This window comes from Streptomyces sp. NPDC002889 (assembly GCF_042888425.1).
In the GTDB taxonomy this organism is placed as follows: domain Bacteria; phylum Actinomycetota; class Actinomycetes; order Streptomycetales; family Streptomycetaceae; genus Streptomyces.
The window spans coordinates 1-57,671 of record NZ_JBIAPT010000023.1; the positions used below are offsets into that span (position 1 = coordinate 1).

General features: G+C 70.0%; 48 protein-coding genes, 2 pseudogenes and 1 riboswitch (1 of these 51 running past the window's edge). Of the genes and pseudogenes, 16 read left to right on the forward strand and 34 right to left on the reverse strand.

Translation table 11 applies throughout. From position 1 onward, the window contains the following. The 3 genes and pseudogenes from dnaK to ACFYWI_RS29200 form a co-directional block, all read left to right on the forward strand. Positions 1-283 (forward strand): annotated as a pseudogene (dnaK, locus tag ACFYWI_RS29190) (molecular chaperone DnaK); the annotation flags it as partial. After that, positions 280-921, forward strand: coding sequence for a nucleotide exchange factor GrpE (gene grpE, locus ACFYWI_RS29195; protein ID WP_389238187.1), 642 nt, complete (start codon positions 280-282; stop codon positions 919-921). The pseudogene dnaK and the gene grpE, both read left to right, overlap by 4 nt. 41 nt (positions 922-962) lie before the next feature. Beyond that, complete coding sequence (locus ACFYWI_RS29200; protein WP_389238190.1) at positions 963-1,964, forward strand: zinc-dependent alcohol dehydrogenase family protein; 1,002 nt, start codon at positions 963-965, stop codon at positions 1,962-1,964. Positions 1,965-2,132: 168 nt separating this feature from the next. Here the strand turns inward: ACFYWI_RS29200 and ACFYWI_RS29205 are convergent, their stop codons facing one another. The 15 genes and pseudogenes from ACFYWI_RS29205 to ACFYWI_RS29275 form a co-directional block, all read right to left on the reverse strand. Continuing rightward, the gene (locus tag ACFYWI_RS29205) at positions 2,133-2,378 is read right to left on the reverse strand and encodes a hypothetical protein (RefSeq protein WP_389238192.1); all 246 of its coding nucleotides are present in this window, start codon (positions 2,376-2,378) and stop codon (positions 2,133-2,135) included. A 179-nt stretch (positions 2,379-2,557) separates the two neighbouring features. Continuing rightward, positions 2,558-3,943 carry an FAD-binding oxidoreductase gene (locus ACFYWI_RS29210; RefSeq protein WP_389238195.1) on the reverse strand — a complete coding sequence of 462 codons (1,386 nt, stop codon included), beginning with the start codon at positions 3,941-3,943 and terminating at the stop codon, positions 2,558-2,560. A gap of 160 nt (positions 3,944-4,103) precedes the next feature. Further along, positions 4,104-5,792, reverse strand: a complete 1,689-nt coding sequence (locus ACFYWI_RS29215; protein ID WP_389238197.1) for a response regulator transcription factor — start codon at positions 5,790-5,792, stop codon at positions 4,104-4,106. Positions 5,793-5,960: 168 nt separating this feature from the next. Next, positions 5,961-6,413, reverse strand: a complete 453-nt coding sequence (locus ACFYWI_RS29220) for a YbhB/YbcL family Raf kinase inhibitor-like protein (RefSeq protein WP_389238199.1) — start codon at positions 6,411-6,413, stop codon at positions 5,961-5,963. 236 nt (positions 6,414-6,649) lie between these two features. Next, the gene (locus tag ACFYWI_RS29225) at positions 6,650-7,777 is read right to left on the reverse strand and encodes an LLM class flavin-dependent oxidoreductase (RefSeq protein ID WP_389238201.1); all 1,128 of its coding nucleotides are present in this window, start codon (positions 7,775-7,777) and stop codon (positions 6,650-6,652) included. Between the two features lie 14 nt (positions 7,778-7,791). Next, positions 7,792-7,917 carry a hypothetical protein gene (locus ACFYWI_RS29230; RefSeq protein ID WP_389238203.1) on the reverse strand — a complete coding sequence of 42 codons (126 nt, stop codon included), beginning with the start codon at positions 7,915-7,917 and terminating at the stop codon, positions 7,792-7,794. After that, a complete protein-coding gene (locus ACFYWI_RS29235) occupies positions 7,914-9,311 on the reverse strand; it encodes an NtaA/DmoA family FMN-dependent monooxygenase (protein WP_389238205.1) in 1,398 nt (465 codons plus the stop codon). Before ACFYWI_RS29235 ends, ACFYWI_RS29230 begins: the two co-directional genes overlap by 4 nt. An 18-nt stretch (positions 9,312-9,329) precedes the next feature. After that, positions 9,330-10,505 (reverse strand): LLM class flavin-dependent oxidoreductase, encoded by a 1,176-nt coding sequence (locus ACFYWI_RS29240; RefSeq protein WP_389238207.1) that lies wholly within the window; start codon positions 10,503-10,505, stop codon positions 9,330-9,332. Positions 10,506-10,634: 129 nt separating this feature from the next. Beyond that, positions 10,635-10,826, reverse strand: coding sequence for a putative leader peptide (locus tag ACFYWI_RS29245; RefSeq protein ID WP_389238209.1), 192 nt, complete (start codon positions 10,824-10,826; stop codon positions 10,635-10,637). Next, positions 10,823-10,935, reverse strand: a riboswitch (SAM riboswitch). Its footprint overlaps the gene before it by 4 nt. A gap of 236 nt (positions 10,936-11,171) precedes the next feature. Then, on the reverse strand, positions 11,172-13,178 hold the full coding sequence (locus ACFYWI_RS29250; RefSeq protein ID WP_389238211.1) for a SpoIIE family protein phosphatase: 2,007 nt from the start codon (positions 13,176-13,178) through the stop codon (positions 11,172-11,174). A gap of 335 nt (positions 13,179-13,513) precedes the next feature. Next, positions 13,514-15,964 (reverse strand): SpoIIE family protein phosphatase, encoded by a 2,451-nt coding sequence (locus tag ACFYWI_RS29255; RefSeq protein WP_389238213.1) that lies wholly within the window; start codon positions 15,962-15,964, stop codon positions 13,514-13,516. A 367-nt stretch (positions 15,965-16,331) separates the two neighbouring features. Then, positions 16,332-16,765: pseudogene (locus tag ACFYWI_RS29260) on the reverse strand (EamA family transporter); the annotation flags it as partial. 138 nt (positions 16,766-16,903) lie between these two features. Further along, entirely contained in the window at positions 16,904-17,419 is a 516-nt protein-coding gene (locus ACFYWI_RS29265) for a TetR-like C-terminal domain-containing protein (protein WP_389238215.1), read from the reverse strand. Then, entirely contained in the window at positions 17,416-17,739 is a 324-nt protein-coding gene (locus tag ACFYWI_RS29270) for a hypothetical protein (protein WP_389238217.1), read from the reverse strand. Before ACFYWI_RS29270 ends, ACFYWI_RS29265 begins: the two co-directional genes overlap by 4 nt. A 260-nt stretch (positions 17,740-17,999) precedes the next feature. Next, entirely contained in the window at positions 18,000-18,194 is a 195-nt protein-coding gene (locus ACFYWI_RS29275) for a hypothetical protein (RefSeq protein WP_389238219.1), read from the reverse strand. 668 nt (positions 18,195-18,862) lie between these two features. On the opposite strand from ACFYWI_RS29275, the gene ACFYWI_RS29280 reads away from it, so the two are divergent. From ACFYWI_RS29280 to ACFYWI_RS29290, 3 genes are all read left to right on the forward strand, one after another. After that, entirely contained in the window at positions 18,863-19,114 is a 252-nt protein-coding gene (locus ACFYWI_RS29280; RefSeq protein WP_389238222.1) for a GntR family transcriptional regulator, read from the forward strand. A 141-nt stretch (positions 19,115-19,255) separates the two neighbouring features. Beyond that, positions 19,256-19,705 (forward strand): tetratricopeptide repeat protein, encoded by a 450-nt coding sequence (locus ACFYWI_RS29285; RefSeq protein ID WP_389238224.1) that lies wholly within the window; start codon positions 19,256-19,258, stop codon positions 19,703-19,705. Continuing rightward, positions 19,632-20,198: a hypothetical protein gene (locus ACFYWI_RS29290; RefSeq protein WP_389238226.1), complete on the forward strand. Its 567-nt coding sequence runs from the start codon at positions 19,632-19,634 to the stop codon at positions 20,196-20,198. Before ACFYWI_RS29285 ends, ACFYWI_RS29290 begins: the two co-directional genes overlap by 74 nt. A gap of 609 nt (positions 20,199-20,807) precedes the next feature. Here the strand turns inward: ACFYWI_RS29290 and ACFYWI_RS29295 are convergent. After that, positions 20,808-21,869, reverse strand: a complete 1,062-nt coding sequence (locus ACFYWI_RS29295; protein WP_389238394.1) for a PP2C family protein-serine/threonine phosphatase — start codon at positions 21,867-21,869, stop codon at positions 20,808-20,810. Positions 21,870-23,428: 1,559 nt separating this feature from the next. Between ACFYWI_RS29295 and ACFYWI_RS29300 the strand changes: the two genes are divergently transcribed. The 7 genes from ACFYWI_RS29300 (at position 23,429) to ACFYWI_RS29330 (ending at position 31,722) form a co-directional block, all read left to right on the forward strand. Beyond that, positions 23,429-24,367 (forward strand): hypothetical protein, encoded by a 939-nt coding sequence (locus ACFYWI_RS29300; RefSeq protein ID WP_389238228.1) that lies wholly within the window; start codon positions 23,429-23,431, stop codon positions 24,365-24,367. A 381-nt stretch (positions 24,368-24,748) separates the two neighbouring features. Continuing rightward, the gene (locus tag ACFYWI_RS29305; RefSeq protein WP_389238230.1) at positions 24,749-25,087 is read left to right on the forward strand and encodes an antibiotic biosynthesis monooxygenase family protein; all 339 of its coding nucleotides are present in this window, start codon (positions 24,749-24,751) and stop codon (positions 25,085-25,087) included. Further along, the gene (locus ACFYWI_RS29310; RefSeq protein WP_389238232.1) at positions 25,084-25,968 is read left to right on the forward strand and encodes an NAD(P)-dependent oxidoreductase; all 885 of its coding nucleotides are present in this window, start codon (positions 25,084-25,086) and stop codon (positions 25,966-25,968) included. The genes ACFYWI_RS29305 and ACFYWI_RS29310 overlap by 4 nt, the downstream gene beginning before the upstream one ends. Next, complete coding sequence (locus tag ACFYWI_RS29315) at positions 25,965-26,921, forward strand: amidohydrolase family protein (RefSeq protein WP_389238233.1); 957 nt, start codon at positions 25,965-25,967, stop codon at positions 26,919-26,921. The genes ACFYWI_RS29310 and ACFYWI_RS29315 overlap by 4 nt, the downstream gene beginning before the upstream one ends. Continuing rightward, a complete protein-coding gene (locus ACFYWI_RS29320; RefSeq protein WP_389238234.1) occupies positions 26,918-28,162 on the forward strand; it encodes a cytochrome P450 in 1,245 nt (414 codons plus the stop codon). Before ACFYWI_RS29315 ends, ACFYWI_RS29320 begins: the two co-directional genes overlap by 4 nt. 518 nt (positions 28,163-28,680) lie before the next feature. Continuing rightward, a complete protein-coding gene (locus tag ACFYWI_RS29325) occupies positions 28,681-28,941 on the forward strand; it encodes a UBP-type zinc finger domain-containing protein (protein ID WP_389238396.1) in 261 nt (86 codons plus the stop codon). Positions 28,942-29,175: 234 nt separating this feature from the next. After that, positions 29,176-31,722: a SpoIIE family protein phosphatase gene (locus ACFYWI_RS29330; RefSeq protein ID WP_389238236.1), complete on the forward strand. Its 2,547-nt coding sequence runs from the start codon at positions 29,176-29,178 to the stop codon at positions 31,720-31,722. Positions 31,723-31,830: 108 nt separating this feature from the next. On the opposite strand, the gene ACFYWI_RS29335 is transcribed toward ACFYWI_RS29330, so the two are convergent. Next, positions 31,831-33,159: a M64 family metallopeptidase gene (locus tag ACFYWI_RS29335; RefSeq protein WP_389238398.1), complete on the reverse strand. Its 1,329-nt coding sequence runs from the start codon at positions 33,157-33,159 to the stop codon at positions 31,831-31,833. A gap of 160 nt (positions 33,160-33,319) precedes the next feature. Here ACFYWI_RS29335 and ACFYWI_RS29340 point away from each other — a divergent pair, with 160 nt between their 5' ends. Beyond that, positions 33,320-34,660, forward strand: coding sequence for a helix-turn-helix domain-containing protein (locus tag ACFYWI_RS29340; protein ID WP_389238238.1), 1,341 nt, complete (start codon positions 33,320-33,322; stop codon positions 34,658-34,660). Positions 34,661-34,702: 42 nt separating this feature from the next. Here the strand turns inward: ACFYWI_RS29340 and ACFYWI_RS29345 are convergent, their stop codons facing one another. From ACFYWI_RS29345 to ACFYWI_RS29370, 6 genes are all read right to left on the reverse strand, one after another. After that, positions 34,703-35,293: an ATP/GTP-binding protein gene (locus ACFYWI_RS29345; RefSeq protein ID WP_389238240.1), complete on the reverse strand. Its 591-nt coding sequence runs from the start codon at positions 35,291-35,293 to the stop codon at positions 34,703-34,705. Continuing rightward, positions 35,280-35,645 carry a DUF742 domain-containing protein gene (locus tag ACFYWI_RS29350; RefSeq protein ID WP_389238242.1) on the reverse strand — a complete coding sequence of 122 codons (366 nt, stop codon included), beginning with the start codon at positions 35,643-35,645 and terminating at the stop codon, positions 35,280-35,282. The genes ACFYWI_RS29345 and ACFYWI_RS29350 overlap by 14 nt, the downstream gene beginning before the upstream one ends. Continuing rightward, positions 35,645-36,049 (reverse strand): roadblock/LC7 domain-containing protein, encoded by a 405-nt coding sequence (locus tag ACFYWI_RS29355; RefSeq protein WP_389238244.1) that lies wholly within the window; start codon positions 36,047-36,049, stop codon positions 35,645-35,647. Before ACFYWI_RS29355 ends, ACFYWI_RS29350 begins: the two co-directional genes overlap by 1 nt. Then, a complete protein-coding gene (locus tag ACFYWI_RS29360) occupies positions 36,046-38,331 on the reverse strand; it encodes a nitrate- and nitrite sensing domain-containing protein (protein ID WP_389238246.1) in 2,286 nt (761 codons plus the stop codon). The genes ACFYWI_RS29355 and ACFYWI_RS29360 overlap by 4 nt, the downstream gene beginning before the upstream one ends. A gap of 320 nt (positions 38,332-38,651) precedes the next feature. Continuing rightward, positions 38,652-39,653 (reverse strand): MASE1 domain-containing protein, encoded by a 1,002-nt coding sequence (locus tag ACFYWI_RS29365; RefSeq protein WP_389238400.1) that lies wholly within the window; start codon positions 39,651-39,653, stop codon positions 38,652-38,654. A gap of 63 nt (positions 39,654-39,716) precedes the next feature. After that, complete coding sequence (locus tag ACFYWI_RS29370) at positions 39,717-40,577, reverse strand: PP2C family protein-serine/threonine phosphatase (RefSeq protein ID WP_389238248.1); 861 nt, start codon at positions 40,575-40,577, stop codon at positions 39,717-39,719. A 239-nt stretch (positions 40,578-40,816) separates the two neighbouring features. On the opposite strand from ACFYWI_RS29370, the gene ACFYWI_RS29375 reads away from it, so the two are divergent. Then, entirely contained in the window at positions 40,817-41,137 is a 321-nt protein-coding gene (locus ACFYWI_RS29375) for a hypothetical protein (protein ID WP_389238250.1), read from the forward strand. Here the strand turns inward: ACFYWI_RS29375 and ACFYWI_RS29380 are convergent. Then, positions 41,126-42,025 carry a DMT family transporter gene (locus ACFYWI_RS29380; protein ID WP_389238252.1) on the reverse strand — a complete coding sequence of 300 codons (900 nt, stop codon included), beginning with the start codon at positions 42,023-42,025 and terminating at the stop codon, positions 41,126-41,128. The two genes, ACFYWI_RS29375 and ACFYWI_RS29380, sit on opposite strands and share 12 nt — an antisense overlap. Before the next feature lie 83 nt (positions 42,026-42,108). Here ACFYWI_RS29380 and ACFYWI_RS29385 point away from each other — a divergent pair, with 83 nt between their 5' ends. Beyond that, complete coding sequence (locus tag ACFYWI_RS29385; protein ID WP_389238254.1) at positions 42,109-43,032, forward strand: LysR family transcriptional regulator; 924 nt, start codon at positions 42,109-42,111, stop codon at positions 43,030-43,032. An 84-nt stretch (positions 43,033-43,116) separates the two neighbouring features. Here the strand turns inward: ACFYWI_RS29385 and ACFYWI_RS29390 are convergent, their stop codons facing one another. From ACFYWI_RS29390 to ACFYWI_RS29435, 10 genes are all read right to left on the reverse strand, one after another. Next, entirely contained in the window at positions 43,117-44,127 is a 1,011-nt protein-coding gene (locus ACFYWI_RS29390; protein ID WP_389238256.1) for a 1-aminocyclopropane-1-carboxylate deaminase/D-cysteine desulfhydrase, read from the reverse strand. A 263-nt stretch (positions 44,128-44,390) separates the two neighbouring features. Continuing rightward, entirely contained in the window at positions 44,391-44,984 is a 594-nt protein-coding gene (locus ACFYWI_RS29395; protein WP_389238258.1) for a sarcosine oxidase subunit gamma, read from the reverse strand. Then, entirely contained in the window at positions 44,977-48,222 is a 3,246-nt protein-coding gene (locus ACFYWI_RS29400) for a sarcosine oxidase subunit alpha family protein (protein ID WP_389238260.1), read from the reverse strand. Before ACFYWI_RS29400 ends, ACFYWI_RS29395 begins: the two co-directional genes overlap by 8 nt. A gap of 12 nt (positions 48,223-48,234) precedes the next feature. Then, positions 48,235-49,467: a sarcosine oxidase subunit beta family protein gene (locus ACFYWI_RS29405; RefSeq protein ID WP_389238262.1), complete on the reverse strand. Its 1,233-nt coding sequence runs from the start codon at positions 49,465-49,467 to the stop codon at positions 48,235-48,237. Then, the gene (locus tag ACFYWI_RS29410) at positions 49,464-49,862 is read right to left on the reverse strand and encodes a tetrahydrofolate dehydrogenase/cyclohydrolase catalytic domain-containing protein (RefSeq protein ID WP_389238264.1); all 399 of its coding nucleotides are present in this window, start codon (positions 49,860-49,862) and stop codon (positions 49,464-49,466) included. Before ACFYWI_RS29410 ends, ACFYWI_RS29405 begins: the two co-directional genes overlap by 4 nt. Before the next feature lie 59 nt (positions 49,863-49,921). After that, positions 49,922-52,387: an FAD-dependent oxidoreductase gene (locus ACFYWI_RS29415; RefSeq protein ID WP_389238266.1), complete on the reverse strand. Its 2,466-nt coding sequence runs from the start codon at positions 52,385-52,387 to the stop codon at positions 49,922-49,924. A gap of 233 nt (positions 52,388-52,620) precedes the next feature. After that, positions 52,621-53,619, reverse strand: coding sequence for an ABC transporter substrate-binding protein (locus ACFYWI_RS29420; protein ID WP_389238268.1), 999 nt, complete (start codon positions 53,617-53,619; stop codon positions 52,621-52,623). A 47-nt stretch (positions 53,620-53,666) separates the two neighbouring features. Continuing rightward, positions 53,667-55,655, reverse strand: coding sequence for an ABC transporter permease (locus tag ACFYWI_RS29425; protein WP_389238270.1), 1,989 nt, complete (start codon positions 55,653-55,655; stop codon positions 53,667-53,669). Next, on the reverse strand, positions 55,655-56,743 hold the full coding sequence (locus tag ACFYWI_RS29430) for a glycine betaine/L-proline ABC transporter ATP-binding protein (protein ID WP_389238272.1): 1,089 nt from the start codon (positions 56,741-56,743) through the stop codon (positions 55,655-55,657). Before ACFYWI_RS29430 ends, ACFYWI_RS29425 begins: the two co-directional genes overlap by 1 nt. Positions 56,744-56,763: 20 nt before the next feature. Further along, positions 56,764-57,671 carry the 3' portion of an aldehyde dehydrogenase family protein gene (locus ACFYWI_RS29435; protein WP_389238274.1) on the reverse strand. Its footprint extends 562 nt past the window's final position, so 908 of the gene's 1,470 nt are visible here — the last part of the coding sequence; its start codon lies off the right edge, out of view; the stop codon is at positions 56,764-56,766.

Here is a 57,671-nt window from a genome sequence, read left to right on the forward strand (position 1 = left end):
CGATGTGAAGAGCGAGGTGGAGACCGCGCTCGGCGAGCTGAAGGAGAAGCTCAAGGGCGAGGACACCGCCGAGATCCGCACCGCCACCGAGAAGGCCGCCGCAGTCAGCCAGAAGCTCGGCCAGGCCATGTACGCCGAAGCGAAAGCCCAGCAGTCCGCGGGCGGCCCCGGTCACGCGGGTGCAGATGCAGGTGCTGATACAGGCCGGTCCACGGACAGCGCCGACGAGGTGGTGGACGCCGAGATCGTCGACGACGACAAGCAGCAGGGAGGCGCGGGATGAAACGCCCGACCCGTGTCCGCGGCCGGTCCGGCCCGCCGCTGATGATCGCCCGGCCGGGCGACGGCCCCGCCCCACTCCCGACCCCTGCCGCATCCGGTAGGAAGGGGGCGGACCGGACCACCCCTGCGCCATCGGCCCAGGACCCGGCCGTCACACAGCCGGTGCCCAGTGAGGCCGCGCTCCTGGCGGCGCTGCGGGAACGCACGGCTGATCTGCAGCGGCTGAAGGCCGAGTACGACAACTACCGCAAGCGGGTACGCCGTGACCGGCTGGCGGTCCGCGAGATCGCGGTCGCCAACGTCCTCGGCCGGCTCCTGCCCGTCCTCGACGCGCTCGCCGAAGCCACTGAGCAGGGCGAGGTGACCGGCGGCTTCCAGCAGGTGGCCCTGGCACTGGAGACCGAACTGGCGGGCCTGGGCCTTCGGCCCGTCGGGTCGGCGGGCGACCCCTTCGACCCGGTCGTACACGAAGCCGTCTCGTACCACCGGTCCGAGCGGCTCGAGCGCCCTACCTGCACCGAGGTCCTGCGCCCCGGATACCGGGTGGGCGACCACCTCCTGCGCCCTGCTCTGGTGGTTGTCGCCGAACCGCCGGTCGGGCGCGTGGAAGGAGGCGCGCGTGAGCGGGCTCCCTCTTGATCACCCGCATGCCCGCCCGGAATGACGGCACCGTGAGCCCTGTGACGACGTCCGCCTGGGTGGTCGAGCACCCGGCGCCGGTCACCTCCGCGCCGATGCGGCTGCTGGAGCGCACCACTCCCCTGCCCGGGCCGTACGAGCTGCTGCTCCGCGTCCGTGCGTGTGGGGTGTGCCGGACCGACCTGCACCTGGCGGAGGGAGACCTGGCACCCCGCAGGCCACGGTGCACGCCGGGCCACCAGGTGGTCGGTGAGGTGACCGCCGCCGGGGCGGCCGTCCAGGATCTCCAGATCGGCGACCGGGTGGGGGCAGCCTGGCTGGCGGGCACCTGCGGCCGGTGCCGCTACTGCCGCGAGGGACAGGAGAACCTGTGCCCCGACTCCCGCTACACCGGCTGGGACATCCACGGTGGATTCGCCGATCACATGCTGGTGGACTCCCGGTTCGCCTACCGCCTCCCGGAAGGGTGGAGCGACGAGGACACCGCTCCACTGCTGTGCGCCGGCATCATCGGCTACCGGGCGCTCCAACGGGCGGACCTGCCGCCCGGCGGCAGGCTGGGCATTTACGGATTCGGCGCCTCCGCGCATCTGACCGCTCAGCTCGCCATCGCCCAAGGTGCCGACGTCCACGTCGTCACCCGCTCGCCGGACGCGCAGCGGCTGGCACTGGAGCTCGGGGCGGTGACCGCCGGAGCCGACGCGCCTCCTCAGCCGCTGGATTCGGCGATCCTGTTCGCACCGGCCGGGAGCCTGGTTCCGCCGGCGCTCGAGGCCCTGGACCGAGGCGGCACACTGGCGATCGCCGGGATCCACCTGAGCGCCATACCCCCGCTCGACTACGACCGGCACCTGTTCCAGGAACGGACCGTACGCAGCGTCACCGCCAACACCCGGGAGGACGGCCGTGCTTTCCTCGCCGCGGCGGCGCGGCTGCGGCCCACCGTGCGGGTGACCCGCTATCCGATGGTGCGGGCCGACCAGGCCCTGGTCGATCTGTCGGCCGGGCGGGTCACCGGGGTAGCCGTGCTCGTCCCCCGATGACCGGCTGCCGCCCGGCGGGGCCATGGCGCCGGTCGGAATGCGTTCGCCGTGTCGGCATCCGGCGACCGGCCGAGCCTCTTGGGCTGTGCCGCTCGACGGCTGCCCGAGGCTCGGCCGGGACGCTACGGACGTGCCCGGCAGCGGTGTGCTGCCGTGGGTCGCATGCGGTCAGAATCTGACGTGTACGGCGAGCGCCCCGTCATGCACCTGTTGCTCCACCGCGCCGATTCGACCGGCCGCCCGCACGTCGGCGTCGACGAGGGCGAAGCGGTCGAGCGCCTCCCGCGTGCCGGAGACGACGGCTGTGTCAACATCGGCTCGCATGGACACGTGCGCCTGTGACTTGGCCTTGCGGATCAGCGCGATGGCCTCGGACGCGGTCGCCAGCAACCCGCCGTCTGCGCCGTCGGCCAATTGCCGGATCTCCTTGGCCGAGGGCCAAGCGCGCGGTGGACCGAGCCCGGTGCCCACCACGACCAGACCTCTTCCGTCACGAAGGGCAGGGCAGGGGCGAAGAGCCGCAGCAGCGACTTCGATGATCTTCGTCCCGCACAGCCCCCGGCAGATTCGCACCGGGGAGCGCCGTCCTCGGGTCAGGGCGCGATGTTGTGGTTCAGGCGGAACAGATTGCCGGGGTCGTAGCGCCGCTTGACCTCTTGCAGGCGGTCATAGTTCTGCCGGTAGTTGGCCCGGACGCGGCCCTGGTCGTCCTGGTCCATGAAGTTGACATAGCCGCCCTCCAGGGAGTGGGGCTCGAGCGCCGAGAAGAAGGCGCGCGCCCAGCCGACCGCGGCCTCGCACTCGGCGCGGGTGGGGAGGGTGGGGCTGAGGGCCGTCGCGAAGTCGGCGTCCCGGTAGGTGAATGAGGTCTCGTCGGTCCCCACCCTGTGACAGGCACCGTCGATGGGGAACACCACCGTCGCGCTCTGGATGGTGGGCGTCGTGGCGCCGTACTCGACGTAGGCGTCGACCGCTCCGTCCGGCAGCCCCTGGCTGAAGGTGCCCTTCCAGTAGTGGAAGAGCCCGGCGGGGAGCAGTTCGTCGAAGAGCGTGTTGATCACCGGATACGGCATGCGCTCGACGTACTGCCCCACGACCGGACCAAGACCGGCGAGACGGGCACGGACCTGATCGTCCTCGTCCTCGGGGCCGCTCCAGCAGGTGACCACTCCGCAGAGCGGCCGGCCGTGCCAGCGTTCGGGCAGGAAGGGAACCGGGGGGCCGAGCCCGACGACGAGCACAGCACCGAGTTTCTCGTCGGAATCGGCGATCAGCTCCCGGTACCGGCGCAGCACGTCTGCGTCGAGCGGGTAGAAGGTCGGCCCTCCGAGAATGTCGGCCACGGCGTGCAGCCGGTACTCGAAGGAGGCGACGACCCCGAAGTTCCCGCCTCCGCCGCGCACTGCCCACAGCAGGTCGGCGTTCTGCTCCTGGGTGCAGGTCAGAAAGGATCCGTCGGCGGTGACCAGGTCGGCGGAGATCAGGTTGTCGCAGACCAGCCCGCAGCGCCTGGCCAGATGGCCCATGCCGCCTCCTGTCGTCAGCCCGCCGATACCGGTGCTGGAAACGATCCCGCCCGTGGTGGCCAGCCCGAAGGCGTGCGTGGCGTGATTGACATCGGCCCACGTGCAGCCGCCCTCCGCCCGAGTCGTACGCGCCGTCGGATCGACCCGGATCCCGCGCATACGGCCGAGATCGAGTACGACCCCGCCGTCACAGGTGCCGTAACCGGAGACACTGTGGCTGCCGCCGCGCACCGCCAGCAGCAGATCCTGCTCCCGGGCGAAGTCCACGGTGGCGACGATGTCGCCCACGTCGAGCGCCCGGACGATGATCGCCGGCCGCTTGTCGTGCATCGCGTTGTAGACCTTGCGGGCCTCGTCGTACTGGGGGTCACCGGGCTGGATGACCTCTCCGCGTACGGCCCCGCGCAGTCTGTTCAGGCGCTTGTCGTCGAGGGCTGGTGCGTAGGTGGTCATGGCCGCCACCGGCTTTCCGCGTCTCTTGGGGGCTCGGGGGATTCCTGGGAGCTCCGGGGAATGGGGACGCCACTGTTGTAGGCACGGGGCCGGTCGACGCTCATCGCCGGAACCGCCCATTGAGCCGAGACGGTATGGGCAGAACAGCCCATGCGGTGCCTCACGTGAGGCCGTGGGAATACGCATACGCCGTGGCGGCGGCCCTCGAGGACACATCGAGTTTCGCGAAGATGTTGCTGAGGTGGCGGGCGACGGTGTGCTCGCTGATCACCAGCTCGGAGGCGATGGACCGGTTGGTCCGGCCTGCGGCGACGAGGCGCAGCACTTGGACCTCACGCTCGGTGAGGTCGCCGGGAAGCCGGTGGTGCACCGCGCTGAGCAAAGCCGCCGCCCGCCGCGCGTCGGGTACCGCGCCCAGCCGTTCGAAGACCGCTCGGGCGGCCTGGAGTTCCAACCGAGCGCCTTCGTCGTCCCCCGCCGTGCGGTCGGCGGCGGCGAGGGTCATTCGGGCCTGCGCCGCCTCGTACGGGACCCCCAGCTCCAGCCACAGCGACAGCGCCCGGTGCAGCAGCGGCAGCGCATGCCCGAGGTCACGGTCGGCGAATGCCACCGCGCCGCCCGCTGCCGCGGCGAGCGCGTGCAGCACCGTGGTGTCGGACTCGCGCCGCCGCTGCCATTCGCGAGCGGTCGACTCCAGCTCGTCAGCCGCGGTACGGGCCTGGTCGAGCTGTCCGATGGCGAGCGAGACTTCGACCTGTGCCGCGAGCAGTCGACAGCGCCCGAGGCGGCCGGGCCCACTGCCACCACCCGCTCCGTCTGCCTCGGCGGCCAGTGCGAGCCGCAGGGCGGCAGCGGAGGAATCGGCCTTGCCCTGTGCCAGGCGCAGCAGCGCGAGGCCCGGCTGCGGGTCACGGCCGAGCTCGTGCGCGCGGTCGTACGACGCCTCGGCCGCGGCCAGCTCGCCGCGGCGCCGCTGGATGCCTCCGGTCAGGTAGAACACCTCCGCCGCCGTCCTGGCCTCGTAGGGCAGCAGTTCCCTGCAGGTCAGGGCGGCCTCGGTCTCGGCCCGGGTCCAGTCACCGCGCAGCTCGAGCACCTCCACCCGGTGCACGCGGCACAGGCCCCGGAAGTTGTTCTCCTCGGGCATCGACGCGCACCACGCCATGGCGGCATCGGTCCACTCGGCGGCTCGTTCCAGGTCGGCGGAAGCCATGCACTGCTGAAGGCCCAGGCAGTAGAGCCACCCGGTGAAGAACGAGCTCAGCTCGCCCGCCATGGCCGAGCACATGGCGTCGTCGAGCAGCGCGAGCGCGCGGGCGATCCGCCCCTCGGCCAGGAGCACGCTCGCCTGCGCCTGGGTGCTCATGGCGAGAAGATCCGGGCTGCCGCGGCGCCGCGCGATGGCGGCCATGCGGCGGGCACAGCTCATGGCCTCGTCGAACGCGCCACGCTGCTGTGCCTCCTCCGCCTCGACCCAGGCGAGATAGCACTGTTCGACGCACTCGGGCTCGCTGCTGAGCTGCCGGCGCGCCCGGCGCAGCCAGCCGGAGGCCGCGGCCGTACGTCCCGCCAGCTGATGCTCGTAGAAGAGCATCCAGGCGCTGAATCCGGCCTGGCGGGCGGCGCCCGCCGCCGCATAGCCGGAGTACGCCTTTGTCCGGGCTTCGACCGACGCCTCGATGCGGCTGGTCCACCAGGCGGCGTCGGCGAGTGCTGCGAAGTCGTCGGGGGTCATGCGGTCGTGGTCGAGGTCACGCAAGGCGGCATAGGCATCGGCCCACGCCTCGCGGGCGACAGCGTCCCTGGCCTGCTCGATCGCCTGTTCGCTGTTGGTGATCTGCTCGGTCACCGCGGCTCCCTTCCCGCTCTCCGTGAGCCGGACCGCCCCTCACCAGGATAGGAGCGGGCGGCTGCGCCAGGCTCGGCAGGAACCGGGAGGGGCCGAGCACCGGTGGCCGCGGCAGCGAACCGCTCAACGGGTTCGCCCAACCGCCCTGGGCCTCTTGGCTCCGCCGCGTCAACGCTGGTACGTGCCCACAAGGGTGCCGCTCGCCAATGCGTGGTCCTGCACCGCACGGTGCACCGCGTCCGCCGTCGGTCGGCCGTGCAGGGCAACCGGCTGCGACACGGCCCACAGGCGGAAGAAGTACCGGTGCGCCCCGTGTCCCGGCGGGGGCATCGGCCCGCCCCAGCCCACTCGCCCGAAGCCGTTGGGCCATTCCTGGCCACCGGGTGGCACCTCCCCTTCCCCCGCGCCGGAACTCCCCGGGGCGATCCCGGTGACCAGCCAGTGCAGGAATGTCCCGCTCGGGGCGTCGGGGTCCTCACAGATCAGGACCAGCTCGGCCGTGCCGTCGGGTGGCGCCGACCAGGTCAGAGGAGGTGAGATGTCGTCCCCTTCCCCGCTGTGGCGGCGAGGGATCGCCGAATGGTCGCCGAATGCTGCGCTTTCGAGCTCGATTCCGGTCATGCGCCGGGCTGTACCCGCAACAGCCCTGCCGGCACCGGTCGCCGTCGCCGATGCACCTGATCGGCCGAACGCGCCGGACCGATCCCGCCTTGGAACCCGACCACTTCGCGGGCCGGTTCGCAGAGGCGGTGGGCGACCTCGTGAGGACTTTCGCGGGTCGGATGTCCGGCGGCGGCGTAACCGGGCGGGGGCGACGGTCCCGCTTCCGTGAGACGGGACGCATGACGCGGGCCGGCTCATCGGCGTTGCCACTCCTCGGCCAGGAGCCGGTGGGAGCGCACCCGGTCCGCGTGGCCGTGGGTGATGGTGGTGACGAGCAGTTCGTCGGCACCGGTGGCCTCCTGGAGCTGTTCGAGCCGATCGGCGACACGCTGCGGGGAGCCGACGAACTGGGTCTCGACGCGGTCGGCCACCAGCGACCGGTCCTCGTCGGTCCAGGAGTGGGCGCGTGCCTGCTCCGGCGTCGGGAACTCGATGGCGCCCTCGGCGGTGCGGATGCTGCGCACCCACACCCCGTAACCGGAGGCGAGTTCGCGGGCGGTTGCGTCGTCCTCGGCGACGACGACATCCGCGGAGACAGCCAGGTAGGGCTTGTCGAGTTCGTCGGACGGCCGGAACGCGGCGCGGTACCCGTCGGCGGCCTCGAGTACGGTGCCCGGGCTGACGTGGTAGTTCGCGGCGAAGCGCAGCCCGTTGCGCCCGGCGACGTCGGCGCTCTGTCCGCCGCTGCTGCCCAGGATCCACATCTGGACGTCGGCGCCCTCACCGGGGACGGCATGCGCTTCGACGCCGTCCGAGGACCGGTAGGTGCCGCGCTGCAGCGCGAGGATGTCGTCGATCTGCTCGCCGTAGTCCTGTGACCGGGCGCCCGGCTGCTGGAGCAGGTGCCGCTGGAGTGCGACACGCGGTGAGCCGAGCAGATGCTCCAAGGAGAATGTCGGCGGGATTCTCAGGCCGTTTAGTGTGTACCCGTCGACGACCGGGGTCGTGGTCGATGCGGGCCCCACCGTGGCTCCCGGGGGACGGCCGCCGGAGCGGCCGAGTCCCAGGTCGAGCCGCCCGGGGTGCAGGGCATCGATGAGGCCGAACTCCTCGACGGTGGACAGGGCGGTGCGATGGCCGAGTTGTACGGCTCCCGAGCCGAGCCGGATCGATGAGGTCGCGGCGGCCGTGAGGGCCAGTACGACAGCGGGTGAGGTCCCTGCGACACCCCGGTTGAGGTGGTGCTCGGCGAACCAGTATCGGGCGTAGCCGAACCGCTCGGCCTGCTGAGCGAGGTCGATGCTGTTGCGCAGTGCCTCGGCGGCCGTGGAGCCGGAAGAGATCGGGACGAGGTCGAGGACCCCGAGGGGTGGGCGGGACACGATCGGAATTCTCCTCAGCAGTAGGTGAGTTCGGCCCCGGCGCCGGCAGCGCTCGGCACGCGCGGCGAGGCGGTGACCTCGTTCTCGCGCCGGATCCGCCGGAACACCTTGTGGCTCCCGGCGTCGCGGTCCCACTTCACGACGTCCCCCGAGCGGTCTCGCGCTCCGCGCCGCCGGGGGCGGGCTCGGCCAGTCCCAGGTGGTCGAGGAGTGTCGTACCGGTGTAGTCGTGCCGGAAGACACCCCGTTCCTGGAGCAGCGGGACAACGGTGTCGGCGAAAGGGTCGAGGCCGCCGGGGGTGAGGTGCGGGACGAGGATGAACCCGTCGGCGGCGTCCGACTGGACGAGGGTGTTGATGGTCCCGGCGACGGTGGCCGGTGAGCCGATGAACGACTGGCGGCCGGTGGTCTCGATGACCAGTTCGCGGATGGACAGGTTCTGCGCCTGGGCGCGTTCGCGCCACTGCTTGGCGACGGCGAGCGGGTCGCGGACCATCCGTACGCCGGCCCGGCCGCGGGCGACGGTGTTCTCGCCGGGAGCCGGGTCGATGTCGGGCAGCGGTCCGTCCGGATCGTAGCCGGACAGATCCCGGTTCCAGACGTGCTCCAGGTACTTGATCGCGGTCTGTCCGCTGACCTGCTGCCGCCGTACCTCAAGGGCCAGTTCCTGCGCCTCGGCATCGCTGTCGCCGAGCACGAAGGTCGCGGCGGGCAGGACCAGCAGCTGGTCGTGTGCCCGGCCGTGGCGCGCCAGGCGGCCCTTGACGTCGGAGTAGAACTCCCGGCCGGCGTCCAGGGTGTCGTGGCGGCTGAAGATCGCGTCGGCGCTCGACGCGGCGAACTCGCGTCCCTCGTCGGAGTCGCCGGCCTGGAAGATGACGGGGCGTCCCTGCGGGCTGCGCGGGACGTCGAACCGGCCGGCGATGTCGAAGTGCTGGCCTTGGTGGACGAAGGCTCCGGCCCGCGCGTCCCCCAGGAAGGTGCCCGCCGCCTGGTCGGCGACGATCTCGTCACCGCGCCAGGAGTCGAACAGTTCGGTGGCGGTGGTCAGGAACTCCTTGGCTCTGGAATACCGCTCCTCCCGCGGCAGGAAGCCACCGCGCCGGAAGTTCTCGCCGGTGAAGGAGTCCCAGGAGGTGACGACGTTCCAGGCGGCGCGCCCGCCCGAGAGGTGGTCGAGGCTGGCGAACTGCCGGGCCACTTCGAAGGGCTCGTTGAAGGTCGAGTTGATGGTGCCGGTCAGTCCGAGCCGTTCGGTGACGGCAGCGAGGGCGGACAGCACGGTTAAGGTGTCAGGCCGTCCTACTACATCCAAGTCGTATATTTTTCCGCCCTGTTCACGAAGCCGCAGCCCTTCGGCGAGGAAGAGGAAGTCGAACTTGGCGCGTTCCGCGGTCCGTGCGAAGTGCGCGAACGAGCTGAACTCGATGTGGCTGCCGGCCCGGGGGTCGCTCCAGACAGTGGTGTTGTTGACGCCGGGAAAGTGGGCCGCGAGGTGGATCTGCTTGAGCGGCTTGTCCGGTGATGTACTCATGGCCGAGGTTCCTCCGGCTCAGACGGTGGCGGCGTAACGGTTGGCGGGGCGTGCGAGTCCGAGCAGCCCGCGCAGGGTGTGGCTCTCGTAGGTGCGCCGAAAGGCGCCACGGCGCTGCAGTTCGGGCACCAGCCCCCGGGTGATCGCCGGCAGGTCGTGGCCGGTCACTGCGGGACGCAGCCGGAAGCCGGACAGCCCGGCGTGCCGCCATTCCAGGAGCAGATCCGCCAACTGGCCCGGCGTACCTGTGAAGATCTTCGCGTCGCTGGTGTACGGGTAACCGGCGAGGCCGTCCAGTCGGTCCCGGCGTGCCGCCGCCGTCGCGGGGGCGTCGTCGAGGAACACCAGCAGATCACCGAAGATGTGCAGGGGCTCCTGCTCACGCACGGCCGTCGCCTGTTCGACGCGGATCTCGGCGGCGGTGGCGCGGGCCTCCTCGGTGTCGTGCGGGGTGACGTACCCGATGTCGGCAGAACGCGCCACGAACCGGAACGCCACGCTTCGGTGCACCAGGGCGCTGACGATGGGCTGGCCCTGGGGAGGCCGAGGGGTGATGGATGGGCCCTTGACGCTGAAGTGCCTGCCCTCGAAGTCGATGTAGTGCAGCTTGTCGCGGTCGATGAAGCGACCCGTGGTGACGTCACGGATCTCCGCGTCGTCCTCCCAGCTGTCCCAGAGTCGGCGTACCACTTCGACGTGGTCGCGGGCCTCGTCGAAGAGTTCGGTGGTCAACCCGGTCTCGGCCGGCGTGTCCCGATCGTCGGTGCCGAAGGCGGGGAACGTACGGCGACCGAAGAGCGCGGCCTCGTTGTGCCTCGGCGACACTCGTACCCGCAGACCCGCTCGGCCGGTGCTCACATGGTCCAGCGTGGCGATGGCCTTGGAGATGTGGAACGGCTCTGTGTGGGTGGCGACCACGGTCGGTACCAGTCCTATGTGCCGGGTCACAGGGGCGACGCGAGCGGCGATCAGGACAGCATCCAGTCGTCCGCGGACCTGGTCGGTGCGTCCGTCGGGCTCCGTCGAGCGGGAGGACTGGAGCCCGAACGCGTCCTCGATCGTCACGAAGTCGAGCAGACCGCGTTCGGCCTCGGTGACCGTGTCGGTCCAGTAGTCGGCGGTCAGCAGCTCACGGGGCCGGGCCACGGGCTCACGCCAGGCAGCCGGGTGCCAGCCGGCGCCGTCGAGCGCCACGGCAAGATGCAGCGGAGGGTACGGCGAAGAAGGGGAAGAAAAAGCTGAGGACACGGAAAAGGTGCCTTCCTGATCGACCGACAGGTCATCACCGGCCCTCGTCGTAAGGGCCGGTGCGGGGAGCGGACGTCAGGAACTACAGAGAGCGCCGGCCACGCGATGCAGGTCGATATGGGGCCGGGAGTAGAGATGAACCTGGTGGCACGGGGTGATGACCATGAGGCGCAGGGCGCCGACCACGAGGGGCGGGCAGGACACCGTCGGCACGACCGTCACCTCCGCTTTTCCGGCTCGGCGCTTCACAGGAAAACCGCCGGGCATCGCGCTTGCGGAACCCCGGACGGGCTCCGCCTGGTCGTCACCTGGAGCACCCCCACCGCGGGAGGGTTGCCGGACAGCAAGCCAGGGCTTGACGCTGACACTCATCACCTGCCTGTGGACGTTACGCGAGGCGGCAGCGCCGCGCAATGCCCGCGGATCATGGCCGCCGTCCCGCCGCGACCCCATCTCGCCACGGTGCAACGGCCTGGCTGCGACGCCTGTCACCCAAGTCCACCGGCACTGCTGCGAAACGGAGTTGATGATGCGTCAGTGAGATGTTCCCGGTCGGACCATGGCCGCCCTCGTCGTGCGGCCGGGATCGCTGCCCGGGCGCGCAGGGCGCGTTCACTCATGATCTCGGCCAGGCGCCGGAGCGCGGCGGACCCGGGCGAGGACGAGCACCGTGTCGTCGGTCGGCGCGGCAGGCAGCAGGTTCGAAATAATGCGGTCCGCAGCCGCTTCCAACGGACCTGACACCTGGTGCAGTTGGCCGCGGAGCGCGTCCATGCCCTCTTCGATGTCCTGGCCGCGGGCTTCGATGAGGCCGTCGGTGTACAGGGCGAGGGTGGAGCCTTCGCGCAGGTCGATCCCGGTCGTTCGGAAGGGGATGCCGCCGACGCCGAGAGGGACACCCAGCACGTCCCCGACGGTCTCGACCGTGCCGTCCGGCCGGCGCACCAGAGGCGGCGGATGGCCGGCGTTGGCGATCCGCGCTCTGCCGGTCGCGGGGTCGTACACGATGTAGAGGCAGGTCGCCAGCTCGATGCCGGCTTCCTGGGCACAGGCATCGAGCTCCGTGAGCAGATCCTCGGGTTCCCGGTGACGAGCCAGTGCCTTGGCGGTGATGCGCAGCCTTCCCATGGCCGCGGCGGCCGGCACGCCGTGTCCCATGACGTCCCCGACGACGAGTGCCACCCGGTCGCCGGGCAGATTGATCACGTCGTACCAGTCGCCCCCGACCTCGGTGATACGGCTGCCGGGGAGGTACCGGTGGGCGACGCTCACATAGGGGCTCGTCGCCAGCGCGGTGGGGAGCAGTGCGCGTTGGAGCGTGAGCGCAATGTCCTGGATCCGGCTGTACAGACGTGCGTTGTCCAGGCAGAGCGCGGCGCGGGAGGCGAGCTCGCTCGCGAGGCTGAGGTCTTGTTCGGTGAAGGCCGGTCTGGCGGCGGAGCGGCCGAACATGGTGAGTCCCTGGACCGTGCCGCGGGCAATGAGCGGGGCGATGAGAATGCAGGTCAGGCCACTGTCGAGCAGTAGTTGGGCGCGGGCCTGGTGGATGACTGTACGGGTCATGAACTCGTCGTTCACCGTGACGGAGACGGGGCGGCCCGTTCGCAGCATCTCGTGGATGGCGGAGCCCGGCGGGTATGTCACGGTCTCCAGTCCGCTCACGAGTTCGGTGGCGGGTGGGGGCAGGATCGTCTTGGCCGCGATCCGTCGGGTGACCAGCGGGAGTTCGGGGTTGAACACGTCGGTCTCGTCCAGCCACTCCACGACCTCCACGACGGACGCGTCGGAGAAGTCCGGAACCGCGGTCTCGACCACCTCCTGGGCGGTGACGTCCACGTCCAAGGTGGTGCCGATCTGCGCCGCTGCCCGGTCCAGCAGAGCCAGCCGCTGCCGGCCGGCTGTGGCTTCCACGATGGCCTGCTCCCGGTCGGTGACATCCACCAGCAGCCCGCCCACTCCGGGCCGCGTGTCGCCGGCCTGGCTCAGGGGGAAGAAGCTGACCGACCGCACCTGGTCACGATCGGGATGGCCTGGCGTGCGCAGACCCACCAGAGTACTCACGACGGACAGGCCTTCATCGGCGACGGCCCGGAGCATGCGCTGGTACTCGCCGCCGTCGGACGTGATCATGAATTCTTCCATGGGCCGCCCGATATGGTCCGCGATCGGGAGGCCGTCCATGTCGGCCAGCGCCTGGTTGAGGTGGATGTACCTCAAGTCCTTGTCGAGCATGACCAAGCCGATGGGGCAGGTCTCGAAGAGGGCGTCGAGGAAGGCGAGGTTGGTTTTCACCCGGTCGAGCTCGTCGCCCCTGCTCGCCAGGCCCATGACCACCGAACGGCCGCTGGAGCCGGTCACGGGGAAGACCCGGAAACCGCAGTCGAAGACCGTGCCGTCCCGATGCACTGCCGGCAGACGGCCGCGCCAGTACCCCAGGTTCCGGCCTCGCTCCGCCAACCGCGTGGCCGCGTCCGGGTCTCCCCGGGGCGGATCGGGAAACAGGGCCGCGGCGGGCTTGGACAGCACTGCCGCGGATCCGTGTCCGAAAAGGCTCTGTGCGCCAGGACCCCAGTAACAGATGCGGCCGTCCTCGTCCATGCCGAACACGGCCACGGCCACGTGCCCTAGCAGTGGCCCTGGCTCCGACCAGAGCGGGCCAGGAGACTGCTCGCCCCCCGGTCGTTCCGATGGCACCCGATGTCCCCTTCCACCCGAGGCACGCGGTGGCTGAGTCCGCCCCCGCAGGACGACGGGCGGGCTCCTTAAGCAATTCTGCCTGTCATCCACCTTTCGGACATTACGGCGACTCCCCTGCACGGGCTGCGGATGCCGGGAGCGTCCTGCCCGCACGACCTGGTGCGCGGGTCGTCTCCTCACGAGCTGCCGCGCCTTCCACCCGCGGGCCGGCCCGCCGTCTCGACCCGGAGAGTCGGGGCGGCGTGCCGCCGGCCGCCTCACGCGGGCGGGCCGCCCGTTCCGTCGTCCGGCCGGGGCAGCGCCTGTTCCGTCCAGATGGTCTTGCCCGAACGGCCGTATCGTGTTCCCCATCGCTGGACGAGCTGGGCAACGATGAACAGTCCGCGCCCACCCTCGTCGTCCTCCGCGCTCTGGCGCAGATGCGGGGACGTGTGGCCGGCATCCGCGACCTCGCACACAAGCGTGCGGTCATGAATGAGCCGCAGGTGCAGCGGGCCCTCGGCATACCTGACGGCGTTGGTGACCAACTCGCTGACGATCAGCTCGGTGGAGAAGACCAGTTCCTCCAGCCCCCAGTCGTGCAGGCGTCCTGCGACCAGTTCCCGGGCCTGGCCGGCCGCGACCGGTTCGGCCGGCAGGTCCCAGGCGGCAACCCTGCGGCTGTCGAGCTCGCGGGTGCGGACCAGCAGCAGCGCCGTGTCATCGGTGGTCACGCTTGCCGGCAGCAGTTCCGAGACGATGCGATCACATACGTCCTCCAGCGAGCCGCGGTCGTCGCCGAGGATCCTGCCCAGGGTCTCCATCCCCTCATCGACGTCCCGGTCTCGGGACTCCACCAGACCGTCCGTGAAGAGCGCCACCAGGCTGCCCACCGGCAGTTCGATCTCGAGGGACTCGAACGGCAGCCCGCCCAGACCCAGTGGCGGGCCGGCCGGCAGGTCCGGGTAGGTGAGACTGCCGTCGGGAGAGGCGATCGCGGGCGGCAGGTGACCCGCGCGGGCCATGGTGCAGTGCCGCGACACCGGGTCGTAGACCACGTAGAGGCAGGTCGCCCCGGTGGCCTCGTCGTCGCCCGCGTCGTCGCCGGACGCACCGACGACGTCCTTGCGGTCCTCCGCGGACTGCCCCACCAGATCGTCGAGCCGTTTGAGAAGCTCGTCAGGAGGCAGGTCCAACGGGGCGAGCGCCCGCACGGTCGTACGCAGCCGTCCCATGGTGGCCGCCGCGTGGAGCCCATGGCCCACCACGTCCCCGACCACGAGGCCGACGCGCGTTCCGGACAGCGGAATGACATCGAACCAGTCTCCGCCCACTCCGGTCAGGTCGTCCGTGGGCAGGTAGCGGTGAGCCAGATCCACCGCCGAGTTCGGCGGCAGGTGCTGTGGGAGCAGCTGGCGCTGGAGGGCCAGGGCCGCAGCGCGTTCGCGGGTGAAGCGGCGGGCGTTGTCGATGCACACCGCGGCCCGGGTGACCAGCTCGTCCGCCAGGGCGACGGCCCCGCTGTCGAAGATGCCCGGCCCGCTGCTGCGGACGAAGGTGACCAGCCCCAGCGCGTTGCCCCCGCCTCGCAGCGGCACGACCAGGGTGTTCTCGTCCAGGACGAGCCCGCCCGAGGCGAGGCTGCGGTGCTGGGGCGAACCGGCCGGGTGGGCCACGGGGCGAGGCGGGCGAAACCGCCGCCCCACGGCCTCTGCCGCGCCGTCGGCCGAGGCCGAGCGTGAGGCGGTGCGGATCAGGTCCGTCCCCACCGCGGCGGCGCCCCCCGGCAGTTCCCCTTCCAGTACCGCGGCAGCGATGTCGACCTCGACGTGGTCGGCGAATGCTGGGACCGCCACCTCCGCCAGCTCCTCGGTCGTGACGACGACGTCCAGCGTGGTGCCGACGTGCCGGCCCGCCTCGACGAGCAGATTCAGCTGCTGCTGGGCCTTGTAGCGGTCGGTGATGTCGAAGGCGTCCTCGCACACGCCGAAGACATAGCCGTCAGGGTCCTGCAGCCGGTAGTAGGAGCAGGACCACAGGTGATCGTCCCCGGGGTCGCTGGGCTGCTGCCCTCGGAAGTGCAGATCGAGGAACGGCTCGCCGGTCTCCAGTACGTGTCGGATGACCGCGTCGAGCGTCTCCGGATATCCCGGCGTCACGAACCTTCCGTCGGGGTACAGCTCATCGCCGCGCTTGCCGCGGAACGCGGCGAACGGCAGCCCGATTTCCTCTTCATACGCGGCGTTGCACCAGATCAGGTGGAGGTTGGTGTCATGGATGGCGAGGCCCACGGGCGACTGGGTGGCCAGACCGTGCAGCATGGCGAGCCGGGATTCCCACAGGATGAGCCCGTCGCGCTCTGCCGCCACGAGGACACGTTCGGCCACTCCCCCGCAGGACAGCGGGCAGCTCACGGTGGCGAGCATCAGGTGGTGGCCGTCGCGGTGGACGGCGACGCGTGCGTCACTGTCCTCGAACGGCGGGGCTGCGCTGCTTCGGGCCGAACGTTCGACGGGTGCGCGGGCCTCGTGGGACTCGGTCGCGGGGCCCAGGATTGTGTCGAGTGGCCGCCCGATGACCTCGTGCGAGGGGTAGCCGAGCAGGGCCTCTGCCGCGGGACTCCAGCCAATGACGGTGTCCCGGCTGTCGAGCACCATCGTGGCTGCCCTGGTGACGTCCAGGGGGCCGCGGAAATCGCCGTTCCCGGCTGCTTCGTTCCCTGCGCTCATGGCGCCCCACCGGCCCGCTTCATCACGTCCAGAATCCGCCTGCCACCGGGCCCGCGCAACAGCGGTGCGCTCCTTCGGCCCGGTCTGCGGACGTGTGGGGCTGTAACCCCGGAACCGCGCCCAGGCTATGCATCACGAGGTCAGCCGCGCCGGTTCGGGGGTGGTCGGTCACGACGAGGATGCTCGCCGCGGCGGGCACGGAACCCGCCCGCCGCACGATCCGCGCTGGGGCCGGACGGGCCTCGACAGCATCATCGAGTAACCCGACCACATCTCGGGCCGAGTCGGCACCATCACGGCGGGCCACAGTGTGCCGAGCCAGGCCGCAGGCAGCCCGGATTGCGTCGTGTCTGCCTCCACGGCGCCCCGCCGAGGCGAGCAGGCCGCCGATCAGGCCGAGCCAGAGGTACCCGGGCCCGTCAACGGCGGGCGGCGCGCCCTCGAACAGGAATGTCACAGGCCGCCCGCGGCGAGCTGCCAGCCCGCGAATGCCGTCGGGCGGACACCGTCCGGGCGCGCCCCCGGCGTTTCGTGAGCGTCACGCCGAGCGCCATCACACCGGCACCGCCGAGACCTGCCAGAATCCCAACCGCCTCGAATCCCGCGTCAGGGCCGATGACTACCAGCCGACACCCCCGATGCCCGCGATCTTCCACGCGAAGCTCCAGGCCGACGGGCTTTGGTGAAGCCCGTCGCAGCCAGGACCGCCACGACCCGTGGCTGCACCGCACTCAGCGTGGAGGCGGCCACCCCGCCGGGGAGCCGTTCGGCGGCGGCGAACAGCAGCGGGAAGAACAGGCCACCCCCACCGCTAGATGAATGAGTCCGATGTTTGTGCTGGCCGCGACCATGGTGAAGGGCACCCGTTGGCCTGTGTCTGCCTACCGGTCTGGACGCCCTTGTGGCGGCACTGTACGCGTGGGGCGAGCACGCTGCCCTTCATGCCTGACCGGCGTCCGCTTCGGTCGCGTTGACGGCTACGGCGGAGCTCTGTGTCAGGGCGCCGGCGCGGGCGGCGGCGAGCGTGATCCGTACGGCCTGGTCGGCGGTGCCCTCCTCGATCGGATCGGCGCTGACCAGCAACCGGAAATAGATCGGTGCGGCCAGCGTTTTGAGCAGCTCGACCGGATCGGTCTCCGCCGGGAGTTCGCCCCGCTCGACGGCGCGGGTGATCACGGGCTCGGCCCGCCGGAACCGGTCGGCGAAGACCCGATGGCCTGCCGCAGTCCCCAACGGGGGCAGGCCGCCCTGACCTCGTAGAAGAGGCAGGCCTGGTGTCGGTTCACTGGGGAGGCCGCCCAGCGGGGGCGACGTCGTCGTCGCGGCACCGTGGCGCGGGTGCGTGCGTCGGGGCAGCCGGCGCACGCCGGTGCTGAGCACGCAGGCGGCAGACTCCGCGGCTGCGCGAGCGTTGGTCTCCCACAGGCGGGCGGCCTCGTTGCTGGAGGCGTTCACCAAAAGGGAACCTTGCTGAGAGTGGCCGAGTTGACCCCGCCGATGTATCGGCGGGGTACCCCCACCCCGTGAGAACCGGCACACGCCGTCAGGTGCTTGAGGAAGGTCTCGACGAACTTCTCCACCTCGGCTTTGGTTGTGGAGTCCCGCACGTCGATGCGGTCGATGTGCTTGATGCTGGCATTGCGCAGCAGCCGCTCACGGCTGGCATCGTCAGATCGGCGCCCCTTGTCGTGCGGGTCGTCGATCTCGATCACTCCAGTTCTGCCCTTGTACGTCACGAGCAGATCCGGCTCGAAGATGTGCCTGACGACCCGCATGCCCGCAGCGGAAGGATGCCGATCGTCTCGATGTACAGGAGCGCAACCTGCCGCTCTCGAAGCACTGTGTAGACCCGTTGCTCCCACTCATTGGTAAAGTGCAGGTTGCCCATCTCCGGATGCTTGGCTACAGGCGGGCCTTCCGCGCCTAATTGGACTTCTGGCCACCCTTCAGCTCCCGGGCAAGCCTTCGCGCCAACCGAGGCCGACAACGGGCATGACCTCGCGCACCCATACGTCCCGGATCTCCCTGCTGTGTGCTACCCCACAGCCTTGAAGGCTGACCGAATCTGATCGACGACCTCCCTCTCGAAATCGATGACCGAGTGAGGATCGGTCTCGAGAATGACGTCCTCGTACTCGTTCCACGAGGTGTAGTCGATGGTCTCCTCGTAGTTCGTCATGTGCTTATCGAACTTGAAGGACGCCACGTCCAACATGAGCTCTGCCGCCATGCGCTGCCCCCGCTGCGACAGCAGTACCGCTGCGGCACCAACCATCTCTCCTCACTCAATGAGGGCCGACCCTGTTCGTCGGAGCTGAGCGGCCTTCCACGGGCTCGTCCACCGAGCGCGAAACTCCCATACGGACATGATCGCATCCAGCACTGACAACAGACCGTGCTCTGAGGCAAATTGAGGACGGCCTGCGCCCTGGGGGCTTCTACGCCCTTGGCCTTCTGGCGACGCGCTCCTTGTTCTGGGATCGGCTGTGGACATGCGAAAGGGCCGTGCCCATCGCACAGCAAACCTCGCGGGTGCAGTCTCGACAGCCAGCGACGTGTTCGATGTACAGCTCCCAGGCCTGGTCCGGTGTCAGGTAGCCGGACGCACAGTCGGGGCATGCGTATACGTTCCACCCCGGACCCGAGTTGGCATGGACCAGTCGCACCACGATTGGCGTCTCGATGATCTGCTCGCACCCGACGCACATGCGCACCGGCGGTCGGTCGGTAGAGTCACTCACCTCATCAGCCCCCTTGTAGCTGGTGTTCACGCCCCCGGACCGTTCGCGCGGTTGCGGGGGTACTTCTCTCTGACAGTCGACTTTACGAGAGCATGCTATAGCACGCTAGGTATTCCATATCTCGCCTGGTGTGGAGTGGTCTGCCTAGCTTGGTCAGGTGATCGAATTTGCCCCCGATGTTCCTCGCTGGCGACAGGTGGTCGAGGTGCTGCGCGAGCGCATCGCCGATGGCACCTACCCGCCACGCTCTCGCGTGCCATCAGTCGTGCAGTTGACCGAGGAGTTCGGGATCGCCGCCGCCACGGCGCAGAAGGCGCTGCGCGCACTGCGGGCGGAGGGATTGACCTACACAGAGCCCGGCTTGGGCTCGTTCGTCTCCAAGGAGCGGCCAAGCACCCCTACGCAGTGAGGCGCAGCGGGGCCAACGGAGAGGCCCGGGGATTCGGAGGGGGTGTCGCGCCTCCCGGCGCGCGTCGCGCACTTGGCGCGGCACCAGGGGCACGGTTGTCGGTCGCATCGTTTCCGCTACCTGCCGCCTGCGGTGGGAGTCATGCGCCTCGGAGACACGTTGTTCGCGATAAAACGGTCCACTGAAGCCTTCGACACGTACCGCCGCGCCCTCGCCCTGTACCAGGAGCGCGGCGACGAGCACCACCAGGCCATCGCCACGCAGCATCTGTGGGCGGTGAGCGACATGAGCCCGGAGGAAGCGGTGGACAACTACGAGAGACTCGTGAACATCTGCCACAAGGTGTGCGACCGCGCCCTGGAGGCCGTGGCGCTGGACGCCTTGGGCAACAGAATCCAGCAGCTCGGCCGGTACGACGAGGCCGTCGCGGCCCACCGCGGGGCGGCGGCCATCCACGAGGAGCGCGACGAGGAAAGCCTGCTGATCACGGTGCTGGTCAACCTCGGCACCGCACTGCGTGCACCTCGGCCGCCTCACCGAGGCCGCCGAGGTGCACGAACGGGAGATCGCGCTGTTCCGGGCCCGCGGTGACCGGCACAAGGAGGCCGAGGCACCGGAACGCCTCGCCACGACGCTGAGATACGGGCGCCGCCGGCTGCAGGCGGCGGAAGCCTACGTCAGAGCGGTCGGCATCTACCACGAGCTGGAGGACACATCGTGCGAGAGGAGAACACTGAGCGACCTGGGTCTACCCGTCCGGGACACGCCACGAGCCGACAAGGCCATGGCGCTGTACACGTGGGTCCTGGCCAACCTGCCGGAGAACGACGGGCTCGACCAAAAGAGCAGGATTCTCATCGCCCTCGCAGTCGCGCAACAGCGAGCGGGGCGCATCACCGCCGCTCTCTGGTCGTGGGCGAGCCTGACCAGGATCACGCGGAGACTGCTGGACGAGGGCAACGACCAGGCTCCGGAGCAGTACTTCGGCGGCTTGAAGCACCTGATGAAGGCTCGACTCCACCTCCTCCGCCCCTTCCCGACGCTCATCACCCTGCGGGACAGACACCGCCGGCCGACCACCTGAGCCCGATCCCGCCCCGGCGCCGGAGCGGAGCCTCTGCAGCCGTCTCCGCAGCCCACCGTTCGTCCTGGAGGGCGAGCGCCGACGGCCTCGACGTCGGCCGGTGCCACCGGTGCGAGCCTCGAGGCGATCACCCGTGCACCCTCGGCCGCGGACCGCGTCCCCAGTCCCAGCCCGATACAGCTGATGCACCCCGCCAGCGCCGTCACCGTGATCATTCAAGGCTCGTTGAAGCCTTTTGTCCGTGACGGTAGGACGGTGCGCCTCGGCGAGCTGCATGAACTGCCCTGGCCCCGTGAGCAGTTGCTGGACCTAGACGCCGAAGATGCGCATCTGCGGGTAACGCTGTCCTACTTCATCGAGCCCAACCCCGGCCGGCGCGGCATGCTCGGGCAGCATACGTACGCCTCCCACCGTCTCCGCTTCGCTCTCAAAGGCCCCTTCGAAACCATGAAGGACTTCGAGAGACGCATCGCACAGGCCGCACAGGCTGAAGACGATGCCCGCACTAGCTTGACTCTGTCTCGCGCCCCTCGCTCTTGGTCTGATAGCGAAACGAGGGCCGCCATCGCTTCCGCGGCAACGCCTGTCGGTAAAGACACCCGTAGGACGTCACGTGGGCGTGGGTTGGCGCTTGATCGCGATCATGGCGGCGTCGTCGCCCAGCCGTCCGCCGACGTGGTCGAGCAGATCACGCCGGAGGTGATGCAGGAATGCGTCGGGGTTGCTCTCGGTCCAGCCCGTGACTCGCTCGGTGAGTGGATAGAAGGCGCCGGTGGAGTCGCGGGCCTCGATGACCCCGTCCGTGTAGAGCAGCAGGAGGTCTCCTACCTCGAATTTGAATGCGTCGACGTGGTAGCAAGGGTGCGCCAGTTCGCCGAGGCCAAGCGGAGGCGCGGGCTGGTAGGCGTCGATCGTCGTGGCACGGCCGTTTCGCAGCACAATCGGCGGTGGGTGCCCGCAGTCGATCATGTCGACCCTACTGTCCTGGTCGAGGATGTCCAGAATGGCGGCGGTGATGAAGCTCTCTCCGGTCTGGCCCGTCTCGCCGGGTTCGGCCAGGTTCCAGCACACACTTCCATCGAGATAGGTAACCAGTTCGACCAGAGTCGCCTGGCGGTGGGCGGCGGCCCGGAACGCGCCGAGCAGCAGGGCGGCGTCACCGACGGAGGTCATGCCTTTGCCCCGCACGTCGCCGACGATCAGCCGGGTGCTGGAGCTGGTGCGTACGGCCGCATACAAGTCGCCGCCGATCTGGGCCTCGGCCTCGGCAGCAAGATAGAGGGAGGCGATTCGCAGGGGCCCGATGTGTTTGGGCAGCGGCCGCAGGACGACGCGCTGGGCGGTCTCAGACACGTACCGGACCTGCGTCAGTTCTCTGGCGTGGCGCTCCCGCAGCACGCAGAAGATCACGAGGCTCGATCCGACCAGGACCAGGGCGCCGATCTGTGCCTGGTGGTTCGCCGAGAACAACTCGTCGCGATCGCGCAGCACCGCGATGACCGCCTGAGCCACCACCGCGAGGGCGGCGACCAGGCCCGTCAGCCAGGGGCCGGCGAACGAAGCCGTGATCGCCGGGGCCGCGACCAGCAAAGGGCCCAGGTGAATATCCGGGGGCGCAAGAACGTCGATCACGACAACCGCCACCATCAGCGCGATCGGGATGGCCACCATCGCATGACCCGCTCGCACCGACCGGCGAAAACCGACGAGGCGCTGCAGCACATCTCCTCTCTACACCTGCCCTGCCCGGCGCGCCCAACGAGGCAACGGCAGGTCCAGCCGCCCCACAGCCGAGTCGGCCCTACCCAAGAGAAGGTGTCGGCTCCCACTCGCGCCGTCTGGCTGGGACATGACTCGGCCATTCACGACACGATCACGCCGTCACATCAGTCGTCGGCGGACCCGAGCAGTTGCTCTAGGTTTGAAGTGAGCGGCTGCCCACCTGGGTGGGAGGGCAGCAGTGTCGACGTCCGCCCCGACCTCGCGATCTTGAAGAGGCGTTCCTCGACCCGCGACTACGCGAGGCCCGCGAGTGGGTGCTGGCGATGGGCGAGCTGCAGCGAATGGACCTCGCGTGCGCCTACGCCCCGATGTGCGCTGCCACCGGCACCTCCGCGCCTACCGCGATTCACGTCCGGGGCGCGGAGAAAGGTACAGCGGAGCCTGCACCACGCCGGAGTCGACGCGGTAGCGACCTTCGCCAGGAAGCGGGCGACGTGATGGGCGAGGATTCAATCTGGTCCATCAGCAGGTCGCTGATGGTGCGTTCGCCGGAGTTGCAGGGAGTCGGCGCCATTGGCGCCGTCCGAATCTCAGGCCGTTTTCCCGCGCTCTCGGACCAGCTATGGAGGCAACCAGCCGCCCCGGTCTCCACCGACGGTCCCGGGCGCCCGGCCCCGCAACCATGTCGACCACACCCGCCACAGACGCAGCAGGGTCGGAGTGATGGGCCCTTGGCGGCTCCTTCTCCTACCCTGTGTCCTGACAGCGTCCCGAATCCGCCGTCCAGCCTCTCGAACAGGCCCCTACTGAAGCTCACGCCGATGGATGACCGGCGTATCCTCGCAGGTCAGCGAAGCGCCAACCACCGCGTGTCGAATCGCCGTCGAACTCGTTAGCAGCGGATTCAGTCCGCTGGGCCAAAGTTCTGAATCCGGCGGTCACGAAGAGACGTTTCTGCAGGTCAGAAGCCTGCACGGTGGGGCGGGTGGGACTCGAACCCACGGCCGACAGATTATGAGTCCTTGGGGAATCTTGGCGGCCCTTATCAATCCGCCAGCATGAGTCACGCACACCGCGCACGGAGTGGTGTTGAGGAATCAGACGGCTGGCGACGGTGGTGAATCTTCCGCCCGCTCAACCCCGGGGAGAGCTCACCCACGTCCCCGCGTGCGTGTGCGCGCGAAGCTAGGCACCGGCCCGGCCGGGATCCCCGCGGCGCGCCGATTCGTCGTCCCAACGGACCACGCGTGCTGGGCCGAAGTATTGATCGTTCCGCGCGCCTCTCCCTGTCGCTGCGGATACGCCCGAATGATGCCGGATGCAGGCCCGTAGCAGGACCGCAGCAGTCCGCGCCACAAGCGACGGAGACTGCCGTTAGACCTGGGCACGGCCCCCTGTGCCGCCTTCAGCAGTCGGGCAGCGCAGGCAGGACAGCCGTGCCCGGAGCCTCTGGGGCTAACGACATTTCGAACGCTGAGTTCGAACTCACCAAGAAAGTAGGGCACTTCATGAGTCCTGAGAGCAGGACCCGGTCCGGTCTCGGCCCGCTTCCGCAGCGGACCAGATTGCTCACCGGCGGCGCGGTGGCGTCGCTGGCCCTCGTGATGCTGGGCCTCAGCAGCCCCGCGCTGGCGGCTGGGGACACCCCCCAGGCGGCGGCCGAGGTGAGCGCGGCCGCCGCAGAGGACGACAGGTGTGACAGGTACTTCTACTACGACAGTGTCGCCAGCTTCGTGGTGGAGAGCGGCCGCGGGGACAAGTGCAAGGGCAAGACCGGTCCCACCGGGCCGAGGGGCGCCACGGGCGCGACAGGCCCCACCGGGCCCACCGGGGCAGGCACGCCCGGCGTGACCGGCCCCACCGGCCCCACCGGCCCCACCGGACCGACCGGACCCACCGGGGCAGGCACGCCCGGCGTGACCGGAGCAACTGGAGCAACTGGAGCAACTGGAGCGACGGGGCCGACCGGGCCGACCGGCGCGACCGGGGACACGGGCCCGTGCACCGACATCGACACCACGGACTACTTCCAGCTCGACCTCACAGGGACGGAGCCGGGATTCACGCTCCGCGAAGAGCTGAGCGCGGCGCTACTTACCGACGGGCGGGTCTTCGTCGGCCAGCGGGACCTCTCCGTGACCGGGCAGGGAGTCCCAGGGGATTACGATTGGGACCTCGTCAGCGACAACACAGGGTTCCCCACGGACTCGCAGCCGTGTGCAGTCTCCATTTCCGCCGCGGGGAACTTCGCCTACGCCAAGGTGCTCTTCCTTGACGGCGAGGTGTGGGAGACGGAGGGTGATCGCGATTTCGTCCTGGATGAGTTCGTCTTTGACGACCCGTGGCTCGAGGTCACCGAACCAGCGGCGCTCGCGGTGAAGAACTTCAAGAGCGAAAAGGCCCTCACCGGCACTTCGAAGAACGCCGTCGCGAGCAAGAAGGACTGATCACCCGGCCGTTCTCTGACGTCCAATCAGAGTTCTGACCGAACGAGCAGTGTGCCGTGTCCGGGACTGTCCGGGCACGGCACACGTGCTTCTGCCGGGCCATGCCCGGCGCGCAGTACACCCGCCTCGAGCTGCCGTTCTCCGGGACGAGGCGGCGTGGCCGCGACTGATCGTCAAGGAGCGGGCGAGTCCTCGTCGGTGCCGTGCGAGGAGCCCGGAACCGCCTTCGGAAAGGGCCCTTCGATTCTCACCCGGACGGGCTATCAACCACGCGGGAGCCCTTGTCTCCATTGGGCTCTGCCCACGTCGGAGTTGCGTGGCCAAGGGAGCCATGAGTCGGTGGGAATCGTGTTCTGCCAGATCTCACCACCAGGAGGAGACATGGGTGCTGTGCAGAACGGCCAATCGGCCGACAAGCTGTCCGTGGTGTTCGCGGTCCACGTCATCGAGGGCGGCGAGCAGGGGTTCCTGGAGATGTACGAGCGAATACGCAAGTCCGTCGCTCAAGTCCCCGGGCACATCATCGACAGACTGGGAGAACCCGTCGACGGCTCCCGGCAGTGGGTGATCACCAGCGAGTGGGAGACGCCCGAACACTTCTTCGCCTGGCAGCAGGGCGAGGATCACCAAGAACTGGTGGCCCCGCTGCGCCAGTGGGTCGACAAGACCCAGTCCCTGCGGTTCCGGGTCATTCAGGAGACCGTGGGGGTGAAGTCATGACGCGCCCCAGCGGCTCCGTCGCCGTCCTCGGTCTCGGCACCATGGGCACCGGCCTGGCCACCCGGCTGCTCGACCAGGGCATTCAGGTGCGGGTCTGGAACCGCACGGCGGAGCGGACGGGGCCGCTCGCCAAGGCCGGCGCCTTCGCCGCCGCCCACCCTGCCGACGCCGTCGAGGGTACGAGCGCCGCCATCTGCACCGTGGCCGACGGCGAAGCCCTCGCCGCGGTGCTGCGGGGACCGGACGGTGTTCTGGCGCGGGGCCCGTACCCCGGAGCCCTGGTGTGTGCCAGCACCGTCGCCCCCGAAGAGGTCGTCCGCCTCGCCGGGCAGGTTCCCGCCGTTCTGGACGTCGGAATGCTGGGCAACCGGGAGCACGCCCGCAGCGGCGAGCTGCGGCTGTTCGTCGGCGGCGAGGAGCGCGTCTTCGCCTCGGGGCGGCCGCTGCTCGAACTGCTCGGCAAGGAGGTCGTCCACCTTGGCGAACTCGGTTCCGGCATGCGGATGAAGCTGCTCCTCAACATGCTGATGGGGATCGAGGTGCAGGCTCTGGCCGAGGCCGCCGAGCTGGCGGCCGCCGCCGGACTGGACCGGCAGCTCGTGCTCGGCACGATCGCGGGCAGCGGCTTCGCCTCGCCGGTCATGGTGTTCAAGTCCAAGCGCCTGGCAGCCGGGCGCTTCGACAAGCCCGACTTCCGGCTGCGCCTGATGGCCAAGGACCTCCAGCTCGTCGCGGACCAGGCCGCGGCGGCCGGGCTGCGGCTTCCGCTCGCCGAGGCAGCCGCCAGGACCCATGTCCGCGCCACCGAGCAAGGATTCGGCGAAGAGGACTGTGTCGCGGTCACCCACGCACTCACACGGAAACCGGGAACTGACAGATGATCATCGACATCCACGGGCATCTCTCCCCACCGGAGGCTGCCCAGCGATTCCCCATGCCCCCCAGCCTGACCGACGTGGACGGGATGCTCGCCGCCCGCGCCGAGGCCGGGATCGACCTCACCATCATCGGCAGTCCGGTCGGCGCCGGCGCGATGGCGCGGGTCCCGGGCGTCGACAACTACGCGCAACCACGAGACCGGCTGCGAGGCTTTCACGCCTGGATGTCGGGCCTGATCGCCTCGTTCCCGGACCAGTTGCGCGGGTACGTGTACGCCAACCCGTTCGGCGACGACGATCACCTGGAAGGGGTCCGCGAGACGCTGGCAGACCCCGCCTTCGTCGGCCTGATCACCACGTCGAGTGTCCACGGCGAGCTGCTCGGCTCTCAGCGGGCCGACTCCTTCTTCGCGTTGGCGGCCGAGGCCGGAGTGCCCGTCCTGGTGCATGCCCCGGCCGAACCGATCGGCACGGAGCGGGTCGACGACATCGGCTTCGTCGAGCAGATCGGCCGGTTCGGCGACGTCACCATGGGCATGGCCATGATCGCGTTCGCAGGATGGCTGGACAAGTACCCCGGCCTGCGGCTGATCGGTGCCACCGGCGGCGGCGCGCTGGCGCTGCTGCCGGAGCGCCTGCAGACGGCGGCGCGCCCCCGGCACTGGGGCGGGGGCGCGCCGTCGGCGCCGTCCTCCGCCCCGGCGGCGGCCGACCCGGTCGCCGCGCTGCAGCGCATGTATGTGGACACCAGCCCGTTCAGCGCGGCGCACCTGGGCCTCAACGCGGAGGTGCTGGGACCGGAGCGGATGCTGTTCGGCTCCGACTCGCCGCCGCTGTCCGCGCCGCTCGAGGAGCTGATCCACATGATCGAGAAGCTGCCGATCGACAAGGCGTCCCAGCAGCTCATCCTCGGCGGAAACGCCGAGGCCCTCTTCGACCTCAGGAGCCGTCCGTGACCACACTCGAAGATCCCGTCGCCGCAGCGGAGCGGTGTACCCCCGAGTTCCGGCGGAACCCGCACCCGGTCTACGCGAACCTCCGGGACGCGGCGCCGGTCTGCCCCATGCGGCCGCCGCACGGCATCGACACGTATCTGATCACGCGGTACGAGGACGCTCGGGCCGCCCTGTCGGATCAGCGGCTGAGCAAGGACATGTACGGGGCCATGGACGCCTACCGGAGGATCTTCGGTGACGCGTCGGTGGCACTGGACGACCACATGCTCAACTCCGACCCGCCCAAGCACACGCGGCTGCGGAAGCTGGTCAACTCCGAATTCACCCCGCGCCGGGTGGAGTCGCTTCGGCCGCGGATCCAGAACATCGTCGAGACGCTGCTGGACGCATGCCCCACCCGGGAACCGGTCGACCTGCTGCCCGCGTTCGCGTTCCCGCTGCCGATCACCGTGATCTGCGAACTGCTCGGCGTACCGAAGGGCGAGCGGTCACAGGTGCAGCTCTGGTCCACCACGGTGGCGCAGACGGGGTTCAGCAAGGAATCCAAGCAGGCCCAGCAGAAGGCGGAGGAGAGCCTGCACGCGTACTTCGCGGATCTCATCGCGCGCAAGCGCGGCAACCCGGGTGATGACCTGCTCAGCGCGCTCACCACGGCCCGGGACAACGACGGCGGGCTCACCGAGAACGAGCTGATCTCGTCGGCGTTCCTGCTGATGTTCGCGGGTCACAAGACGACCGCCTACCTCATCGGCAACGCCGTCTACCATCTCCTCTCCCAACCCGCACAGCTGCGTGCTGTGCAGGAGAACCCGGAGCTGATGGGACGGGCGGTGGAGGAGCTGGTGCGCTACGACGGCTCGGTGGAGAGCGCGACGTTCCGTTTCGCGACCGAGGATGTCGAGATCGCCGGGACGGTGATTCCGAAGGGCGCGCTGGTTCAGATCGCGCTCACTTCGGCCAACCGCGACCCGCTGAAGTTCGACTCCCCGGACCGGTTCGACGTGACGCGACCGGAGAACGTGCAAAGTGCCCATCTGGGCTTCGGGCACGGCATCCACTACTGCCTGGGAGCACCGCTGGCCAGGCTGGAGATGCAGCTCGCTCTCACCGGTCTGTTCAGTCGCTTCCCGAGGATGGCCCTGGCCGACCCGGCACGTGAGGCGCCGTGGATGGAGGTTCCGTTCCCGGCCTTCCGCGGCCTCGCGGAGCTGCCCGTCGTGCTCGATCCCGCGGTGCCGTGACCGACGGCGGGGGGCCGGCATCATCCTGAAGTCGCCCTGCCCGCAGGTCGCAAGACCTGACAGGGCGTCGCAACGGGCGTCAAGATACCTCGGCGAGCGTTGTTTCGGCGTCGAGGTATCGCCCGTGACTCACGCGGCCGCCGGCGTCCTGGACGCCGCCGCGCGCTCGATCCGCCACGGTACCCCGGCCCATGTGCGCCCCGCGGCGATGGACATCCTGGAGATCGACGACGAGGACGAGGTCCTGGAGACCGCCGTCAGCGGCGCCGGCCGTGCGGCGTCCTCCGTTGCGCAAGGGGGACGTCCCGGTTCGGCTGCGTCCTGCGATGTTCCAGCTCCCCAGAATCGCCCAGCGATTCCAGGTGCGGGCCGTACCGACCCTGCTCCTGCTCCTGCTCGACGAGGGGCAGGTGATCGCGCGGCAGGCGGGTGCGGCGCCCGCCCCGCACTGCGTCAATGGGTCGAGGAGACCATCGCCGGTCGCCGGTGACCCGCCCGTCCCCAGAAAGAGGCACGCCATGATGGAACCCGACCCGCATCTCGCGCTCGTCCGCCCGGTGACGCCGCGCACCCCCGAGGGCTGTGAGGAGTGTCTGCGCCTCGGCTCCCCCTGGGTGCACCTCAGACTCTGCTTGACCTGCGGGCACGTTGGATGCTGCGACTCCTCGCCGCTCAAGCACGCCCGCCTGCACGCCGGCACCGTCGGGCACCCCATCGTGCAGTCCTTCGAACCGGGCGAGGACTGGCGCTGGTGTTTCGTCCACGAGGCCACGGTCTGATGAACGCCGCCGCTCGCCGATCCGCAGAGACGCTCACCGAAACTCCCGACCAGCACGGTGCGTATCCCCGGCTGACGCCGGAACAGATGGGGGATGTACCCCCAGGCTGTCCCGGCTTCCGCCGTGCAGGTCCGGCATCCGCTGCTGTGTGGTCGGGCGCGCAGCAGCAGGCGGCGCGACTGGTGTGACGCTCTCGCCTTGACACTCCCGGCATCCAGGGGTAGATCAGAAAATATGGGTCGGCATGGGCCGACGGAACGGACAGGGTCGCGTGTCACCGGTGACAGGGCGGAGAGCGACGACCTGCTGTCCGCTGCCGTCGTCAGCGCCGTCCAGGAAACCCACGCGCACGCCGCAAGCATTTTTCTCCGCTCACGCGACCGCAGCTCGATCGTGCTCGTGGCGGCATGCGGGACGCCGCCTTCCCTGCTGGGAGGCTGGCGGCTGATCCCGGCGAACAGTCCGCTTCCCGTCGCAGCGGCCTACCGCTCCGGGCGGACCGTGCACCTGGCCGACGCCGACGAGACGGCGCGGCGATTCCCGCAACTGGCGGTGGCGCTGCCGTACGCCTTCGGCTCCGCGTCCGTGCCGGTGCGAGCGGGGCGCGATGCCCTCGGGGCCCTGGCCGTCATATGGTCCGCACCGCCCGGGACCAAGGGGCTGTCCAGGACCCGGCTTCGGCATCTGCGCCGCATAGCCAGCCGTCTCGGTGCCTCGCTCGCTGTGCTCCACGACCGCGGCGATCTCCCCGAATACGACGCGCGAACGGTCGCCATCGAGGTTCCGGCTCCCTCCCTGCCGGCGGTGCGGGTCGGCCTGTTCGACTGGCAGCCGGAGACCGGCACTCTGGCAGCGGACGACGAGCTTTGCGCGATCTTCGGTCTCACGCCTCAAGAGTTCGACGGACAGGCCGGCACCCTCGCTTCCCGGATCCACCCCGCAGACCTCGCCGCCTTCCGGTCCGCGGCCCGCAAGGCGGTCGACGACGGCCGTGTCGTCGCGCAACGACTGCGGGTTCGCAGGCACGACGGCAGGCTCCGCACGGTCGAGCTGTGGGGCCGCATACCGGAGGCCGTTGGCGAGGAGGCGCGTTCGCACCTGGTCGGTGCCGTCCTCGACCCCGGGGCGGGCACCAGAGCCGTCGCGGCGATCGAGAGGCTCCCGGACGGTGTCTGCTCACTCGATCCCGACGGGAGGCTCACCTATGCCAACCGCAGCCTTGAGCAGCTGCTGCGGGTCCGCCGGGCGGACCTCGTAGGCCAGTGTCTCTGGGACGTTCTGCCGTGGCTGTCCGATCCCGCCTACGAAGACCGGCACCGCGCCGCCATGGTCTCGCAGCAGCCCACGTCGTTCCTGGCCTGCCGCCCGCCCGACCAGTGGCTCGCTTTCGCTCTCCACCCGGCCGCGGACGGCGTGACGGTCAGAACGGTCCCGGTGGGGCAGCCGCCCCCGGCCACGGCGGAGCAGCGGGCACCGCTCCCGGATACGGCGGCCGCGGCAGGAGAGAGCACCGTGCCGCCGTCCTCCTCTGCTTCCACGCCGGCCAGACCCGCACGCCTGGGCGCCATGTACCACGTACTGCAGCTGGGCAGCGGGTTGACCGAGGCAGTGACAGCCCGGGAAGTCTGCGATGTCGTCGCCGATCAGCTTCTGCCGGCCTTCGGCGGCCGGCAAATGGCGATCTACGTGGTCCGTGGGGGCCGTATGCACCTGTTGTCGCACACCGGTCACCACGAGGGATTCCTGGACTGGCTGGAGGGGACGCCTCTGCACGCCCGGCTGCCCGGCACGGACACGCTGACGTCCGGCGTTCCGCTGTTCATCGAGTCGCAGGAGGACCTCTCCCGCAGCTATCCGGGTATCCCGGTGGACGGGGTGCGCTGCTGGGCGTACCTCCCCCTGATCGCCTCCAGCCGCCCCATCGGCACGTGTGTCCTCGGCTTCGACGACATCCACCACTTCACCACCGAAGAACGCAGCGTCCTCAGCGCGCTCGGCGGACTGATCGCCCAGGCCCTCGAGCGCGCCCGGCTCTATGACGAGGAGTTCGCCGTCGCCCGCGGTCTGCAGCATGCGCTCCTTCCCCACCGGCTGCCCGCCATCCCAGGTGTCCACATCACCGGCCGCTATCTGCCCGGCACAGGCGGTATGGACATCGGCGGCGACTGGTACGACGTGATCAAGACGGGTGATGGATTCGCCTTGGTCATCGGGGACGTGGAGGGACACAGTGTCGCCGCCGCTGCGGCCATGGGGCAGCTGCGCAGCGCGGTACGGGCCTTCGCCACCGCAGGGCAGCAGCCAGGTGAGGTGGTCGCGGGAACCAATCGGCTCCTCGGAGACCTCGACGCACAGCTTCTCGCCAGCTGCTGCTACATCCTCTTCGACGCCGGCACCGGTCGAGCGCGTGCCGTCCGCGCCGGCCACTGCCCCCCGCTGCTACGCCGTCCCGACGGGACGACGCAGGTGGTGAATCTGGAGGGCGGAGCCCTGCTCGGTGTCGACCGCGCGACCCACTACCCGGAAACGCAAATGGAGTTGACGCCCGGCTCGGTACTCGCGCTCTATACGGACGGACTGGTCGAGGAGCGCGGCACCGACATCGACGTGGGGGTCGACCAGCTGAGAGCGACGCTGGCCCACGCCCGCGCGGACACCCTCGACGAGCTCGCCGACCGGCTTCTGCACGAGGCCCGGCGCTCGGCGCACCGCGCGGACGACATCGCCCTGCTGCTCACCGAGTACGGCGCTGCCGGCGGCAGTACGGTGCAGACCGGCTGAGCGGTGGCGGAGGACGCTTCTCTGCCCGCCACGGCAGTACGGCGAGGCATCCGGGCAGCGGCCTGGGGCCCTGCCCGGGAGCTTCGTGGTACCCGGTCGCAGGTGATGTCAGAGCCGGATCCTCCAGCTGACGTCGGACTGCAGGGTCCCGGCGATCTTGGGATCCCGCACCGAGGGGGTGCGGTCCTCGGCGGTCACCGACAACGTGTGCGTGCGCAGGTCGAGCAGCAGCAGGGCCAGGTCCGACACCCGCACCCGAGTACGGCCCGCGAAGGGCTTCAGCTCCTTCCCGTCCAGGTACCAGCGGGTCCTCAGCTGACGCCCGTCCGCGCCCGCCAGCCGGGGTACGGCGGCTTTCGCGGTGTCTCCCAGCCGCAGGATGCGGCCGGTGGGGGTGACGGCGGTGGCGATCCTCGCATGGCGGTAGAAACCGGCGATCATCGCCTCGACGCCGGGCAGGTTGAAGGGTGTGCCGAGAGAACGCATGAGGGAGTTGTCGGTGGGCCGGTACAGCCCCGTGACGTAGTAGCCGCCGCCCTCGTACGTGCCGACCGTGCCGCCGTCGGGCGACTCCTCGCCCAGCCAGCGGTGCCACTTGGCGCGCTGCCCCGACATGTCCCCGGCGGTCAGGGTGGAGACATTGGAGTCGGCGGGCTCCGGGCCCGTGTACTGCTCGTAGCCCGGGTAGTCGGGGTAGAAGTACTCGTCGGCGAGCTTGCCCAGCGAGTGGCCGGTCTCATGGATGGCGACCTGGCCGGACTTCTCGTTGCCCGCCGAGGCGGTCGAGATGCCCTCGTAGCCGAGGGAGGCGCTGGGCTCGTTGTAGCCCGCGCCGCCGTACTTGGCACTGTTGGCCAGGACGAGCACCAGGTCGGCATCGGGCACCTTCGCCACGTACCCGTCGACCTTGTCCTGGTCGACGCACAGCAGCCGCTCGATGCCGTCGCACCAGAAATACGAGCCCAGAGCGGTGTCCCGGACGACGGCCGGGCCGGGGTCGCCCGAGACGCCGGACTCGTTCGACACGGCGTCCACCGCCCAGACGTTGAAGAGGCTCTGGTACGTCGTGTACGGCTCGACGGCCGCCACCTCGGCCCATTTCTCCTTGGCGTCGGTGTGGAACCGGTCCAGCTCGGCGGTGGTGTACCCGTCCCCGACGACGACGATGTCCAGCCGGTCGGCGGTGGAGCCGTTGTCCACCAGCCTGGTGACGTCGCCGTCGGCGGCCTCCTCGGCCGCCGAGAGCCGGGACGGCGGCCGGTCCCGGCCCTCGAGCGGTACGCGCGTGTGGCCGGAACCGGCGGCAGTGCCGTGTTCCGGGCCGGGTATCTCGACCTCGACCCCGGCCTTGCCGGGCGTAGCCGGATCCGCCGCCGCGCTGCCGGGTACGGCGGCCAGTACGGTCGTCAGGACAGCGGCCACGCCGGCCACCCCCATGACTCCGCGTCGCGCTGAACGCATCAATTCCTGCCCCTGAGACGAGAGTTAAGCAACTGATTAAGCCTGTTGAACGGGTTGCTTAAACTAGGGGCAGGAACAGGACGTGCGCAATGCCTACTGCCCCTGAATACTGGGGAGTTCGAGACCAGGGGGTCCCATGGACGAACCAGCCGAGATCGGCCGACGGGTACAGCGGCTGCGTAACCGACGCGGGCTGACACAGCGGCAGTTGGCCGAACCCGCGTACACACCCGCGTATGTATCGACACTGGAGTCCGGCAAGGTCCGGCCCTCCGAGACCGCACTGCGTTTCCTCGCGCAACGGCTCGGCACATCGTTCGAGGAGCTGTCCACCGGGCGCCCCGCCCATCTGGCCACCGAGCTGCGGCTCGCCCTCACCGATGCCCAGCAGCAGCTCGCCACCGGCGCCGCCGACGAGGCTGCCGTCCACTACCGCCGGCTCCGCACCGACGCGGAACACCTCGGACTCGTTCCCGAGCAGGCCGAGGCGCTGCTCGGTCTGGGCGATTGTGCTCTGGAGAGCGGCGAACTGGCCGATGCGGGACGGCACTTCGAGGCGGCGGAGCGGCTGCTGGCCGATGAACCGCTTCCCCGCCGCGCCCGCGCCGTACGGGGCCGCGCCATCGCGCACCTCCTGGCCGGGGAGCTGCGCTACGCCTGCTATCTCCTTGAGTCCACCATCGACGAGCTCGGCGCGAGCGGCCTGGCCGACCCCGAGGCGCTGGTACTGCTGTACGCCGCCGTCATCGGCCCGTACATCGACATGGGAGCCCACGCCCGCGCCGCGCACGCCGCCGAGCTCGCGCTGGCCCTGGCGCCGCAGGTCAACGACCCGGCGCTGGTGGCGGGCATGCACCGGCAGGTGGCCCGTACCTTCCTCGCCGAAGGACGCACGGCCGACGCCGACGCCTCACTCGCCAAGGCCCAGGCGATCTACCGGCAGCTGAGGCTGCGGACCGATCTCGCGCACTGCCACTGGATGCGCGGCTACGTCCAGGCGCAGAACGGCGAACTCACCCTTGCTGAAAAGGAGTTGCGCACAGCCCGGGACATGCTGACCTCCAAACGCGCCGTGCTCTACGCCGCCCAGGTGGAGGTGGAACTGGCCGACGTACTGCGACGGCTCGGGCGGCACGACGAGGCGGCCGGCCTGCTCTCGGCGCTCCTGGAACTCGGCGACCGGCAGGGCGCGGTCCACGCGGGCGGCGCGCACCGGCTGCTCGGGCTGATCGCCGAGGAGCGGGGGGAGACCGAGACCGCCGAGGAGCACTACGTCGTGGCGCTGGCCCTGCTGGAGCGCAGCGGAGCCAGCGGCGACCTCGCCGACCTGTGCCGCCTGCTGGGCGACCTACTGCGCCGCAGCGGCCGCGTCGAGGCCGCTCTGGACGTGTACCGCACGGGACTGGGCCACCGGGCGGCTCCCGGCACGACGACCCTGGGACCGGCCCCGGCGGCTCCGTCGGTCTCGCGGCGCTGAGTCAGCAGCCGTCTGCGAGCGCGGCCCACGACGGGACTCCTTTCACACGGGCGCCGCGGTCTGTGCCTTGGCGATGAGTACGTCGAGGAGCGCGAGCAGGGCGTCCCGGACGTCCTCACGGGAGCGGGCGTCGAGCATGACGACGGGCGTGTCGGAATCGCGCAGATGCAGCGCCGCCCCGATCTCCTCGGCGGTGTAGGGCTGTTCGCCGTGGAAGCAGTTCGCGCCGACGACGAACGGCAGCCCACGGCTCTCGAAGAAGTCGACGGCCGGGAAGCTGCGGTCCAGTCGTCGGGTGTCGACCAGCACGATCGCCCCGAAAGCCCCGTTCAGCAGGTCGTCCCACATGAACCAGAAGCGTTCCTGGCCCGGTGTGCCGAACATGTAGAGGACGACTCCGGCGTCGGTGAGGGTGAGACGGCCGAAGTCCATCGCCACGGTGGTCACCAGCTTGGACTCGATGCCGTCGAGGTCGTCGACCCCGACACCCGCGGACGTCAGCCGCTCCTCCGTGCGCAGCGGATCGATCTCGGAGATCGTCTCGACCAGGGTCGTCTTGCCGACACCGAATCCCCCGGCGATCAAGATCTTGACGGGGGCCGCTTCCTGGGCAGGGGTCTCATATTCGGGCAAGGCTGTCCCTGATTCTCATGAGCAGGTGGACATTGGTGGTCTCGGCCTCCTCCAGGGGCGGCCGGTGGTGGATCAGCCCGCGGTCCGCGAGTTCACCGAGGAGGACCGTCATCGGGGTCAGGCGCATGTGCATCCGGGCCGCGATCTCCGCGACCGCCTGACCGTTCGGAGGCAGGCACATGGAGAGGATGGCCTGCCACTCGCTGGGCAGGCCGCCTTGGGCGTCCGCGGAGACCGCCGCCGTGATCGTGGTGTCCATGGTCACGACGGTGTGCGTAGCTGCTGTACGGCCATCGGTCAGGGCGTACAGCCGCGTGCGGCGGCGGCCTCCGTGCTGCGGATCGTCCGGCATTACGACGTGGGCACCTGGTCGCGCTCAGGTGTGCCCAGCCACTCACCGAGTGCCTGCGCGGTCCGCACCGCCTCTCCGCCCAGCTCCCCCAGCCGTGCCTTGCGGGAGGTCACGACGATGAGCGTGCTGCCCTCGCCACACCCCACGATGCAGAGATACCTGTCGTCCATCTCGACCAGCTGGCGGATCACCCGGCCGCCGCCGATCTCCCTGGATATCGCCTTCATCGTGGCAGCGATTCCGGAGGACGCCGCGGCCATGCGTTCCGCCTGGGGCCGGTCCAGCAGATAGGCGCTGAGCTTGATCCCGTCATTGGACAGGAGGACGGCTCCCTCGATGCCCGCGATCCTGCTCAGGTTGTTGTCCAGGATGCTGTAGATCATGTCGTTCGATGTCGTCGTCATGGCTGATCCTGTCGGAGCTCTTCTTCCACTGACTGGGTTCCGTGTTCGTAGTCCGCCCAGGCATCGGCTACCTCTTCAGGTGTCGCCGTGTCCTTGGGGACGACTGCTTCCGGTGCGCGCGGCTCGCGGAGTTGCTCGGCGATATGGGTCTGCGGGACACGCTCGGGCAGGGCCGGACGCGAGTCGCCGTCCGGCGTCACGGTGCGAACCGGCGCGCTCTCCTGCGACCGCTCATGCGTCCGACGCACCGGCAGACCGGACTGCACATGCAGGACGAGCTCGGGCTTGGGCGTGTCGACGCGGCGCGGGGCCGGGTTGGCGGGTGCGGAGAGGGTCCGCTGTGCGGGAACTGACGGAGCGGGAACTGACGGAGCCGGCGTGCGGGCCGGTTCCTGCTCGCTCGGCACGAGCAGTTCCCTCGGGACTATGACCACGGCCGATGTCCCGCCGTACACCGAGCGGCGCAGCGTGACCCTGGCCTGGAGCTGGTCGGCGAGGTGGCCGACCACGAAAAGACCCAGCCGGTGCGCGTTCTTCGCCAGCACGGCGTACGGCGGGGCCGAGTGCAGCCGCCCGTTCATCTCCTCGTAGCTCGCGGGGGTCACACGCGGGCCGCGGTCCTCGATCTCGACCGACAGCCCGTCGGCCACCACCTCGGCCCGGATGACGACCTTCGACCTCGGCGGGGAGAACCGGGTGGCGTTGTCCAGCAGCTCCGCGAGGAGGTGGCTGATCTGGCTGATCACGCGCGGTTCCACGCTGATCTCGTCCAGGGCCTGCCGCTCGATCCGCCGGAAGTCCTCGACCTCCGCGGCGGCCTCGCGCAGCAGGTCGGCAACGCGCATGGGTTCGGTGTGCGGGTCGGGGATCTCACCGCCCGACAGGATGAGCAGGTTCTCGATCTGCCGCCTCATGCCCACCGTCAACTGGTCGGAACGCATGAGCTGGGCAAGGAGCGCTTCGTCGTTGCCGAAGGTGTCCTGGAGGTCTTCGGTGAGGCTCAGCTGACGGCTGACCAGGTTTCCGGTGCGTGAGGCGATACCCGCGGCGAACATCCCGAAGCCGTGACGCTCGTCCGCGAGCTGCCTGTGCCCGTCGACGGACACGGCGACGACCCGGGCGAACGCGTCGCTGATACGTCCGACCTCGTCCCCGTCCCCCCGGGCCTCGGGCAGCGAGCCGGCGTCGACGGGCCGGCCCTGCTGCAGCCGGGCCACGACATCCGGCAGCGTCTTCTCTGCCATGGTCACCGTGCGCTCGTGCAGACCCCGCAGCCGGCGGAACACCGTGCGCGTGATGAACACGACGACGCCTGCGACAGCCAGCAGCGCCCCGCCACTTCCCGCGACCAGCCAGGCGACCTCCGCCTCGAGCTCTGACGCCTTGACATCGGCGTGCGCCAGCAGCCCCCGTGCCCGATCGGCGTTCAGCGTGCCCCACTGCGGGGCCCAATTCTCGTGTGCGGCCTGCCAGCCTCTGATGTCCGGGGGCAGCTTCACACCGTAGGCGGTGTCCGCGTGCTCGGAAACGACCGCGTTCTCGATGCGGCTCTTGGTCTGCCACGCGTCCGAACCGTTGATCTGCGCGTAGAGGTCGCTCCCCTCACCGGACAGATACGGCACGATCCATATGTCGTACAGATAGCTGTGGGCTCCGACGGCGTTGACGAAGTCCGCGAACCTGGAGGGGGTCAGCTCCCTGGACGGTCCGGCCTGCGCGAGGATCGTGTCCTCCTGCGCCAGGATCTCCGCCGCCGAGAACATGGCGACGACCACGCGGCTCTCCTGGGCGAGCTCGCCGTCTTCGACGTGGCTGAACTCGTCCTGGTAGAAGCGGATCATCTGAGTGATCACACTGGTGTAGAAGGCGATCGTACTGTCGGCCACCCCACTGCGGGCGTCCGCGCGTTCGCGGTAGGCGTCCAGGTCGTCGAGGCCGTCCCTCACCGCCAGGAGGCGACGGTCCGCATCCTCGGACACTGCCACTGCGGTGGCCGACGAGCGGCGGAACTCGGCCGCGGCCCTGTCCGTTGCCGCGCGCCGGCTCCGCAGGTCCTTCTCGGACAGGGGAGAACCCGCGTACCGCGCGGCCGTCATCGTCCGCTCGGCCTGCAACTCGACCATGAGCCTGTACAGGGGGACGCCGATCTGCTCACCGACCGCCACATCGGTGCGCAGGTGCTGCGACTGCTCCAGCAATCGGTCCGCGGTCACGACGACTTGGGCACCCATGGCCACCGTGGGGACGACTGCCAGCCAGATCAGCAGGGTACGCAGGCGCACGATACGCCGCCGACGATTTCTCGACAGCTTTGGTGGGCCTGGGGGTTCTATGAGTGACATCAGTCCTCGGGGGCCGGTGAGCGGGGACAGACCAGCCGGGCCCGGTATGTGATGGACAGGGAATGGGAGGACGGCCGGTCCGGCTTCGGGAGCAAGTGAGGGATGCAGATCATAACCGGCCACGCCGATAAAGCGAGAGGCTGCTTCAGCGATCTGATGTGTGGTAATGAGTCAGAGGGGTTACGGACCATGAGCCGCATCGAACGTGAACCGTGGCGGTTCCGGATGGCCTTCAGCGGTCATGCGTGCAGACCTTGTGACTATGCCTGGTCGTCACGGCTCCGGTCCTCGGACAGGGGCCACAGGTGCGCCGCCTCACCCGGTGCGAGTTGGTCCACGGCTTCCGAGAGGGCCGAGCATGCCAGTTCGATCCTGCGGCGGACACCGATCTGCTCGGTGACGATCGCTGCCAGCAGCAGGGCGGTCAGGGCGACGCACCCGTTGAGGGCCTGCAGGACGACCATGACCTCCAGCAGGGTGTTTCCGGCGAAGGCTCCCTCGCCGCCCGTCGCCGCCGAGATCGCCAGGACCGAAATCAGCAGCGCGCAGGGTGCGGAGCCGGGGAGCTGGAAGCGCAGGGCTGCCCAGATCAGCAGCGGGAACACCAGGAACAGCAGCGACAGCTCGATCCGGGTGGCCAGGAGCGAGACGGCGACCGACGTCACGCCGAGGGCGATGGCCTCCGTCCACCAGTACGGCCGTGTGTCGCGCCGGAGCCGGGCCCGGCGCAGCACCAGCAGCAGCGGCGTGATCACCAGGACGCCCATCGCGCCCCCGGCCCACCATGCCGACCACACGGGCCAGAACTCGCCGAACGGCAGCTGCCCGCTCAGCGCCAGCGTTCCCGCACCGAAGGTGGCGCTGATCAGCATGCCGCCCAGTGCGCCGAGGAACACCAGTGCCAGCCCGTCCCGCAGCCGATCGAGCTCGGTCCGGAAACCGATGTGCCGGAGCATCAGATAGGCGGCCACCGGGGCGACGGTGTTCCCGACGAGGATGCCGACAGAGGAGGGGCGCAGCGATTCGAGCGTGAGCATGGTGAGAAACGCGCCGAGGGCGATCCCCGGCCACACGCGGACCCCCATCCACAGCAGGCAGCTCAGGGCGATGCCGGTGGGCGGCCACAAGGGTGTCACCACCGCCCCCTCCACGACCACCTGCTCCTCGAGACCCAGAGCGCCGCCCACCCAGTAGGCGGCTGCCACGGCGAGGACCCGCAGCAGCGCTGCGGCCGGACGTCGGAGTTGCTCGCTGGGGACCACGCCTGTCATCACACAACGTCCTCGGCGCCGCGTCTCCCTGACACGCGCTGACGGCGTGGCGGATCAGCCGGCGTCCGTCCGTTGCGCGGGTGCCGCGGGCCGGTCCGTGTCGCGAAGCAGGACCAGGACGGCGGCGTCGTCCGTGTGGTCGCTGCGCTCCGCCACCTCCATGACCCCCGAGGCCAACTCCTCCGCCTGGGCGCCGGCCATGACCGCGGAGCGGACCACCCCGGCGACCGCGTCGAGACCTTCCTCGACGGGATAGGTCGGTCCTTCCACGACGCCGTCCGTGACCAGGACGCATGCCCCGCCGACCGGCAGACGACGTCTCGTGACCGGGTACACCTCGCCGGGCAGGATGCCCAGCGGTACGCCCGCCTCGTCCTCGACGATCCCGCAGTGTCCGTCGGCTGTCGCGCACACGGCCGGCACATGGCCGGCGCGGGCGCCCTCCAACTCGCCCGTCGCCGGGTCGTAGCGCAGGAAGCTGCACGTGGCGAAGAGGCCCTGGTCGACGGTGAGCAGGAGTTCATTGGCCCTGCCGAGAATCTCGCCGGGGTCGGTGATGGCGGTGGCCATGGCGCGCAGCCCGATGCGGACCTGACCCATGAAGGCGGCGGCTTCGACGTCATGGCCCTGCACATCGCCGATGGAGTAGCCCAGCGAGCCGTCGGGCAGGACGAAACCGTCGTACCAGTCGCCTCCGATGTCGAGGCCGTTGCGTGCCGGTGCGTAGCGGGCCGCGACCCTCAGGCCCGGGGCGGTGGGAAGGTCGGAGGGCAGCATCGAGCGCTGAAGCGCTTCGGCCAGCTCGACGCGGGCCTTCTGCCGCTCGGCGCCCTGCCGTACCCGGTCGGTGAGCTGTCCGAGTGCGGTCAGCAGATCGTCGGCGCTTGCCGATCGCGGAGGACGACGCCGGGTCATGGACCTCTCCGAGGCACGTCCGATGGCCGACTGACCGGGCCACTTCTGTGCCGCACGGTGGACCCGGCCCAGCTGGGCTCGTACAGCCCGCCCTCATTGTATTTCCGCCGGGTCGGGGCACGCGCGGCGCGGAGTCGGCGCCGGGGCGCGATCGCGCCCGGCCGGATGAGTATCCGAGACGCACGGGCTGAGTATCCCGGCCGATTCCGCCAATGGCCGCGGCTGGTCGAATGGTGACCATGACTCCAGACGCACCCCACCGCCCACGCAGGCAGCACGTTGCCGCCACCGGCGCCACAGTGATCGGCGTCCTGCTGCCGCTGGCGGCCGGGGTCCTGCTGGCCAGGACACTGGGCTCGGATCCGCTGACGCCGGTCAATGCGATGATCACCCAGAGCGGGCAACGCGCGGGCGCCCTGCCGTCCCAGTGGCGTGGATGCGGCAGACACGCGCTGCGGGGCCGGAAGGAAGCCGCGCGTGCGGTCGCCTTGCGTGTCCGCCGGGCCGCGGGCCGCCGCGCCATGGCACGGACTCCCGAGTCGGCGGGCTCAGCCTCGTGACTCCGCCCGCGCTGCGGCGATGCCTGCGACCACCACCAGTGCTGTTCCTCCGATCTGCACCACGGTGGGCGTCTGCGCGATGAGCACCAGACCCGCCAGCAGACTCACGGCCGGTTCGAGGCCGGCCAGGGTCCCGTAGGCGGTCTTGCCGATGCGCTGAAGTGCTTTCATCTCCAGCAGAAACGGCACCAGCGGCATGAGCACCGCGATGCCCGCCGCGGCGACGGCCGTCTGCCAGGTGAGGGCCGCGAACGCGGCCGGTGCCCCGAACGGCGCGGCGGCCGCCGCGGCGACGGCCAGCGACACCGCCAGCCCCTGAGACGCGGAGAAGCGGCTGCCGACGTGCGCGGTGCCGATGACGTAGAGCGCCCAGCAGGCCGCGGAGCCCAGTCCGAACAGAACCCCGGTCAGGCTTGTGGCACCGGCCCAGGGCGAGGTGAGCAGCACAACGCCGGCCGCGGCAACCCCCAGCCAGGCAAGTTCCTTGCGCCGGTGCGACGCGACGACGGCCACGGTGAGCGGGCCGAGGAACTCCAGCGCCGTGGCCGTGCCCAGCGGGAGCCGCGCGGCGGCTTCGGAGAACAGCAGCATCATTCCCGCGCTGACCGCGCCCAGCAGCCCCGTGGCCAGCAGATCGGCCCGGCGAGCCGTCCGCAGCGTCCGCCACAGGCGCCGGCCCGTGCAGGCCACAAGGACCGCAGCGGCGAAGGTCAGCCGAAGCCAGGTGGTCCCGGCCGGGCTCAGGGAGTGGAACAGTTCGGTCGCCATCGCGCTGCCGGTGTGCAGCACGGCCATGGCGACGAGGACGAGCGCTGTCCCCGGCATCTGGCGGGGACCGGAAGATGTCGAGGCGGTGCTCGCGGCAACGGACACGGTGGGGGCATTCACCGGGCCATTGGACCCGCGCTCCTCCGTTGCTGTCCACAGGCCGATAGTGGATCCATCATCCACTCTTGGTGGACAATGACCCGGTGAGCGAAGACATCATGGGACAGCTTCCGGATCTGGGACGCCTGAGGCTGCTCGTCGAACTGCACCGCCTAGGGACCATGGCCGCGGTGGCCGCCGGCACCGGGTACGGAACATCGGCCGTCTCCAAGCATCTGGCGGTTCTGGAACAGGAAGTCGGCGTGAGGCTGCTGACGCCGGTCGGCCGCCGGGTGCAGCTGACACCGGCAGGTGAGCGCCTGGTCGAACACGCCGTGGGCATCCTCGGCGCAGTCGAGGAAGCCCAGGCGGAGCTGCGCGGCGTGGCCGAACCCGTCGGAAGGGTACGTCTGTCGAGCTTCTTCACGGCGGTCGAGCCGGTGGTGCTGCCCGCGCTGATCCGCCTGGGTGAGCTGTACCCAAGGGTCGAGGTCGAGGTCCACGAGCACGAGCCGGAGAGCACCGTGGGGCTGCTGCGTTCCGGGGGCATCGACCTGGGCGTGGCGTACGACTACAGTCTGGTGCCGCGCGCTCTGCCACCGGAACTCAGCTCCCGGCAGTTCGAGGAACAGCCGCTGTATCTGGCCGTCGCCGCCGACCACCCGGACGCCGGCAGACCGGTCGCCATGTCCGCACTGGCGGAGTTCGCCGGCACCGGCTGGATCGCCAACTCACGCGGCACCGACGACGACGAGCTCGTGCAACGTGTATGTGCCATCGCAGGATTCGTCCCACGGATCGCACACCGCGTGGACAGTCTGCACCTCGTCAACAGCCTGGTCGGTGCGGGTCTCGGCGTGGCACTGCTCGCCGAATCGGGAATCGAACGCCACCGGTCGGATGTCGCCTTCCGCCGTCTGGACCCGCTCGCGGGCCTGCGTCGCAGTTTCCTGATCGCGCGTGCAGGCCAATGGTCCTGGCCACCCATCGCGGCCCTTGCCTCGACCGTGACCGACAGGGGCGCGTGACCGCTGTCGGTCACGGTGACCAGCAGCCGCCGAGTGCGCGGCGGTCTCCTGCGCCTGGTGCGATCCCGGGGCGGGGACGTGTGCTCACACGATGTCCCGGGGCCCATGGGTCTGGAGGAACAGAACAGGGCCGTTACCGAGGCGCTGATCGGCCGCCATGGCGATCAGCGCCCCCAATGCCTTCGCTGTGTACACCGGTTCGAGCTCCAGGTGGCCACTGCCGGCAACGAGGCGCTGTGCCTCGAGGGCTTGCGGTGTGGCGTGCCCGTATCCCGCGCCCATCCAGTCCCGCACCATCGTCACGTCCTCCGGCGCGATCCGGGTCGCAGGAAAGGCCGCTCCCCGTTCATGGAGCAGTCGCTCGGTCCTTCTGGCCAGCTTTACGACGGCACGCGCGTCCAGCCGGAGCGTGTGGTTGACGACCACGCCGACGACCCGTGTGCGCTCAAGTCCCGCCAGGCGGAGGCCGAGAGCGAGTCCCGCGGCCGTTCCCCCGGAACCGACGGGGGTGACCACGTGGGAGGGCTCCGGCAGGGCCTGGTCGGATATCTGGGCCGCGAGTTCGAAGGCTGCCTCGACATAACCGAGCGTACCGACGGGGGCGGAGCCGCCCGCCGGCAGGAAATAGGGCCACCGTCCGCCGGTCGCGTGGCGAAGGAAGAGCCACGGGGCGGCTGCGACCGTCCGACTCTTCGTGCGGGTGAAGTGCAATGTGGCGCCGGACCGTCGAAGCCGCCCGAGTTGTGGCCGGACGTGGTCGTCGACCGGCTGGTCGATCAGGGCGAGGGCAGTCCTCAAGCCCTGTTCTCGAGCATAAAGAGCGGTGGCCAGGCCCCAGTTCGTGCCGAGGCCCCCCACGGTGAGGATCGTGCGGGCGCCGCGGCGGCGTACATCGGGCAGAATCCACTCCAGTTTGCGGACCTTGTTGCCGCCCCAGCCTCCCCGGCCGAATCCGCTCTCGTCCTTGCACCACAGGGTGACGCCGGGTGCGATTCCCGTCAGCTCGCGTACCGGCGTCGGCCGGTCGCCGAGCGGAAGGTGCGGCAGCGAGGTGATCAGCTGGGGAAATCGCTGGTGCAGCAACGGCCTGCTCATGATGGCGGATTCCCTCCAAGGGGCACGGCCATGGCCGCCGAGGCGGCGAGGGCGCGGCAGCGGTCTCCGACTGTGCAGCGTGCTCAGCCTACTGATGTCGCCCGGCGTGCGGTACACGCGCCGATCGCCGCTCCCGTGCCTCCCCGCCCGGCGCGAGGGTCCGGACCGTCTCGCCGGTCCGCATGTCACGCCACCACGACGGGTGCGCCGGGGGCCCGACCGTTCGAGGCGTCCGAGGACGGCCATTGGGCGGCCGCTGCGTGTCAGACGTACTCCGACGCGGCGTCCAGCAGCCAGTCCGCCAGGTACCCGGCGAAGGACGAACGGACCAGCAGCCAGAATCCCGCTCTGGGCTCGTCCCGTGCGATCAGCACGATCTGCGCCCGGGCCAGGGTGGTCTGGGCGCACCGTCCGGGACCAAAAGCACGTGGGTGCAGATCCAGGGGGCAGCCGTGGGCCAACAGATCGCGGGCGCGGGGGCCCGTGACGAGCAGGGTGGTGCGTTGGGCGGAGACGTCCGTGACCGCCGCCGGCTCGTCGCCGAGAGCCTCACGGATCCGGTTCTCCAGAGCCGGCCGGCTGCCGGGCGGGCTCACGACGAGCCATTCGTCCGGGCCGAGCCAGAGCGCATGGAGGTCCCCGGCCCGTACGACGATGTCGGGTTCGAGGGGCAGTTGGAGGCCCAGGGCGAGGCCGACGGCGTCGGCAGCCGACCCCTTGGGGTCGAGCCGGACGTTGACCTGGGTGAGGAAAGGCAGTTCGGCCAGGCGCACATCGCCGCCCGAGGAACGGGTGGCGGCGGCGAAGCCGTCGGCGGCGTGCGCCAGGGGACTGTGGCGGATCGCGGTGTCAGCCATCGCGGCGGGCTCCCTCGGGGTCGTACAGAACGGGACGTGCCACGGTCACCGGGACCAGACGGTCGCCCACCGGCGCGTACAGCCGCTCGCCGATGCGGTCCCGGCCCCCCTTGATCAGGGCGAGGGCAAAGGTCCGGCCGAGCGCCGCGCTGTGGTAGCTGGAGGTGACGTGGCCGAGCATCGGCACCGGCGGGTCGGGCAGCACACTGTCGGCGACCAGGTGGGTGCCCTCGGGGAGGAACGCGTCCGGGTCCTCCGGGAGCAGGCCGACGAGGTGCTTGCGGTCGCCACGTGTGGTGTCGGCGCGCGCGTGGGAACGCTTGCCGATGAAATCGGGCTTCTTCTTGGACACCACCCAGCTCATGCCGAGGTCCTGGGGGGTGACCGTGCCGTCGGTGTCCTGGCCGATGATCGGATAGCCCTTCTCGGCGCGCAGGACGTGCATGGTCTCCGTGCCGTACGGGGTGATGCCGAACGGGCTCCCTGCCGTGTACAGCGCCTCCCACAGCGTGTGCGCGTCCCACGGCGACACATTGATCTCGTAGGCCAGTTCACCGGAGAAGCTGATGCGGCAGACCCGGGCCGGGATGTTCGCGACGGTCGACTCCCGCCACGCCATGAAGGGGAAGTCGTCGTTCGCGAGGGCCAGTTCGGGGGCGAGGGCGGCCAGCAGCTCGCGGGAGCGCGGGCCGACGAGGGCGACGGTGGCCCACTGCTCGGTGACAGAGGTGCAGTGGACGCGCAGTTCGGGCCACTCTGTCTGGAGCCATTCCTCCATCCAGTCCAAAACGGCGGCTGCGTTGCCGGTCGTGGTGGTGACGAGGAAGCGGTCCTCGGCGAGGCGGATGGCGGTGCCGTCGTCGAAGACCATGCCGTCCAGGCGGCACATGACGCCGTAGCGGATCATGCCGACCTTGAGGGTGCTCATCATGTTGGTGTAGAGCCGGTCGAGGAAGAGGGCGGCGTCGGGACCCTGCACGTCGATCTTGCCGAGGGTGGAGGCGTCCATGAACGCGACTCCCTCACGGGCGGCGCGGCACTCACGGAGCACGGCGGCCTTCATGTCCTCGCCGTCACGCGGGTAGTACCAGGGCCGCTTCCACTGGCCGACGTTCTCGAAGAGAGCGCCGTGGGCGACGTGCCAGTCGTGCAGAGCGGTCACCCGGACGGGGTCGTGGAGCGCGCCGCGGTCGCGGCCGGCGAGCGTGGCGAAGGAGACCGGGGTGTACGGAGGGCGGAAGGTCGTCGTGCCAAGGGCGGAGATGTCGATGCCCAGGAGGTGGGCGACGGTGCCGCCGGCGAGGACGCCGGACGTCTTGCCCTGGTCGTTGGCGGTCCCGGCGGTGGTGTAGCGCTTGGTGTGCTCGACCGAGCGCATACCGGCGCCGGTGGCGCGGGCGAGGTCGTCGACGGTGACATCGCGTTGGAGGTCGACGAAGCGGGGCGCACTGCCGGCGCCGGGGACGACGAAGACCTGCATGGGCGGGGACTGTGGTTCGTCGGCGACGACCGGGAGTCCGGGTGTGCGGGCCGCACACCCCTCGGCCTCGACAGCACGGGCACCGGCGGCGGCGCCCTCGGCGAGGACGCCGGGGAGGTCCATGACGCCGTTCGCCGAGCCTGCGACCTCGACCGCCTGACGGCAGCTGTCGGGTACGAACGAGCCGAGTACCTCGTCGTAGCGCAGTGTGCCGCCTGCCTGGCTGAACAGATGCGTGACCGGGTTCCAGCCGCCGGAGACGAGCAGGAGGTCGGCGGAGAGTTCCCGGCGGGACAGGCCTTCGCCGTACGGTGCGACGGCGACCGCGGTCAGCCGCTGCTCGCCCTCGGTGCCGACCACGGCATGGCCGGTCAGCACCTCGATCCCGGCGTCCTGGGCGCGGCGAGCCCACTCCCCTGGGCCGGGGCGGGTGTCGACGACCGCCGCGATGTCCACGCCCGCCGCCGACAGGTCGAGCGCGGCCGCGTATGCGCTGTCGTTGGTGGTGAAGACGACGGCGCGGCGGCCGGGCAGGACGCCGTAGCGATGGGCGTACGTGCGGGCCGCGGCGGCCAGCATGACACCGGGTCGGTCGTTGTCGGCGAAGGCCAGCGAACGCTCGTGGGCTCCGGTGGCCAGGACGACGCGACGGGCGCGGATGCGCCAGACCCGCTCGCGGGAGACGTGCTCGGGGGCTTCTCCGCCGAGATGGTTGGTGCGGCGCTCGACGGCGAGGACGTGGTTGTCGTCGTAGTAGCCGAAGACGGTGGTGCGGCGCAGGACCCGCACCTCGGGCTCGGCCTCGAGCCGCGCACCCGTATCCCCCGCCCAGTCCAGGAGCCGGCCTGTCCCGAGGAGACTGCCGCCGAGGTCGGGCTGGTCGTCGGCGAGGATCACGCGCGCCCCGCTGCCGGCGGCTGCGGACGCGGCCGCGAGTCCGGCCGGTCCCGCGCCGACGACGAGCAGGTCGCAATGGGCGTGGACGGCGTCGTAGCGGGCGGGGTCGGGGTCGGTGGCGAGTCGTCCCTGCCCGGGGAGGCTGCTCGCGACGAGCCCCTCGTACAGCTCCACGGCCGTCGCGGGCAGCATGGGCTCGGGGAAGGGCTCCTCGATCTGGACGACGGCGTTGGGTTCCTCGACTCCGGCGGAGAAGATGCCGCGGGGGCGGCCGAGCTTGATGCTGGTGCCGGCCCGGATGATTCCGTTGGCGAGGAGGGCGGAGGCGAGGGTGTCGCCCCGGAAGCCCTCGTAGGTCGTGCCGTCGAAGGTGAACGTGAGCGGTTCGTCGCGCCTTACGCGGCCGGCGGCGGGGAGGCGGAAGGGCTGGGTGGCCGTGCCTGCGGCGTCGGGGGCCTGAGGTGTCGTCGACGGGTGCGCCCCGGTGGCCGGGGAGTTCTCCCCAACCGCTCGCGTTCCCGTGACCGGGGCTCCGCTCCGGACCCCGCTCCTCAAACGCCGGAGGGGCTTGAATTCCGCCGGACGGGCCGGGTTCGGCTTCGGCTCACCCGTCCGGTACACCGCCAGGATCTCGTTCGTCGCCGTGTCGCGTACGGCGTTGAACCAGCGCCGGCATCCGGACGCGTGGCTCCAGCGCTCCGCGAACGGGCCCTTGGTGTTGTCGCGGAAGAAGAGGTAGCGCGCCCATTCCTGGTCGGTCAGGGCGGCGGGGTCCTGCGGACAGGGCACATGGGCCTGACCGCCGTAGTGGAATTCGGCCTCGTCACGGGGCCCGCACCAGGGGCATGGGATGAGCAGCATCGATTCGGCTCCTCAGTGGGCGACCGCGGCCGCGCCGTGCTCGTCGACGAGCGCGCCGGTGGTGAATCGGTCGAGCGAGAAGGGGGCGTTGAGGGCGTGGGGGGTGTCGTGGGCAATGGTGTGTGCGTAGACCCAGCCGACGCCCGGGGTGGCCTTGAAGCCGCCCGTGCCCCAGCCGCAGTTGAGATAGAGGTTGTCCACCGGGGTGAGCCCGATGATCGGCGATGCGTCGGGACTGACATCGACGATGCCGCCCCAGGTACGCAGCACATGAGCGCGGGCGAAGACCGGGAAGAGTTCCAGGGCGGCGGACATCTGGTGCTCGATGATGTGGAAGGCGCCGCGCTGTGTGTAGGCGTTGTACGCGTCGATGCCCGCGCCCATCACCAGCTCGCCCTTGTGGGCCTGGCTGACGTACACATGCACGGCGTTGGACATCACGACCGTGGGGTGCACCGGCTCGAGGAGCTCCGAGACCAGCGCCTGCAGCGGGTGGCTCTGCAGTGGCAGTTCGAAGCCCGCCATGGCGGCCAGCACCGAGGTGTGACCGGCCGAGCAGAGCGCCACCTTGCCGGCGGCGATGCGGCCGAGCGTGGTCTGCACGCCGGTGACGCGCCCACCCTGGATGTCGATGCCGGTGACTTCGCAGTTCTGGATGATGTCGACGCCCGCGGCGTCGGCGGAACGCGCCAGGCCCCAGGCGACGTGATCGTGCTTGGCGATGCCGGCCCGTGGCTGGTAGGTGCCGCCCATCACCGGATAGCGCACATCGGGCGAGATGTTGACGATGGGGCAGACGTCCTTGACGGCTTGCGGGTCGAGCCATTCGGCATCCACGCCGTTGAGCCGGTTGGCCTCGACACGGCGGACGCTGTCGCGGACGTCCTGCAGGCTGTGGGCGAGGTTCAGCACACCGCGCTGGGAGAAGAGGATCGGGTAGTCGAGTTCGTCCGCCAGTCCTTCCCACAGTTTGAGGGCGTGTTCGTAGATGCCCGCGCTCTCGTCCCACAGGTAGTTGGAACGGATGATCGTGGTGTTGCGGGCCATGTTGCCGCCCGCGAGCCAGCCCTTCTCCAGGACGGCCACGTTGGTGATGCCGTGGTTCCTCGCCAGGTAGTGGGCGGTCGCGAGACCGTGCCCGCCGCCGCCCACGATCACCACGTCGTACGACGGCTTCGGCTCCGGCGTGCGCCACAGCCGTTGGGGGTGCTCGGGAAGGTCGGCGCCCGGGGTGCGGGGGCTCATCGGACGTCTCCTGACAGGTGCGGGTACAGCGGGTGCTCGGTGTCGGCACCGACGCCCCGCGGCAGCTGGACGGTGTATCCGGTGCGGGCAGGGTCGGCGGTGAGCCCGTCGATGACGGTCTCCACCTGTTGCTGCGTCGCGTCGGCGGCCGGTTCGCGCCGGATGAAGGCGATCGGAGCCTGCTCGCAGCCGCGGTGCTTCCCGGCGACGTACGCACGACTGCCGGGGTCGTCGCCGACGGCCACGGTGCCGAGGCCGGGGTTGCTTCCCCGCGCGGCCGGTGTGGCGACGCGGTCGGTGCGGATCGCGGCGGCGGGACGGCGTCCGTCGAGGACCTTTGCGCTCACGTTGCTCCTCTCGTAACCGGGTGCGGCATGGCGGGTGGTGGTCCCCACCCGTTCCTCCTCCAGAGCTCCGCCCGGGCGGCACTCGGCGGAACGTTCGCCCGCACCCCCTAACCGCGCAGACGGGACATGGAGGGGTCGAACAGCGGCTCGTCGGCGACGACCGCTTCCACACGCTGGTCGAAGTAGCCGATGTGTACGGCGGTCCCCGGCGTGGCGAGCTCGGCCGGCAGCCACGCGTAGGCGATCGCCTTGCCTATCGTGTAGCCGTACGCCGCACTGGTGACATGGCCGACGGGCCGGTCGCCGTCGTACACCGGCTCCTTGCCCATGACGACGGCCTGGGGGTCGTCGATGGTCAGACAGGTGAGACGGCGCCGCACATCCGCCCTGCGCCGCTCCAGCGCGGCCTTTCCGATGAAGTCGCCCTTGTCCGGCTTGACGGCGAAGCCGAGCCCCGCCTCATAGGGGTCGTGCTCATAGGTCATGTCCGTGCCGAAGGAGCGGTAGCCCTTCTCCAGACGGAGGCTGTTGAAGGCGCCGCGGCCGGCGGCGATGCCGCCGAGGGGCTGAGCGGCCTGCCACAGCGTGTCCCACAGCTTCAGGCCCATGTCGGCGGTGGTGTACAGCTCCCAGCCGCGTTCGCCGACGTACGACAGGCGCATCGCGGTGACGGGCACGGAGCCGACATGGGCACGCTTGGCGCGGAAGTACTTCAGCCCGTCGCCCGAGAAGTCCGAGTCGGCCAGCGGCTGGAGGACCTCGCGGGCCAGCGGGCCCCACAGGCCGATGCAGCAGGTGCCGGCGGTGATGTCACGTACCTGGACCGACCCGTCCGACGGCAGATGACGGGTGAGCCAGTCGAGGTCCAGGCTGCCGTTGGCGCCGACCTGGAAGTGGTCACGGCCGAGTCGCGCGACGGTGATGTCGCTGCGGATGCCGCCGTTCTCGTCGAGGAGCAGGGTGTACGTCACCGAGCCGACCGACTTGTCGACGTTGCCGGTGGACAGCCACTGGAGGAAGGCGGCGGCGCCGCGACCCGTGACTTCCAGGCGCTTGAGGGCCGTCATGTCGTACATCGCGACGGTCTCGCGGGTGGTCTGGGCCTCGGCGCCGACGACGGGCGACCAGTAGCGCGCCGCCCAGTCGTTCGGGGTGGGAATGGAACGGCCCTCGACGAGCTGCGCGTTGGCCTCGTACCACTGGGGCCGCTCCCAGCCGGTGGCCTCCAGGAAGAAGGCGCCGAGCTCCTGCTGGCGGGCGTAGAAGGGGCTGGTGCGCAGGGGCCTGGGCGCGCCGGACGGCTGAAGGGGATGCAGGATGTCGTAGACCTCGGCGAAGTTCTGGCAGTCGCGCGCCAGGACGTACTCCGGGGAGAGCTGGTGCGGCTCGAAACGGTTGACGTCGCACTCGTGCAGATCGAAGGACGAACAGTGACCGTCCACGAGCCATTCGGCCACCGCGCGGGCCACGCCGGCGGAGTGGGTGACCCACACGGCCTCGGCGACCCAGAAGCCCTTGACGTCAGGTGATTCGCCGAGCAACGGCAGTCCGTCGGTGGTGAAGGAGAAAAGGCCGTTGATGCCCTCTTCGATCTTGGCGTCGCGGGTTGCGGGCAGCAGCGAGCGGGTCTCGGCCCAGGCGTCCGCGAAGTCGTCCTCGGTGAACTTCAGGACGGAGGGCATCTGCTCGGCCTCGTCCACCGAAGCGATGTCTTCCGGGTCGACGGGCATGGGCCGGTGACCGTAGTAGCCGATGCCTATGCGGTCGAAGCGGTCGCGGTAGTACAGGTCCGCGTCCTGGTGGCGCAGGATCGGACGGACGGCCTCCTCGGCCTGGCCTTCCAGCGCGGGGACGGGGCCGGTCCAGGCGAGCTGATGGGCGAGCGGGGTCAGCGGGAGGTTCATGCCGACCATGCGGGCGATCTTCGGGCCCCAGATACCGGCGCAGCACACGACGATGTCGGCGGGGATCTCTCCCTGGGCCTGCGGCTGGGGGGCCTCCAGGTCGGTGACGACGACTGCGCTGACCCTGCCCTCGTTCTGTACGACGTCGAGGACCTCGTGGCGGGGGAGGAAGCGTACGCCGCGCTCGGTGGCCCGCCGGATCTGGGCCTCGACGGCGAGGACGGCTTTGGCCAGGCCGTCGGTGGGGACCAGCAGGCCGCCCAGCACGCGCTCGCGGTCCACCAGCGGGTGAAGTTCGACGCACGCCTCGGGGCTCAGCAGCCGGGACTCGATGCCCCAGGCGGTGACCCAGCCGTGGCGACGGTGCAGCTCGGTCAGCCGCTCGGGGGTGGTGGCCACCTCGAGTCCGCCGACCTGCAGGAAGCAGGGCTCCCCGTCGACGTCGAGGCCGCAGAGCTTCTCGACGGTGTAGCGGGCGAGCTCGGTCATCGTCTTCGAGGAATTCGTCTGGAAGACAAGCCCCGGCGCGTGGGACGAGGACCCGCCGGTGGCGGGGAGGGGGCCCTGGTCGACGACCGTGATGTCGGTCCAGCCTGCGAAGGACAGTTCGTCGGCGAGCGCCGCTCCCACGACGCCCGCTCCGATGATGACCACTCGGGGACCCGCCATCGCCACACCTCCACCTTGAAAGCGATCCAGTTGCTGTCAGCGCAACAAGCTTCAGGTTGCGCAACTCACGATGCCGGTCACCGAGGTAGGTGTCAAGGGGGCTTCCACGGTCGTCACCAGGGCAGAAAACGAGCCGTGCCCGGAAGGCTGTCACGGCAGCCCGCCGGGCACGGCTGTGCTTCTCGACCCCTCTCGCGGATCAGCTGTTCATGAGCCGGGAGTCGACTTACGGATCAGCTCTTGAGCCAGGCGTCGACCTTGCCGCGGTTGGCGTCCACCCACTTCTTGGCCGCCGCCTCCGGCGTCATCTTGTCCTCGGCGATGTACTTCGCCACGACGTTCTGGTCGTCGTTGGTCCAGGTGAAGTTCTTCACGAGGTCGTAGGCGGGGCTCCCCGAGCCGGCGAACTTCTTGCTGACGATCTTGTCCAGCTGGTACTCGGGGTAGTCACAGGCCACTTTCTCCGCGTCGGCGTCGCAACCGGCGGTGTACTTCGGCAGATTCACCTTCACCAGGTCGATCTCCGACAGGAACCACTGGGGCGCGTAGAAATACCCGATCACCCAGGTCTTCTTGGCCTCGGCCTGCCGGAACGCCTGGATCAGCGCCGCCTCGCTGCCGCCGTAGACAACCTTGTAGTCAAGTTTGAGATTCTTCACCAGGGCGGCGTCGTTCGTGACGAACGACGGGTCGCCGTCGAGGAACTGGCCCTTCGCACCCGACTCCGACGTCTTGAAATTGGCGGCGTACTTGTTGAGGTTCTTCCAGTCGGTGATGTCCGGGTGCTTCTTCGCCAGCCACGGCGGCACGAACCAGCCGATGACGCCCTTGTTGCCGGTCGCGCCGGCCGACACGGCGGTCTTCTGGTCGGTGATGTACTTCTTCTTCAGGTCGTCGTGCCCCCAGTTCTCGACGACGGCATCCACCTCTCCGGTGCCGAAGCCCTGCCAGGCGACCTCTTCCTTGAGGTCCTTCTTGGTGACCTGGCACTTGAGGTCGTGCTCGGCGACGTACGCGATGACCGCCGCATTGGCCTCGTATCCGACCCAGGGGTTGATCGCGAGGTTGAACGTGCCGCATGTGCCGGAGGCGCCGCCCGATGCGCCGGCCCCCGACTCCCCGACCTTGGCGCCGCTGCAGCCGGCGACAGCGGCCAGGCCCAGCGCCGCGAGACCGGCCACCACGGCCCGCCGTCTCGCGGGCCGCGACTGCGTAATGAAGTTCCCCATCATGTGCTGCCTCCTGTGCTTCTTGCTGTGGCTGCCGGGACCCGGCCGCACTAGCGGGCGCCGGGCATTGCCGTGCGCCGTGCCGCCGCCTGAGTGATCCGGTCGAACATGACCCCGAGCAGAACGATGGCGAGGCCCGCCGCGAGGCCCTTGCCGTACAACTGGCCCTGGGAGAAACCGGCGACGACGTCGTAGCCCAGGGCGCCCGCACCGACCAGCCCGCCCACGACCACCATGGACAGGACGTAGATCAGACCCTGGTTGGTCGCGAGTGTCAGAGCGCTGCGTGACATGGGGAGCTGGACCTTGGTGATGATCTGCCAGGTGCTGGAGCCGGCTGCCGTGGCGGCCTCCACCGTGGTCTGTGGCACCGCCCGCACACCGTCCGCGATGATCTTGATCGTCACGGGGGCCGCGAAGACGACCGCGGCGATGATCGCCGTGAACCGTGTGGCTCCGAACAGGGCGAGAAACGGCACCAGATACACGAACGAGGGCATGGTCTGGCCCGCGTCGAGACTGGGTCTGATCAGCCGGTCGGCCAGCGGACTGCGGCCCATCCAGACGCCGGCCACGACGCCGAGCAGCATCACGATCAGAGTCGCCACCGCCGTGGAGGCCAGCGTCGTCATGCTGTCCGACCACATTCCGGTCCCGACGAGCAGGGCCACACAGACCGCCGCGGTGGCACCCGCGGGCCACCCGCCGAGCACGGCGCCGACGGCGACGAGGACCGCACCGACCAGCCACCAGGGGGACTCGGTGAGCAATGCCTCGAAGGGGTTGAGCAGCACTGTGCTGATCAGGTCCCTGGTTCCGTTGGTCAGCCCGCCGAAGGTGTCCTGCGTCCACAGCGTGACCGAGTCCGCCGTGCGGGCGATCCCGCTGCCGAGCCCGGCCTCGCCGGGGAACCGGGCTGCCCACACATAGGTGTGGGACAGCCACACGCACACCGCGGCCGCTGCGCCGCCTGCCATCAGCAGCGGGCGGCGCCACTTCGCGAAGCGGCCGGCGCGGCGCTTCCTCGCGGCCTCCACCTGGTCGCCCGCCGCGGTCGTCACCCGGTCCAGCACGATCGCCATGACCACGATGGCGAGGCCGGCGTTGAAGGCGACTCCGACGTCGAGCGTCTGGAGCGCCTTGACGACCGTCTTGCCCAGCCCGGGCGCGTCGATCAGGGCAGCGATGGTGACCATGGAGAGCGCGGCCATGATGGTCTGGTTCACGCCCATCACGACGGTCCGCTTGGACATGGGCAGCAGCACTTTGGTGAGCGTCTGCCGTCGGGTCGATCCCAGCGACTCGGCGGCCTCGACCGTGGTCGCGGGCACCGAGCGGATCGCGTGCGCGGTGATGCGAATGGCGGGAGGCGCTGCGTAGATGAGCGTGGCGATCGTCGCGGACGCCGGGCCGATGAGGAAGAACAGCGTCAGCGGGGCCAGATAGACGAAGGTCGGCATCGTCTGCATGAAGTCCAGGAACGGCGTCAGCACACGGTTCACCCGGTCGGAAAGACCGGCCCAGATGCCGAGCGGGATACCGATGAGCAGGGAGACGAAGACCGCCGACAGAGTCAGGGCCAGCGTGTCCATGCTCTCCTGCCACAGTCCCTGCAGCCCGAAGAAGACGAACCCGGCCATGGCCAGGGCGGCGACACGGATGTTCCCGATGGCCCAGGAGACGTAGCCGGCGAGGGCGACGACGCCCAGCCAGCCGATGACGGGGACGGGGCGCCCGCCCTGCGGCTGGGAGATCAGCGACTGGACGAAGGTGACGAGATGGTCGATGACCAGCCGTATCTCGTTGAAGAAGTAGAGGAAGACCGGGTTGCTGTTGCGGTTCGCACCGATGCTGTCGTTGACCGAGTTGAACCAGCGGTGCAGGTCCGTAAGATCGGCCGCCGCCAGCGTCAGCGTCTGCCGCCCTCGCAGGGCGGCGAACAGCACCAGCCACGCGACCACGATCGCGGCCACCACGATGCGGCGGCTGACTCGGCGCGCGTCCGCGACCGGGGCCGCGGTGTCGGCGACGACAGCCATCACGCGTCGCCTTCCTGTCCGGCGACGACCGCGAGGATCTCCTCGTCGCCGACGATGCCCAGCAGCCGCCCGCCCTCGACGACCCTGACCGGTCTGTCGGCCGCGAGCACAGCCCGCGTCGCCTCGCGCACCACGACGTCCGGGCCCAGTTCCGGGCCGTCGAGGGCGTCGTCGGGCTCGGGCGCGCGCATGATCCAGCGCAGGGTCAGCACCTCGGCACGGGGCACGTCCTTGACGAACTCGCGCACATAGTCGTCCGCGGGCGCGCCGACCAGTTCGTCACCGGTGCCGCACTGGACCATTTTGCCGTCGCGCATGATGAGGATGCGGTCGCCGAGCTTGAGCGCCTCGGACAGGTCGTGGGTGATGAAGACCATGGTCTTACCGACCTCGTGGTGCAGTCGGATGACCTCGTTCTGCATGTCGCGGCGGATCAGCGGGTCGAGCGCGGAGAACGGCTCGTCGAAGAAGAGCACGTCCGGATCGCCGGCGAGCGCCCGGGCGAGACCGACGCGCTGCTGCATGCCGCCGGAGAGCTGGTCCGGGTAGGAGTTCTCGTATCCCGCCAGGCCGACCAGTTCGACGACCTCCCGGGCACGCCTGGTGCGCTCGGCCCTGCCCATGCCGCGTATCTCCAGGCCGTACGACACATTGTCGATGACCCGGCGGTGGGGCAACAGCCCGAAGTGCTGGAAGACCATGGAGAATTTGCGGCGCCGCAGCTCGCGCAGCCGCCTGGCGTCCGCACCGCGGATGTCCTCGCCCTCGAAGTTGACTTCACCCGCGGTGGGTTCGATCAGCCGGGTGAGACATCGCACCAGCGTGGACTTGCCGGAGCCGGACAGACCCATGACGACGAAGACCTCGCCGGGCGACACCTCGAAGTTCACATCCCGGACGGCGGCGGTGCATCCCGTACGGTCCATGAGCTCGCGGCGGGTGAGCCCGCACAGCTCCTCGGAATCCGGCACCTGGTCGGCCTTGGGCCCGAACACCTTCCACAGCCCGCGCACGGAGATGACCGGGGCTCTGTCCTGATCCTTGGACATGCCGCGCCGCTGCGGCAGTTCAGTCTGTGTTGGGGGCACGGTCGACCTCTCTTCGGCGTTCAGCCACGGAACCAGTGCTGCGGCCGGGGTTGGATGTTCTGCCAGATGTGCTTGGGCTCGCGGTATTCGTCCATGCCTGCGGGCCCCAGTTCCCGGCCCACGCCCGAGTGCCCGAAGCCACCCCATTCCGCCTGCGGCACGTAGGGGTGGTAGTCGTTGATCCACACGGTGCCGTGGCGCAGCCGTCGCGCGACCCGCTGGGCCTTGCCCGGGTCCTGCGTCCAGACGGCTCCGGCGAGTCCGTACTCGGTGTCGTTGGCGATGCGTACGGCGTCGTCCTCGCCGCTGAAGCGCTCGACGGTCAGCACGGGGCCGAAGGACTCCTCGTGCACCACCCGCATGTCCTGGCGGCACTCGTCGAGCACGGTCGGCGGGTAGTAATAGCCGTTCCCGAGTGCGGGGTCCTCGGGGCGGCTGCCGCCACAGCGCAGTACGGCCCCTTCGGCGAGACCCGTGGCGACATACGCCTCGACCTTCTGCCGGTGCTGCGCGGAGACCAGTGGTCCCGTATCGGCCCCGGGATCGAAGGGGCCGCCCAGACGGATGCGCCCGGCACGGCGCACGACCTCGTCGACGAAGGCGTCATGGAGGCAGTCCTCGACGATCAGGCGGGCGCCGGCCGAGCAGACCTGCCCGGAATGCAGGAAGACGGCCGTGAGGGCGAAGTCCACCGCGGTCTCGAAATCGGCGTCGGCGAAAACGACGTTGGGGTTCTTGCCGCCCAGTTCGAGAGCGACCTTCTTCACGGTCGCGGCAGCTGTGGCCATGATCCTTCGGCCGGTGTCCAGGCCCCCGGTGAAGGAGATCATGTCGACGGCCGGGTCCTCGGACAGCGGTGCGCCCACCTCGGGGCCGGCGCCCAGCACGAGGTTGGCAACGCCGGCCGGCATACCGGCTTCCTCAAGTG

What these genes read in the sequence shown, in the direction of transcription:
- ACFYWI_RS29270 (WP_389238217.1), bottom strand. Translation starts at nt 17,739, where the DNA reads ATGCGGGTCGTCAGGCACATCTTCGAGCCGGATCTGCTCGTGACGTAC.
- ACFYWI_RS29305 (WP_389238230.1), top strand. Translation starts at nt 24,749, where the DNA reads ATGGGTGCTGTGCAGAACGGCCAATCGGCCGACAAGCTGTCCGTGGTG.
- ACFYWI_RS29390 (WP_389238256.1), bottom strand. Translation starts at nt 44,127, where the DNA reads ATGAGCAGGCCGTTGCTGCACCAGCGATTTCCCCAGCTGATCACCTCG.
- ACFYWI_RS29335 (WP_389238398.1), bottom strand. Translation starts at nt 33,159, where the DNA reads ATGGGGGTGGCCGGCGTGGCCGCTGTCCTGACGACCGTACTGGCCGCC.
- ACFYWI_RS29375 (WP_389238250.1), top strand. Translation starts at nt 40,817, where the DNA reads ATGACTCCAGACGCACCCCACCGCCCACGCAGGCAGCACGTTGCCGCC.
- ACFYWI_RS29210 (WP_389238195.1), bottom strand. Translation starts at nt 3,943, where the DNA reads ATGACCACCTACGCACCAGCCCTCGACGACAAGCGCCTGAACAGACTG.
- ACFYWI_RS29295 (WP_389238394.1), bottom strand. Translation starts at nt 21,869, where the DNA reads ATGGTGGCCATCCCGATCGCGCTGATGGTGGCGGTTGTCGTGATCGAC.
- ACFYWI_RS29420 (WP_389238268.1), bottom strand. Translation starts at nt 53,619, where the DNA reads ATGATGGGGAACTTCATTACGCAGTCGCGGCCCGCGAGACGGCGGGCC.
- ACFYWI_RS29245 (WP_389238209.1), bottom strand. Translation starts at nt 10,826, where the DNA reads ATGCCCGGCGGTTTTCCTGTGAAGCGCCGAGCCGGAAAAGCGGAGGTG.
- ACFYWI_RS29330 (WP_389238236.1), top strand. Translation starts at nt 29,176, where the DNA reads ATGGGTCGGCATGGGCCGACGGAACGGACAGGGTCGCGTGTCACCGGT.
- ACFYWI_RS29300 (WP_389238228.1), top strand. Translation starts at nt 23,429, where the DNA reads ATGAGTCCTGAGAGCAGGACCCGGTCCGGTCTCGGCCCGCTTCCGCAG.
- ACFYWI_RS29220 (WP_389238199.1), bottom strand. Translation starts at nt 6,413, where the DNA reads ATGACCGGAATCGAGCTCGAAAGCGCAGCATTCGGCGACCATTCGGCG.
- ACFYWI_RS29255 (WP_389238213.1), bottom strand. Translation starts at nt 15,964, where the DNA reads ATGAGCGCAGGGAACGAAGCAGCCGGGAACGGCGATTTCCGCGGCCCC.
- ACFYWI_RS29315 (WP_389238233.1), top strand. Translation starts at nt 25,965, where the DNA reads ATGATCATCGACATCCACGGGCATCTCTCCCCACCGGAGGCTGCCCAG.
- ACFYWI_RS29405 (WP_389238262.1), bottom strand. Translation starts at nt 49,467, where the DNA reads ATGAGCCCCCGCACCCCGGGCGCCGACCTTCCCGAGCACCCCCAACGG.
- ACFYWI_RS29325 (WP_389238396.1), top strand. Translation starts at nt 28,681, where the DNA reads ATGATGGAACCCGACCCGCATCTCGCGCTCGTCCGCCCGGTGACGCCG.
- ACFYWI_RS29310 (WP_389238232.1), top strand. Translation starts at nt 25,084, where the DNA reads ATGACGCGCCCCAGCGGCTCCGTCGCCGTCCTCGGTCTCGGCACCATG.
- ACFYWI_RS29370 (WP_389238248.1), bottom strand. Translation starts at nt 40,577, where the DNA reads ATGACCCGGCGTCGTCCTCCGCGATCGGCAAGCGCCGACGATCTGCTG.
- ACFYWI_RS29285 (WP_389238224.1), top strand. Translation starts at nt 19,256, where the DNA reads ATGCGCCTCGGAGACACGTTGTTCGCGATAAAACGGTCCACTGAAGCC.
- ACFYWI_RS29235 (WP_389238205.1), bottom strand. Translation starts at nt 9,311, where the DNA reads ATGAGTACATCACCGGACAAGCCGCTCAAGCAGATCCACCTCGCGGCC.
- ACFYWI_RS29400 (WP_389238260.1), bottom strand. Translation starts at nt 48,222, where the DNA reads ATGCTGCTCATCCCATGCCCCTGGTGCGGGCCCCGTGACGAGGCCGAA.
- grpE (WP_389238187.1), top strand. Translation starts at nt 280, where the DNA reads ATGAAACGCCCGACCCGTGTCCGCGGCCGGTCCGGCCCGCCGCTGATG.
- ACFYWI_RS29415 (WP_389238266.1), bottom strand. Translation starts at nt 52,387, where the DNA reads ATGGCGGGTCCCCGAGTGGTCATCATCGGAGCGGGCGTCGTGGGAGCG.
- ACFYWI_RS29350 (WP_389238242.1), bottom strand. Translation starts at nt 35,645, where the DNA reads ATGCCGGACGATCCGCAGCACGGAGGCCGCCGCCGCACGCGGCTGTAC.
- ACFYWI_RS29275 (WP_389238219.1), bottom strand. Translation starts at nt 18,194, where the DNA reads ATGGCGGCAGAGCTCATGTTGGACGTGGCGTCCTTCAAGTTCGATAAG.
- ACFYWI_RS29355 (WP_389238244.1), bottom strand. Translation starts at nt 36,049, where the DNA reads ATGACGACGACATCGAACGACATGATCTACAGCATCCTGGACAACAAC.
- ACFYWI_RS29425 (WP_389238270.1), bottom strand. Translation starts at nt 55,655, where the DNA reads ATGGCTGTCGTCGCCGACACCGCGGCCCCGGTCGCGGACGCGCGCCGA.
- ACFYWI_RS29340 (WP_389238238.1), top strand. Translation starts at nt 33,320, where the DNA reads ATGGACGAACCAGCCGAGATCGGCCGACGGGTACAGCGGCTGCGTAAC.
- ACFYWI_RS29395 (WP_389238258.1), bottom strand. Translation starts at nt 44,984, where the DNA reads ATGGCTGACACCGCGATCCGCCACAGTCCCCTGGCGCACGCCGCCGAC.